Raw genomic sequence first — 57671 nt, forward strand, 5'->3', positions numbered from 1 at the left:
GATGTTGATTTTGGATATGATGAAAAGAAGCTGGTTTTACATAATGTATCACTTTTTGCCAAGGCAGGTCAGAAGATTGCCTTTGTGGGTTCCACAGGAGCTGGCAAGACCACTGTTACCAACCTGATTAACAGGTTTTATGATGTGCCTAACGGCAAAATCCGCTATGACGGGATAAATATAAATAAAATAAAAAAGGATGATTTACGCAGATCTCTGGCAATGGTATTGCAGGATACCCATCTGTTTACCGGCACTGTACGTGACAATATCCGTTATGGAAAGCTTGATGCCGCTGAGGATGAGATAATGGCGGCAGCAAAGCTTTCAAATGCTCACAGCTTTATAAAGCATCTTCCGCAAGGATACGACACTATGCTTGTATCAGACGGTGCCAATTTAAGTCAGGGACAGCGCCAGTTGATTGCAATTGCACGTGCCGCTGTTGCAAATCCTCCGGTTCTTATACTGGATGAGGCCACAAGCTCAATTGATACCAGAACGGAAGCGCTGATTGAGAAGGGCATGGATAAGCTTATGCACGGGCGTACTGTATTTGTTATTGCACATCGGCTTTCAACAGTTCGCAATGCCGATGTCATTGCAGTTCTGGAAAACGGAGAGATAATAGAGCTGGGAAACCATGAGGAGCTGATAGCAGGACGCGGAAAATACTACCAGCTTTATACGGGGCAGTTCGAGCTGTCTTGAATTTATGGCAGCACCTCCCTAAATATTCATAAGAACAGCAGCTTAACAGGCGTATACATCCGGCGGATATTGACCGGATGTATACGCCTGTTAAGCTTTAGAACCTATATGTAAGGCTCTGTTTCAATTATTTGAATTCTTCTGCCAATGCCTTGAATGCGGGCAGTGAGGCCTTGATTGTTTCGAGGCTGCAGCAGTATGCCAGACGGAAATAACCCGGACGCCCGAAGCCGGAACCCGGAACAATAAGAAGATTATGCTTTAAAGCTCTGTTCTTAAATTCAACGTCATCTGCAAGCAGTGCTTTAGGAAAGAGGTAGAAGGCTCCGTCAGGCTTGACGCACTCATAACCGAAATTGATAAGACTATTGTAGAGTAAGTCTCTTCTTTCCTTGTAAATATTTATATCTACAGAAGAATTAATTGCTTTTGCAACTACTTTTTGAAAGAGTGCGGGTGCATTTACAAAGCCTAAAATTCTGTTGCAGTAAATCAGACCGCCCATAAGAGAAGCAATATCATCAGCTTCAGGATTTGCGGCAATATAGCCCATACGTTCCCCGGGCAAGGATAGGGATTTGCTGAAGCAGTCAATCATAATTGCATTTCTGTATATAGTTAATATGTTGGGAACCTCTACGTCATAAGCCAGCTTTCTATAAGGCTCATCAGAAATTATATAAATTGTATGCCCGTATTCCTTGCTTTTTTTCTCAAGTACATTTGCTATTTCGGTTAAAATCTTCTTACTGTAAACAACACCCGTAGGATTGTTCGGAGTGTTAATAAGAACTGCTTTTGTATTTGAAGTAATGCTTTTTGTTAAAAGCTCCGTGTCCGGCAAGAAGGTTTTATAATCTGTGTCAATTACTTTAAGCCTTCCGCCGTGGTTATCAATATATGAGTTATATTCTACAAAATATGGGGCAAAAACTATAACCTCCTCACCCGGATTAAGGAGAGTTTTTAATACAACATTCAAGGCCCCTCCTGCGCCTACAGTCATAACTACATTATCGGAGCCGAGTTTAAGACCTGTTTCACTATTGATTTTTTCTGCAAGGGCTTCTCTTACCTCGGGGTAACCGGCGTTGTTCATATATGAGTGCATTTTTAGCTCCTCGGAATTTGCAAGCTCACGAAGTGCCGCCTTTACCTCGGCCGGCGGCTCAGGATCGGGATTTCCCAGTGAAAAGTCATAGACCTTGTCATCACCGTAAATTTTTTTAAGCTTTGCACCTTCCTCGAACATAGCTCTTATCATAGATGAGTTTTTTATGCTGTTGCTGATTTTATCAGATATCATGACGCCTTACCTCCTAAAAAATATGTAATAAAGTTTAATATGTTTTTAGATATATAGTATATATAAATCAAATAAGAATTATTATTAGCTATCTTGATTTTATCGGCTTGATAAAATTGTTGACGATGTCAGTCATCGTCTATTCACCCGGCAGTAATTAACTTTTGCTTCATCAGGTGATACATTTATTGTTTTAAAGCTTTCATATATAACCATACCGGGCTTTGCTCCGCTTGGCTTTTTGACATTTTTTACCTGAGTGTAGTCAACCGGAACATTACAGGACATTCTTGCACTGCTGAAATATGCGGCTAAAGTTGCCGCCTCCAAAAGGGTTGAAGCCGGTATTTCCTGCCGTTCGGTTCTGACTATTACATGTGAGCCTGGGATGTTTTTTGTATGAAGCCATAAATCATATGACGAGGCGGTTTTCAGAGTAAGTAAATCATTCTGCTTATTGTTTTTGCCCACTAAAATGCGGAAACCGTCAGCTGATGTAAATTCCAAGGGTGAGGAAGGCTTATCCTGCTTTTTTTTGAGGTTTCTGGAGGAAAGTCTCATATAGCCCTGATCAGTGAGCTCCTGCCTTATTTCGTCGATTTCCTGTTTTGTGCCGCAATTATCAAGCATGGCTTTAACACTCTCAAAGTATTGCAGCTCGGAAAGTGTATCCTGCAGCTGCCGGGTTACATTCAGATGTGTGCTCTTAGCCTTTGAATACTGCTTGAAATATCTTTGAGCGTTGTCCTGTGCAGATCTGTTTTCATCTAAGGGGATATCCAGATATTCCTCATTTTCGCTATAGTAGTTCAGAACTCTGGCAGTCTCCGCTCCTTGAGGTATGCAGTATATATTCGCTGTAATAAGCTCTCCGTAAAGCTTTAATTTGTCTCTGCCGGCAACTTCCCTGAGCTTATCGTCAAAAATTGAAAGCTTTTTTTCCAAACGCTCTATACCATTCTTTACAACCTTGGCAACATCGCCCTTTTTCTGGCCAAGTCTCTCTGTAGTGTCCCTTTGTGCGTAGAACTCGTCAAGTGCGGAGGAAAGAGTGTCAAACTGCTGTACAAAATCTGACAGTGAAGGTGTAAAGCAATAAAAATCAGCCGGATGCAAAAAATTTTTATCCTCGTAAATAATGCAAGGCTTATAAGAATTATTCCTTATTTTATCTATATAGTTACTTAATGCGGATATAATATTTACTTTGTCTGTATTAAGCAAATCAGCTAAAGGTGTTTTTGGAGAAACTCCGGCATAAGCGCAAATATCTCTGCAGGTATAAGGACTGAAGCCCTTGATTGAGCTTAAAAGCAGATTTTCAATGTTTTTTGCGGAAGTTACATCACTGTCAAGCAGAGCAGCCGGAGAAATGCTCTCAGGAAGCTGCTTGTCCTGAGGGGGAGGAAGAAAATACTGCCTCGCAGGCATAATTTCCCTGACACTGCTGATATCACTGTCTATATGCTTAACAGCATCAATTATCTTGTCCTCACTGTTGAGAAGAATAATATTACTGTATTTGCCCATTATTTCAACAACTAATCTTTTTACTGACAGATCACCAAGCTCATTAACTGATTCGACATTTATGGAGATAACTCTTTCGTAGTCGTGGAAACTGATATTGAGCAGCTTTCCCCCTGAGATGTGCTTCCTCATGAGCATACAAAATACAGGAGGTGTCTGAGGGTTTTCCTTCTGTGCCGACGTTACATGAAGGCGGGGATAGCTGGCGTTTGCACTTGCAACAAGTCTGTAGTTCTGACCGTTTGAGCGTACAAGAAGCACTATTTCGTCGCTTTCCGGCTGAAAAACCTTATCAACTCTTCCTCCTGACAGCAATCGGTTTAATTCATTTACGATACATTTTGTAACAATTCCGTCAAATGGCATTCTGTTTGAACTCCTAGTTTATATTATCTTTTATTGCCTTGTGTGAAAGGCGTTCCTGATATTTTACACAAGGCTTATTACGTACCTTGTATGTTAATTATACCATTATGGGCACTAACATCCTAGTGATTTTTCCAAACTCAAACCGCGTTCAAAATTAGCTAAAAAGAGTAATTCTATTAAAAAGACGATATAAATATCGTCGCTAAGGCTTGAACCATAAATTGACTTTGGTCAATTTCTATGGCCCGGAAGTCTCAAATGGCAGACAAAAGCTCTGCTTGTCAGTACTCAGCACCATGCTTGTTTCAATTTTGTTAACTCCCGGGAAGGATAAAAGAGTATCAATTAAAAAATCCCGGCAGTCAGCAAGGTCATGGGAAATGATTTTTATCAGGTAATCCCAGCTTCCGCTTATATTGTAGCATTCCAATATCTGGGGGGTGTCTTTTATTTTTGACAGAAAAGCATTGGATATATCCCTGTTATGAGGGGATAAGGTTATAAAAGTAAATGCTGTAACCTCATACCCTAACATTTTTTCATCAACAATCGCAGCAAATTTTTTAATTGCTCCTATTTCTTTAAGACGCTTTGTGCGGCTTAAACATGCAGAGGGGGAAAGACCTACTTTTTCAGCCAGATCCTTGTTGGATATTGAAGAATCAGACTGCAACAGGTCTATCAGCTGTTTATCAAGCTCATCAAAAGTCACGGACATTCAAGCTAACCTCCTATGCCGGATATCGGCACAAAATAATTTATCAAACTATACCGGCGGAAAACCTCTGCTTCGCAGAGAACCGGTGTTTTTCCCGCCTTGTCCACATTCCTTATGGGTAACCTCCATGCCGGTTATGGGCACAATAAATAATGAAGGCAACGCGGAGGCATTAATTGCAAAGTCAATTACTATCAGCTAAAAACGAGGATATCTCCAAGGAGTGCATCGTTTGACATAGGCCGATAATAATTGACTTTAGCTGGCTTTTGGTTATCAGTCCTCAAGCGCCTGACGTATATCATCAATTATATCGTCGGTATTTTCAATACCGACAGAAAATCTTATAAGACCCGGCTCGATTCCTGCCTGAATCAGCTGCTTGTCTGTCATTTGCCTGTGTGTTGAGCTGGCGGGATGGAGAACGGCAGTTCTGCAGTCGGCAACGTGTACTACTATTGCAGCAAGCTTCAGCTTGTCCATAAACTTAACGGCAGCTTCTCTGCCTCCGCTGATCTGGAAGGAAATGACACCGCTGCAGCCATTGGGAAGATATTTCTTGGCTAAAGCATGATAATTATCATTTTCCAGCATCGGGTAGCTGACAGAGATTATTTTGCCGCTTTCCGACAGGAAACGGGCCACCTTTTCCGCATTGCGGCAATGGCGTTCCATTCTCAGATGTAAGGTTTCCAAGCCTAAATTTAAAAGAAATGCACTGCTTGCAGTCATAGCAGCTCCGTAGTCTCTCATAAGCTGAACTCTGGCTTTTGTAATATAGGCTGCCTTCCCGCAGTCTCTTGTATAAACAATGCCGTGGTATGATTGGTCAGGCTCGCACAAGCCGGGAAAGTTTCCGTTTTCCCAATTGAAGTTGCCTGAATCCACGATTACTCCGCCTACACAAACGGCGTGTCCGTCCATGTATTTGGTGGTGGAATGGATTACAATGTCCGCACCGTGTTCAATAGGTCTCAGTAAAATAGGGGTGGCAAAGGTATTGTCAATAATCAGGGGGACATTATTTTTATGAGCTATACCGGCAAATTTTTCTATATCAAGGATGCTTATTTTTGGATTTGCAATAGATTCACCAAACAATGCTTTTGTGTTTGGCTTAAAAGCCTTTTGGATTTCTTCTTCGGAGCAGTCCTGATCAATAAACGTAATGCTTATTCCCATTTCTCTGAACCTTTTATCCATAAGGTTAAAGGTGCCCCCGTATATTGCAGATGAAGATACTATGTGGTCTCCTGCTTTGCATATATTCAGAAGTGAAATCATCGAAGCTGCCTGTCCGGAGGAGGTACAAAGAGCTCCAACTCCGCCCTCCAATGCCGCTATTTTATTTTCAACACATTCAACAGTAGGATTGCTGATTCTGGAATACATATGCCCCGGAGCAGTTAAGTCGAACAATTGAGCAACATGCTCGGTTGAGTCGTATTTATAGGTTGTGCTTTGATAAATTGGGAGGACACGCGGCTCTCCGTTTCCCGGCTTATATCCTTCCTGCAAGCACTTGGTTTCAATTTTCCATGACATTTCTAAATCATCCTTTCAATTCATATATTAAGTCGATTACTATTGGCTGTAAAACAGTAATTAATTTTAGTTAAATTCAATTTCATGATATACTAAAAATACAAAATTGTATACTATATTTTTGGTAATTTGAGAAATATTATTTTATATATTTTTAAATTTTACAGATTGGTATTCAGAGCTTGCCTGACTAAAGTCAGTTCCTGACTAAAGTCAGTTCCTGACTAAAGTCAATTCCTGACTAAAGTCAGTTCCTGACTAAAGTCAATTCCTGACTAAAGTCAATTCCTGACTAAAGTCAATTCCTGACTAAAGTCAGTTACGGTTCAAGCCTTCGCGACAATATATCGTCTTTTAAGGAAAATTAAGCTTTTAGGCTGATTTTAAACGCAGTTTGGGTTTGATAAAAATTTATGGCAGAATTGCCGTATGTACATGAAGCACAGATATGCTATGTTTAAAGGCTGAACTAAAAGTTCCGGGACTGGCTGATACAATCCCGGAACTCCTTTGCTTTTCATAGATAAATATATCAATTAACTTTGAAGCTCTTTTATAATTTGAACCATTATGAATTTATATCCTGAATTTTTTTTGATTTATTAAAGCCGCCCTTCTTAGAGTACATGATGGCTCCAACTATCAAGACCGCACAAATTGCCAAAGCAATAATCATTCCGGGATCAGTGCTCTTGTACTGTATCAGGACAGGAGCCGCCAGCAGGGAAACAAGGTTTATAACCTTTATCATGGGATTGAGAGCAGGGCCTGCGGTATCCTTCAGGGGGTCGCCTACAGTGTCGCCGACAACGGCGGCCTTGTGGCAATCAGAACCCTTTCCGCCATGATTGCCGTCCTCAATGGTTTTCTTTGCGTTGTCCCAAGCTCCTCCTGAGGTTGCCATAAATACGGCTAACAGCTGGCCGGAAACAATAACTCCTCCGAGCAAGCCTCCCAATGCCTCAACTCCAAGTAATATACCCACTAATAAAGGAGCCAGAACGGAAATTACAGCCAAGGGCAGCAGCTCTCTCTGGGCAGCAACCGTACATATATCAACTGCGTTCTGGTAATCCGGCTTAACCTTGCCTTCAAGCAGCCCCGGAACCTTGAATTGTCTGCGCACTTCATTCACAATCAAAGAAGCGGCTCTTGTTACCGAATTGATAATCAGAGAAGAGAACAGCCACGGAATACATGCGCCGATCAGCATACCGACAAAAACAACCGGGCTTGAAATTCTGATACCTGTATCAAAAATTGTTTCGCTGGCACCCATTCCCACCTGAATCTTTGTAACATCAGTCAGGAAGGAGCCGAATAATGAAACGGCAGCTATTACGGCAGAACCGATAGCAACACCCTTGGTAATGGCCTTGGTCGTGTTTCCGGTTGCATCGAGGCTGTCAAGAACCTTTCTGGAGGCCTTGTCAAGACCAGACAGCTCGGCAATTCCGTTTGCATTATCGGCAATAGGCCCGAAGGAGTCCATTGCTACGTTATTGCCGGTAAGAGTCAACATACCGATGCCTGTCATCGCCACACCGTATAATACATAGTGAACATCCTGCCCCCAATAAATAAGTATTGAGCTCATAATAGTGACAGCTATTACTAAAGTCTGCCATACGGCACTTTCATAGCCTTCTGCAATTCCGCGCAGAATCAGGGTTGCCGAGCCGGATTTCGAGGATGCCGCAATATCCTTAACAGGTCTGTATTTTGTATCTGTAAAATGCTTTGTAACCTCGTCCAGAGCCACAGCAAGCAAAATACCAACTGCAACCGACAGGAAGGCTCTCCATTCATTCATATAGAAGGCTGCCAAAAGTGCAAATGAGCCCAGACTTATGGCAGCTGAGGTATAGAAGCCTTTGTTTATGGAATTCAGCGCGTCACTTTTTTTAGAATCCTTGACAAGATATGTACCTATGATTGAAGAAAACACGCCGATGCCTCTAACCAGAAGAGGGAATATAATCCATTTCAGCTGGCCTGTTGCTGCATACAGGGAAAGTCCCAATATTAAGCCTGATACAATTGTAACCTCATAGGATTCGAATATATCGGCTGCCATTCCAGCACAGTCGCCTACATTGTCACCCACTAAGTCAGCAATAACGGCAGCATTTCTCGGATCATCCTCGGGAATCCCTGCCTCAACCTTTCCAACCAAATCGGCACCTACATCGGCAGCCTTTGTATATATGCCTCCGCCCACTCTCATAAACAAAGCCAATAAGGTTCCTCCGAAGCCAAAACCCAATAAAGCATCAGGAGCTGCCACTCCCAATACTATAAATATAACGGTTCCTCCAAGCAGCCCCAGTCCGTCTGTAAGCATACCTGTAATAGTTCCTGTGCGGTAGGCGATTTTTAATGCCTCACCGAAACTTCTTCTTGATGCGGAAGCTACACGAACATTACCTTCAACAGCCATTCTCATTCCGAATTGACCTACAAGAAGTGAAAAACCGGCACCCATAATAAATGCAATTGCTCTGGCAAGACCAATAATAAGCTTTACATTGCTTTCGCTAAAGTTTGAAAATCTTTCCATGGCTTCATCGCTTGGCGGAACAATGTAAACTGAGAAGAATAATAAAATAGTGAGTACAGCAATAAGGGGAAGAATTGATTTTAACTGACGGTGTAAATAAGCATCTGCACCGCCCTTAATTGAACCCCACACTTCCTGCATTTTCTGCGTTCCCTTGTCAAACTTCAATACCTGACTGCGGAGCAGCAAGGCATAAGCCAATCCTAAAAAAGCGATTGCAAGAACACACCATATTCCAACAATTTCAAACGTTGTGGCATTACTAAGACTAAACATTCTTTAACACGTCCTTTCCTTGTATTTGCTTGGCAGAATAAAGTCAATTACTATTGACTAAATAAACGATATAGATATCGTCGCGAAGGCTCGAACCGTAATTGACTCAGTAAAAATATAAGTATTCTTTAATTATTCTATAAAATTAAAAATAATCCTTTTTAATATGCATTTTATTCTATAAAATAGCAATTATTGTATATATGTAATCGGCAAAAAAGGTAAGCATGGGCAGGAAAAAGACGGAAGCCTTGTCCGGCTATTTTTTCTTCAGACAGTCGGGAGGTAAATTTGAATATTGTTCTAGATTGACCAATACTAGGGTTAATATTTCTTGCTATTTAGGGAAAGGTAAAGAAAGTCAATTACTATCGGCTGAAAGCCTCCTGAAGTACAAACCCTAAAAACTAAACCGTTGAAACCTTCAAATAAATGCTTGAAAGCATATGTTCGCATGGAAGGCAAAGGTTTCAACCGTAATTGACTTTATGAAAAAAACAGGTACATATTAAAAATTATAATAGCTGTAAGAATTTTATAAGGAATATTAAACCTTACATGCTTTCTGATATATTTACTTTTAGGCAATATAATGATAAAATTGTGTAGTACATTTAATCCACGAATGAAGAGAATGGTGGTATATAATGGAAAATAAAAATGTTATGCTTAATAAAGAAGTGGAATTGCTTAAAAATGAACTCTATTATTTATTAGAAAATGAGCCATGGGCAAAACATGATATTCTCATATTAAGTAAACGTTTGGATAGTCTTATTTTGGAGTTTTACAATTTTGACTAATGTGTATTATTTATCTCTGTGCATTCACTTAATAAATTTTCAACAGCTGTTTTCTGTGTGCCGTCATTTATTTTATGAAAATTATTAAGCATGTAGTTTATCTTAGTTTGAGTATGGCTTTTAAAGGTGCTTATATCTATTTCCTTCTCGTTGTATTTTTGTAATAAAATTGAAAGCAATAAAAATGAACATTCAAATAATTCATCTCTATCATAAAAATTTAATATCATTTTATCTCTCCAATTCAATTTATATTGATATATAAAAAATACAATGAAATTAAAGTTATGTCAATTATTTCCTTGAAATATAATCTTTTAACATTCATTATTTTTGATATAATTTTATAGACAGCTTATTAAATCCTATAATTTAATGAAGGTGAAAAATTATGCTAGATATAAATATAGAGGATGATACATTATATATTAAAAGTATAAATAAAAACAGCATCGGGAATATTTATTCCATATACAGGAATACATATGACTTCAGCTTTGCTACAGGTATTTTTGACTTGATAAATTATGACCAATTTTCACATCAGCTTTCTAAGTTTATTACAAGGCAGGAGGCCTTTTTCCTTGATATCTGTTTTAAAGCATCCGGTGAAGCAATAGGCTTTGTTAAAGGCTCAATTATCCAAGACGAAAAAATAGGCTGGATTAATTCCCTGGCTATAAATAAACTGTACCAAAGAAACGGATATGGACAAAAAGTAATGGAGCTGCTGGAAAAATATTTAGAGCAGCATTTTAATATTACAAGAAATTATCTGTCAGTACATAAAAATAACAGTGCGGGAATTAAATTCTGGAGTACCTGCGGATATGAAGAATGCTTTAATTTATCAGATATATGTCCGGATAAGTCAAATCAGCTGATACGGTTCATGTACAAGGATTGCAGCTTAATATAAGGCCTGTTTAAATTATTTGCTTTGATGCGTAAAGCAACCATAAATACCAAATAAAATGGCTGCATTTCAAAAATATTACCAAAAAATTGCGTGATTATTACGAAAAGTTTGACAATCTGTTACAAAATGAATATAATGGTTATGTAATATAAAAATAGCTGAATCCCCGTTGAAGGGGTACGGAGGAACCAAGAAATTGGGGTGAATCTATGAAAATAGTAGGGCTGTCCTATTGCCCGAGCCCGGCAGCTAACTTCGGAAGCGTCTATATAGGAGGAACTGATGTTGGGTAAGATTAACAAAATACTGGTAGCATGTATTTTTGCTTTTTCTCTTGTTCTTGTTTGTTCGGTTGCAATGGCTGCAAGTCAGTCGGGACAAATTGTCGGAACAAACGTAAACATGAGGACTGCACCGGATACATCTTCAAATGTAATTAAAAAGATATCCAATTCAAAGGTATCAATTCTTGACAAATCCAGCGGCTGGTATAAGATTTCCTTCGAGGGAGACACAGGTTGGGTTAACGGTGACTACATAAAGGCACTGTCAACAGCGGGAACTATCAATGCTAATGGTGTTAATTTCAGAGCGGGTGCCAGTACCGAAAGTAAGATAATTGATACTTTGAATAATGGAAAGAATGTTGTTATTCTTGATACTCAGGCAGGTTGGCACAAGGTAAAAGTTGATTCTGAAGAAGGATATGTTTCGGCTCAGTTTGTTACAGCTTCAAGTGCTTCCGCAAAATCATCACGTTCAACAACAGCAGTAACTGTTACTGAGTCTGACAGCTTCAGCGAAGTAATAGAATATGCAAAGAAGTATGTTGGTGTTCGTTATGTTTCCGGCGGCAAAAGCCCAAAAGGGTTTGATTGCTCAGGTTTTGTAGGTTTTGTTTACAAGCATTTCGGGGTTAGTCTTAACAGTTCGTCTTCCGGCATGTATTCAAACGGCACAAAAGTTTCCAAGAGTGCATTAAAAGCAGGTGATATTCTGTTCTTTGATGCATCTTCAAGAGGAAAAGCAGGGTCGATAGATCATGTTGGTATTTATATGGGTGGTGACAAGTTTATTCATGCATCATCAACGAATAATCAGGTTATTATTCAAAAGTTATCGGAATATCAAGGAACTTATATCGGTGCTAAACGAGTAATGTAATTTTTCATAGAACGCAGAAGCTAATTATATAGGTTTTGCGTTCTTTATTTTTCTTAGGCAGGTTAAGGTTTTGTTTTATTCTATATTTTCAAAATATGAGCAAGCTACGCAGCTTTCCAAGTCTAAAGTAAAATTCACCTGAAAAAATATATATAATCTTATTGTTTAGCCGATAGTAATTGGCTTATGTCAACTTATTCAAAAAATAGCGAAATGAAATTATTTTGCCGGTCTATGCTTCTATTTTATCTTAACTTATTATATAAAATTTAAAAAGCTTAAGCGCATTTGAGAGGATGAAATTATTTGAAGGACTTAAGTGTTTGTGTAAAAAGACCCCTATGCCTTTTTTGCATGTCTTTTATTGCCGGAATAATTCTGTGCTGTAATGCAGGGCTGACGTTACTGCTGATTTTTTTAATTCCTTGCTTGTTTATATGCATTATATTTTTTAGCAGGCTTAAAAATATAATATGTATTACACTTGCAGCACTTATTTTTTTTACCCTTGGGGGTGTTATCTTTAATAATGCCCAAAGGAAATATTACGGCGCTTTTAATGAGGTTTATGATAAGCCGGTAACTGTTGAAGGGTATATAGCCGGTGAAATTGAAAAAAAGGACAATTTGATTAAATTCTATCTGAAAACAAATAAAATAACCTATTTAAAGAATGAAATAAAGGCTGCTGGCAAGCTGCTTGTGAGTGTTTCAGAGGAAAACAGGGCTTTTGACACGAATAAAATAAAATACAGAACCGAGCTATCCTTTTCTGGAAGCATAGAAAATCCCAAAACCATGACAAATCCGGGTGGCTTTGACTACAAGAGATATCTGGCAGCAGCAGGAGTTTCGGGAACCGTATACTTAAAGGGAGGCGCTGACCTTTGCTTAATTGGGGTTAAAGACGGCGGATGGCTTCACAAGCTTGGCTTCGGTATAAAGAATTTTGTTTTAAGACTGGTTGAGCAGTGTCTGGATGAAAAACAGGCGGGGCTGCTTGCGGGAATGCTTATAGGCTATAAGGACGGACTTGATGAAAATGCCTATAATGCTTTCGGTAAAGCCGGATTAACTCATATAATGGTTGCATCCGGTATGAATGTTGCATTTATTATTTTACCGCTTTTATATATTTTTAAAAAAATACATATCGGCAATATCGCTTCAAGTATTATGGCTATAGCCGTTCTTCTTCTCTTTGTGTTTGTCGCGGGATTTTCAGCCTCGGTGGTTCGTGCTGTAATAATGGGAATATTAATATTGCTGGGAAAAGCGGTTATGCGGGAAACGGATATATATACGAGTATTTCTGCCGCTGCCGTTGTTTTGCTGCTTATAAATCCATATACACTTTTTGATATAGGCTTTCAGCTTTCATTTTCTGCAACCCTTGCACTGGTAATGTTTTACCCCGGAATAAAGGCGTTTATCGACCGGAGGCCTCTGCCGGAAATTATTTCAGATACTCTTGCAGCCACTATTGCCGCGCAAATAGGTGTTGTACCCATAACCCTATATTATTTTAATAATTTTTCAACTATTTCAGTCCTGTCAAATCTTCTGGTGGTACCAGTGGTGCAATTGATTACAATTATTGGCTTTGCCATGGTATTTGCAGGACTGGCAAGCATAAATCTTGCCGTTCTTATTGGCTGTGTCAATAATACCTTTTTGTCCTTTGTGCTTTTTGTAACGGAGTATACTTCAAAAATTCCTTATGCTTCTTTAAAACTGCCGACACCGCCTGTCTGGATGATTATACTGTATTACTCGGCGGTACTGTATTTTTTAAAAGGAAGGCTTTATATAAAAAATTTTAAATATTACAGATATTTAAAATATATCTGCATAACATTAGCTGTTATAATTATTATGGTCTGCAATTTGCTTCCTAAGCCTTTGAGAATAACGTTTCTGGATGTTGGTCAGGGAGACGGTGCCTTTATTAAAACAGCCCATGGCAGAAAGCTGTTCATAGACGGAGGAGGAAGAGCGGCAGGATCAAAATCAGGATATGATGTCGGGGAAGCTGTGGTGGTACCATATATTTTGGATCAGGGAACTAAAAAAATAGATATTGTTATTGCAACCCATGGACATTCCGATCACACCGAGGGCTTGGAGGCAATATTGAAGGAGATTGAGGTTGGAAGGGTTATATTGCCTGATACCGACGGTAAGGGCTTTGAGAGAATAATAGAAATATGCGGGCAAAAGAAAATTAGTGTTGCTGAGTGCAAAAAAGGGGATATAATAAGACTTGACAAGGATACTGTTCTTGATGTGCTTAATCCTTTAAGCTTTGAAAAGGATTCTTTGTCACAACAATCTTTGAATGACAGCTCATTAGTGTTAAAATTAAGATACAAGAATTCTAAGGTTTTGTTTCAGGGGGATGCGGAAATTCCGGTTGAGCAGAGGCTGCTGGAGCAGGGATCGGATTTGAGCGCAGACATATTAAAGGTTGGACATCACGGCTCATTCAGTTCGACAGGTGAGGCTTTTGTAAAAGGGTCTATATTTAAGTATGCTGTTATTTCTGTGGGCAGAAATAATTTCGGGCATCCTTCTCCGCTGGTTATAGACAGGCTTGAAGAAAGAGGAACATTGCCTTTAAGAACGGATGAGAGGGGAGCGGTTATTGCTGTCAGCTACGGTGAGGGCTTCAGTATAAAAACAATGCGATAAGCTTTTACAACCTTGATTGAACCTGCTCAAGACTTTTTAAAAGAGTGAGCTATGAGCCTTATAAAATATAAAAGAGGAAAATATATGAGTATTGATATTTTAAAAAAACAAATCAAAGAGAATAAGCTGCAAAATATTTATCTTTTCCATGGTGCCGAGGAATACCTGATTAAGTACTATATAAATGCTGTTCAAAGCTTAATAGTAAGTGAAGAAAACAGTGAGCTGAACTATATATTCTTTGACGGTAAAACGGAGGAAGCGGCAATTATTGCCAACTGCGAAACCATGCCCATCTTTAGCGACAAAAAACTGGTTGTTATAAAAAATTCCGGACTTTTTAAAGCGAGGAAGGGTGATAATGACGGCGGCAGCTCAGGAAAAAAGGCTGCAAAGGATACGTTTTCCGCTTATCTTGAAAATATGCCCCCGTATACCTGTCTGATTATGGTGGAGACAGCTATTGACAAAAGGCTCAAGCTGGTCGGCACTATAAAAAAGTATGGACTTATTGTTGAATTTGATTTTCAGAAGCCTGCGGATTTGGTTAAATGGGTTACAAAGGTGTTTGGAAGCTATAAAAAAAGCATTGACAGGATGGCTGCTTCTTATCTGGTTGAAAACAGCGACTATTCCATGACTGAGCTTCTTAACGAAATTGAAAAGGTGGTTAATTTTGTTGGACAAAGGTCTGAAATAGTTATTAAGGATATAGAAGAGGTATGCAGCAAATCAATAAAAAGCAGGATATTTGATCTCACTGATGCAATTTCAGAGGGGAACATTTCCAAAGCACTGAATTTTCTGAATGATATGGCCGCACTCAAGGAGCCTATGCAGAAGGTTTTATTTATGATTATACGACAGATAAGAATGCTGTACAGGATTAAGCTTATGAGGCAGAAAGGCATGAGGGAGGATCTGGTTTCAAAGCAATTGGGACTCACTCCGTATGTTGCTTCAAAGGTGATGAATATCAGCAAAAGCTTGGATATAAGTGTTCTGGAAGGTGCCATGTATTACAGTCTGGAGCTGGATGAGGCTATAAAAACGGGAAGGATTTCGGACAGAGTAGCAATTGAGCTTTTGATTGCGTCAATGGGATAAGTTTATTTGAATTTCATGTTTATGTGGATTATTATATTATTATTGCCCAGAGGCTTTAAAAAGCCGAAGGAAGGGTATTAATATTTTGGAGGCCAAAAATTGGAAAAATGGATTTTAAAGAATCCTAAAAATGACTTTAATAAGATGTCGCGGTCATTGGGGGTTAGTGAGCTTATTTGCAGAATTTTGACAAATAGAGGAATACGGGATTATGATACTGCTAAACGCTTCATAAAGCCTGATATGGAGGAATTGTTTGACGGCAGGGCTATGAAGGATCTGGAAAAGGGAGTACTGATAATAAAGGATAAAATAGACAGCGGTAAAAGGATACGTATAATAGGTGACTATGATGTTGACGGAGTTATAAGTACATATATATTATTCAAGGCTTTGACGGCTTGCGGAGCAAAAGCTGATTATGTAATACCTCACAGAATATTTGACGGCTACGGTATTAATAACGGTATCATTGAAACGGCAAAGAAAGATGGCATTGATACTATTATTACCTGTGACAACGGAATATCGGCAATTGAACAGATAAGCTTTGCAAAGAAAGAAGGACTGACGGTCATAGTCACAGACCATCATGATGTACCTTTTACAGAGGATGACAGCTCAAACAGAATACAAGCTGCACCTGATGCGGATGCGGTTATTGATATGAAGCAGGCTGACTGCAAATATCCCTTCAAGCTGCTGTGCGGCGCAGGAGTGGCTTTTAAATTTATTCAGGTGCTGTACAGAGAAATGAACATACCTGAGAAGGAAGAAACAGCCTTTTATGAATTTCTTGCTATTGCCACAGTCTGTGATGTGGTTGATTTAACGGGAGAAAACAGAATATTGGTTAAAAACGGACTCAGGGCAATTAGCAATACCGGTAATATTGGATTAAACGCACTTATGGAGCAGACAGGGATAAAAGGAAAAGAAATAGGCGTTTATCATCTGGGATTTATTATCGGTCCGTGTATAAACGCATCGGGAAGGCTGGACTGTGCCATCAAGGGATTAGAGCTGCTGCTTTGTACGGACAGCGGGGAAGCGGCCCGGAGGGCTAGGGAGCTTTACTGCCTGAATACCGAAAGAAAGAATATGACATTGGCAGGAGTTGAGGAAGCAGTTGCCGCCATTGAGAACAGCAGCTTGAAAAATGACAGGGTATTGGTTGTTTACAGGCCGGATATTCATGAAAGCATAGCAGGTATTATTGCCGGTAAGATCAGGGAAAGATACAATGCTCCGGCATTTATTCTTACAGACGGTGAGAGCTGTGTAAAAGGCTCGGGAAGGTCTATTGATGCCTATAACATGTTTGAGGAGCTTCAGAAATGCAAGGAGCTGTTGACAAGGTTCGGAGGGCATCCGCTGGCGGCGGGGTTCAGTCTTGAGCCTTGCAATGTGGAGGCTTTAAGAATGCAGCTTAATAATTACTCTGCCCTGACGGAAGATGATTTGATTCAGAAGGTGTATATTGATGCGCAAATACCTGTCAGTGCCGTTAATCTTGCGACGGCAGAGGCTCTGAAGATATTGGAGCCCTACGGAAAAGGAAATTCAAAGCCGGTTTTTGCGGACAAAAATATATCGGTCAAAAGGGCCGCTGTATTAGGTGCCAACAAAAATGTGCTGAAGCTCCGGCTATTGTCTGAAGGTAAATATATTGACTGTATTTATTTTGGAGATATACAGGAATTTGATGATTATTTAAAAGAAAGGTTTGGCGAAGAGGAAGTAAGCAGTATGTATTCCGGGCAGAAAAATAACATTAGGCTGGATTTGACTTTTAACATTGATGTCAATGAATATAACGGATACAGGAATGCTCAGCTTATATTGCTGAATTATAGGTAAATTCCACAAGTGCTGCTATTGATGGTTGCCGGCGGAAGAACACCAAATGGATAAAATAGCACTTATAATATAGTTTTACAAATAAGTACAGGCTATATCAGATAAAAATCAATTTACTTGTAAGAATGTCAGTATTTCATTATAATAGTTATATTATATTTGATTTGTGATTTGATTCGGGTTCTTTAGCTGATATTGATTGACTTTATATTTTTTATAAATCATAATTAATTATTATGTCTTTTATCGAAGGGGAGTATTATGATGGATTTAAAATCTAAACTTAGGCATGTTATGGGTTTTCCGAAAGAGGGAATTGATTTTATTGATATTACTACAGTATTGCAGGATCCGGAGGCATTCAGGTGCTGTATGGATGCTTTTGAAGAGCTGGCTGATAGTATGGAGAACTTTGATATTATTGTAGGCTCTGAGTCAAGGGGTTTTATTTTCGGTGCGCCTCTTGCCTGCAAAATGGGAAAGGGCTTTGTCCCGGTCAGAAAAAGGGGAAAGCTGCCTTACAAGACAATCAGTGCGGAATATGATTTGGAATACGGAAAAGATGTTCTGGAGATACATGCTGATGCAGTTAAGCCCGGTCAGAAGGTTTTGATAGTGGATGACCTTCTGGCGACAGGCGGAACCGCAGAGGCAAATATAAAGCTGGTTGAGCAGCTTGGAGGAAAGGTTGTCGGCCTTGTTTATTTTATTGAGCTTTCAATGCTCAAGGGCAGAGAGAAGCTAAAGGAATATAAGGTGAATTCTATTGTAACCTTTTAGATAGGTGGGCCATATTGACTAATGGAGGGCATTATATTTTGACGGATCGCTTTTCGGTACTTGTTGAAAGAGTAAAAAAATACGACCCCAATGGCAATTTCGAGCTGCTGGAAAAGGCATATGCAGTTTCCAGCAAGGCACATGAGGGACAGCAGAGAAATTCAGGGGAACCATATATAATCCATCCGGTTGAGGTAGCAATTATTTTGGCTGATATGGAGCTGGATGTTACTGCGCTTGTTGCGGCACTTCTCCATGATACTATCGAGGATACAACATGTACATATGATGAGCTGAAGGCTCAGTTCGGTTCGGTGGTTGCAGAGCTTGTTGACGGAGTTACAAAGCTGGGTAAGATTCCTTTTACGTCAAAAGAAGAGCAGCAGGTAGAGAACCTGAGGAAAATGTTCCTTGCCATGGCTAAGGATATCCGTGTAATTATGATTAAGCTTGCAGACAGGCTGCATAATATGCGGACACTGAAATACATGACTGAGGGCAAGCAGATTGAGAAGGCAAGGGAAACCTTGGAAATATATGCTCCGCTGGCTCATAGGCTTGGTATTTCAAAGATAAAATGGGAGCTTGAGGATTTGTGCCTTCGGTATTTGGACCCTAAGGGATATTATGATTTAGTGCAGAAGGTTGCATATAAAAGAAAAGAAAGAGAAGCCTATATATCCGAAATAGTACAGACCCTAAAAGAGAAAACCGATGAGCTCGGCTTGGAAAATGTTCAGGTAGACGGAAGGCCCAAGCACTTCTACAGCATATACAGGAAAATGGTAGATCAGGGCAAAACAATAGAGCAGATATATGATTTGTTTGCATTTCGTATAATTGTTAATACGGTTCAGGATTGTTATGCTTTGCTGGGGCTTGTTCATGAACTATACAAGCCTATACCCGGCAGATTCAAGGATTTTATTGCAATGCCCAAGCCCAATATGTATCAGTCCTTGCATACAACCTTAATAGGACCGGAGGGAAAGCCCTTTGAGGTTCAGATAAGAACATGGGAAATGCATAGAGTGGCCGAGGTTGGTATTGCCGCCCATTGGAAATATAAAGAGGTCGGTAAAGAAGGCACAAATACAGGAAAGGATACGGCAAAGGAAGCCGAGGACAAATTTGCATGGCTAAGGCAGCTTCTGGAATGGCAGAAGGATACCAAGGATGAAAACGAATTTATGGAAACACTTAAAATAGATTTGTTTACAGATGAGGTATTTATATTTACTCCAAAGGGTGACGTGCTGAATCTTCCGGTGGATTCCACACCTGTTGATTTTGCATATTATATTCATAGTGCTATCGGCAACAAAATGATTGGAGCCAAGGTCAACGGCAAGATGGTTCCTATTGACTATACACTGCAAAACGGTGATATTATTGAGATTTTGACTTCCTCAACTATTCATGGCCCCAGCAGGGACTGGCTGAAAATAGTTAAGAGCAGCCAAGCCAGAAATAAGATAAATCAGTGGTTCAAGAAAGAAAAGAGAGAAGAAAACATTGTAAGAGGCAGGGAAATGATTGAAAAGGAGCTTAAAAAGCAAGGCTTTACCTACAATCAGTTATTCAGGCCCGAATGGGTTGAGCTTGTGCTGCGCAGATATAATTTTTCAACAACGGAAGATTTATTTGCAGGCATAGGCTATGGTGCGATGACCACGAGCAAGGTACTGACAAAGCTGAAGGATGAGTTCAAGAAAACCCTTAAGCCGGAAGAATTGGAGCAGATTCTTGAAAATATTGCACAGACCAGAAATGAAAAGAAGAAGAAACGCATTCCCGAAAGCGGAATTGTTGTCAAGGGAATAGACAATTGTCTGGTAAGACTCTCGAGATGCTGCAATCCTGTTCCCGGTGATGAGATAATAGGTTATATTACCCGGGGAAGAGGTGTTTCCGTTCACAGAAGTGATTGTATAAATGTTACAGCCGAACTTGAAAAAGAAGGAAGGCTGATAGATGTAAAGTGGTATTCAACAGTTGATGTTGCCTATAAGGCGGATATTACGGTAATGGCTCATGACAGGACCTCATTGCTGCTTGATGTGACAAACAGCATAGCTGAGCTTAAAATACCGATTAAGGCCTTGAATGCAAGAACAACAAAAGAACAGGTAACAGTAATAAATCTTACTTTGGAGATAACTAATACCGAGCAATTGGAAAAAATAATCAAGAAACTTAGGAAGATTGACAGTGTATTTGATGTGACAAGAAATAAGCAATAGCTTTAAAATAAGTTTATACAAATATAGCGGCGGAGGTTAGCCTGAAATAATTAAAATATAAGAGTAAATTAGCTGCGTACCTCCACGAAGGCTTTACCGGTTTTATTATTTAAGCTAGGCGTGGAGGTTAGCCTGAAATAATATAAAATATAAGAGTAAATTAGCTGCGTACCTCCACGAAGTCTTTACCGATTTTATATTTAAACTAGACGTGGAGGTTAGCCTGAAATAATTAAAATATAAGAGTAAATTAGCTGCGTACCTCCACGAAGTCTTTACCAATTTTATATTTAAACTAGACGTGGAGGTTAGCCTGAAATAATATAAAATATAAGAGTAAATTAGCTGCGTACCTCCACGAAGGCTTTACCAATTTTATATTTAAACTAGACGTGGAGGTTAGTATGCGGGCCGTTGTGCAAAGGGTAAAAAAGTCCAAAGTAACAGTTGATGAAAATATTACGGGAGAGATTGGTAAGGGGCTTATGGTGCTTTTAGGAGTGGGGCTTGAGGATTCCTTTTCCGATGCCGACTATCTTGCTGAAAAAATTCTTAAGCTGCGAATCTTTGAGGATGATAACGAAAAAATGAATAAATCTCTGCTTGATGCAGGGGGTGAAATACTTGTGATATCACAGTTCACATTGTACGGGGATTGCAGGAAGGGAAAAAGACCAAGCTTTGACAAGGCTGCAAGACCCGATAAAGCTAAAGAGCTTTATGAATATTTTGTAAACAAGTGCGAGGAATACGGAATAACTGCCCAGACAGGAATATTTCAGGCTCATATGCTTGTGGATATAAGCAATGACGGGCCTGTTACGCTTTTATTGGACAGCAGGAGGGAATTTTAAAGTTAAAATTAAAAAGCAAGTCCTGAAAGATGGCTGCTTTGAAAAAAAGGAGGCTTGCTCTGTGCCGTTGTAATATTTGAGTTTTATCAAATATTGGCATAGATATGATTATGATTATAAAACCTATTACAGGCGGTATGTATGATTCAATTTCGTATCTGGTGGGAGCCGGTAAAAAGGCAGTGCTGATTGATGCGGGTGTCAGGAGTGAAAAGGTTTTTGCCGCTGCAAGGGAAGCTGACCTGACAATAGAAAAGGTGATACTTACCCATGGACATATTGACCACATTATAGAGCTGAATGATATTATAAAAGGTACAAATGCTATGGTATATATTCATACAGATGATGAAAATGCCTTGAAGGATGCGAGGTTTAATTTATCTGCTTTTGCGGGAAGAGCCTTTAGCTATCAAGGTAAATACGAGGTGCTGAGAGATGGCGGCAGGATACAGCTTGAAGATCTGGAGCTTCGGATTATTCATACTCCGGGGCATACTGCAGGCTCTATTTGTATTGAAGTGAATAATACCCTGTTTTCAGGGGATACCCTATTCAGGTTTGGTTATGGAAGAGTAGACTTTCCTAACGGCAGCTTTGAGGATATTTACAGATCTATTGTCAACAAGCTTTTTGCCTTGCCTGATGGCATGGTTGTATATCCGGGACATGGAAACAGCACGACAATTGAGCTGGAAAAAAGGGCAAATCCTATAAAGAGTGCTGCCCAGTGGTAACTGAATAACGAGGATAAAATGATATTTTACAAAAATGAAGTCCATAATGTAGATTATGAATTTAAAGATATAATTAAATTGTTTTTTATGCCTGATGAAATGGAGTGCATGGATAAGCCGTGGGATAATTGTTCCGGGGCGTTTCTTTTATGCGGTAAATCTGTACATGACGGCAAGGAATACATTAAGCTCGTGCTGAAGGATGCAAATGTTGAGGATACGGTTGAAATAGCCAGTGATAATGCTTTTGATACTGGGAATAAGCAGCAGCTTAAAGATTTTAAGCGGGTTTTCAAAAGAAAGCTATTCCTGCTTTTGACTAAATATACGGGAAAAGCTGTACCGTGGGGGATATTGACCGGAATCAGGCCGGCAAAGCTGGTAAATGAATTTATTGACAGGGGAATGAGTAAAAAGGATATCATTTCTGCCTTGAAAAATGATTATTTTGTTGAGAATAATAAGGCCCGCCTTATATATGAGGTGGCAGAAAACCAGAGACATATATACTTAAATTCAAAAGACAGCTGCGTTTCACTTTACATAGGTATTCCCTTCTGTCCCACCCGCTGCCTGTACTGCTCATTCAGCTCAAGTACCCTTGCACAGTACGGGAAAGCAGTAGCTTCATATGTGGATGCTTTGCTCAAGGAAATAAAGCATACCGGAAAAATGATAAAAGACAATAAATTTGAAATTGAAAGCATTTATATAGGCGGAGGAACGCCGACTTCACTGAATGCCTCCCAGCTGTCAAAGCTTTTGGGAGGAATAGAGGAGCATTTGGATTTGCGCGGTCTGAAGGAATATACAGTTGAAGCAGGCCGGCCGGATACAATTGATATTGATAAGCTAAGGGTGATAAGGAACAGTCTGGTAACAAGAATAAGCATAAATCCTCAGACAATGAATGCCGTTACACTTGAAAAAATAGGGAGAAAGCACTCTCCCGAGGATATAGAGAAAGCCTTTTACATGGCGCGGGATATGGGCTTTGATAATATTAACATGGACTTGATCTGCGGACTTCCCGGAGAAGATACAGCTATGTTCGGAAGGACTCTCGAAAGGCTTAAGCCAATGGAGCCTGACAGCCTGACGGTTCATACAATGGCGATTAAAAGGGCATCCAGACTTACAGAGGAAAAAGAGAAATATAATCTCGAGGCACAATACGGACAAGTTTCAAGGATGGCGGCTATGGCTGAGGAATATGCCCGGGATATGGGACTTGTTCCTTATTATCTATACAGGCAGAAAAACATATTGGGCAATCTGGAGAATGTAGGATACAGCCAAAGGGATAAGGAATGCCTGTATAATATTCAGATAATGGAGGAAAGGCAATCTGTTTTTGCATGCGGGGCCGGGGCGGCTACAAAGTTGGTTTTTCCTCAAAACAGAATAGAGAGGGCATTTAATGTTAAGACTGTGGAAGAGTATCTGGGAAGAGTAGACGAAATGCTTGAACGTAAAGCTAAACTAATCGAGCAATATAAAATAATAAATATTGACAATAGGTAAAGCAAATTTTAAAATATATAATATGTTAATATTGTAAAAACCTTAAAAGGGAAAAGGTCAATTACGGCTCAAACCCAAGCTATCGGTCGATGAAACCGGATTTTTAGCCGGTAGCAAGGCTATTTAAGGGAAAAGCTGTCTCGGACTGTAAGCAGCTTATAGTAAAATTGAGGAAAGACACCCTCTTAGGAGCCTGATCTCCGTGGTCGATGAGGAAGCTCATCCGTATTCTGCGTTAAAGAGTTTAAGCAGGTTCTATATTTATAGAGTAATTAGGGTGGCACCGCGGGAAGTTTCCTCTCGTCCCTTGCTGGGATTAGAGGGCTTTTTTATGTTAAAAATTATATATATGATAGGAGTTGTGCAAATGGCAAATCAGACAGTTACGCCTTCAATACTTCCGGGTTTTATGGAGCTGTTACCTGCAGACCAGCTTTTATTTAATGATATGCTGGATACAATCAAAAGAACATATGAAAAGTATGGGTTTATACCTGTTGATACACCGGTGATTGAAAAATCAGAGGTGCTTTTGGCAAAAGGCGGCGGAGAAACCGAAAAACAAATATACAGGTTTAATAAGGGTGATAATGATTTATCCTTAAGATTTGATTTGACTGTACCTTTGGCCAGATATGTTTCACAGCATTTTGGAGAATTGACTTTTCCTTTCAAGAGATATCACACAGGTAAGGTATTCAGGGGTGAAAAGCCTCAAAAGGGTAGATTCAGAGAGTTCTACCAATGTGATATAGACATCATAGGAAATGAAAGCCTAAGTGTCATAAATGACGCAGAGATATTGAGCGTTATTTATTCAACCTTTAAAGCTCTGGGCTTTGATGATTTTACCATTAGAATCAACAACAGAAAAATATTAAACGGCTTCTTTGAAAGCTTGAAGGTTTCCGACAAGGCAGAGGTATTGAGAACTATTGACAAGCTTGAAAAGATAGGCAGGGATGCCGTGGCGGCAGAGCTCAAAGCAATCGGGCTTTCAACAGAGGATGCTGAAGGTGTTCTGAAATTTGTTAATATTAAAGGAAGCTGCAGGGATATTGTCAGCAGTTTAAGAGAACTGGGAATAGATAATGCTGTATTTGCAGAAGGTGTGAATGAACTTGAGCTGGTGCTTAATTATATTGCTTCCTTCAAGGTTCCCTCTGCAAATTATACTGTGGATTTAACCATAGCCAGAGGATTAGACTACTATACCGGAACGATTTATGAAACTGTATTGAATCAGTACCCTTCAATCGGGAGCGTGTGCTCGGGCGGGAGATATGACAATCTGGCACAGAACTACACAAGCAGGAAGCTTCCGGGTGTGGGAATATCCATAGGGCTTACAAGACTTTTTTATCAGCTCAGGGCGGCAGGAGTAGTGGGCGGCAGTAAAAAAGCAACTCCTTCAAAAATTCTTGTGATTCCTATGCAGGAAACAATGGCTCAGTCTCTGGAGATGGCAACTAAGCTGAGAGAAGCAGATATTCCAGCAGAGATATATTTTAATGAGGGGAAAATGGGCAAAAAGTTCTCCTATGCTGACAAGCTGGGAATTCCCTTTGTAGTTGTTGTCGGTGAGGACGAGGTTAAATCGGGGAAATTCAAGCTTAAAAACATGGAAACGGGAGAGCAGGAGGAGCTTTTGCTGGCTCAGATAATTGAAAAGCTGAAAGCTTGACCGGCAGTAGATTTAAAAGATATTTAATAAATTAAGTATACCGCAGAAGGCGGCTTATGGAGGTATGAAAATGGGTGAATCAATATACGGGCTGAAAAGAAGTCACAAGTGTACTGAGTTAGGTAACGGAAATATCGGTGAAACCGTAACTGTAATGGGATGGGTTCAGAAGCAAAGAAATCTGGGCAGCTTGGTTTTCGTGGATTTAAGGGACATTTCTGGAATATTGCAGATTGTTTTTACGGATAAAGACGGCGAGATGTTTGAAAAGGCAAAAGCAATAAGAAGTGAATTTGTTCTTGCAGTTGTGGGTACAGTTGCCGCGAGGGCACCTGAGGCTGTAAATAAGAAAATGGCAACCGGAGGAATAGAAATAACCGCAAAGGAGCTGAGAATTCTCAGCACTGCCGAAACTCCTCCTATTTATATTGAAGAAAAGCTGGATGCCAACGAAATGACAAGATTGAAATACAGATATCTGGATTTAAGAAGACCTGACATGCAGAGGAATTTTATCCTTAGACACAGAGTTGCAAAGGTTGCACGTGATTATTACGATGAAAACGGCTTTCTGGAGGTTGAGACACCTATACTGATAAAGAGTACTCCGGAGGGGGCCAGAGATTACCTTGTTCCGAGCAGAGTCCATCAGGGCAAGTTTTTCGCACTGCCTCAGTCACCCCAGTTATATAAGCAGCTTCTTATGGTCTCGGGCTTTGACAGGTACTTCCAGATAGCGAAATGCTTCAGGGATGAAGACCTTAGAGCAGACAGACAGCCTGAATTTACGCAGATAGATATTGAAATGTCCTTTGTTAATGCGGATGATGTAATTACCTGCAATGAAGGCTTTATAAAAAGAGTATTCAAGGAAGCTTTAAATGTTGAGCTTGAAACTCCGTTTATTAGAATGCCTTACGCAGAGGCAATGGAGAGGTTTGGCTCGGATAAGCCTGATATCCGCTTCGGAATGGAACTTGTAAATATGTCTGATCTGGTTGCGGATTGCGGGTTTAAGGTGTTTACCGATGCAGTTGCCTCAGGAGGAAGTGTCAGGGCTATTAATGCCAAAGGCTGCTCCAAATTCAGCAGAAAGGAAATAGATGCCTTGGCAGAGGTTGTCAAAACCTATAAGGCTAAAGGAATGGCATGGATATCAGTGGGAGCGGATAATGAAATTAAATCCTCCTTTGCAAAGTTTATGACAGAGGATGAAATGAAGGCACTGCTTGAAAGAGCAGGGGCAGAAGCAGGAGACCTGGTATGCTTTGTTGCGGACAGAAGCAATGTTGTCTTTAATGCACTGGGCCAGCTCAGGCTTGAGGTTGCCCGCAGGCTTAACATATTAAATCCGGACGAGTTCAAATTCCTTTGGGTAACAGAATTTCCGTTTTTTGAATATAGTGAAGAGGAACAAAGATATATGGCTATGCATCATCCTTTTACATGCCCTATGGACGAAGACCTTGAATTGCTTGATACCGATCCCGGCAAGGTACGTGCGAAGGCATATGATATAGTATTGAACGGCGTGGAGCTGGGTGGAGGCAGTATAAGGATTCATATGCAGGAATTGCAGGCAAAGATGTTAAAATTGCTTGGATTTACCGAGGAGGATGCAAACAGAAAATTCGGCTTCCTGCTGAATGCGTTCAGGTACGGAACCCCACCCCATGGCGGAATGGCCTTTGGTCTGGACAGAATGCTTATGCTTATGGCGAAAACAGATAGCATCAGGGATGTAATAGCCTTTCCAAAGGTACAGAATTCATCGTCTCCTATGGATAATGCACCTGACATTGTTGATGAGATTCAATTGGAAGAACTTCACATTAAAATAGCAGAGGAATAATGTGATATAATCATAAATATAGATATATAAATTTTTCTTTAAAATATAGCTGGGGATTAGGTAAAGATGAAAAAGTGTTATCATGTGGGGTTAGATGTAGGTTCAACTACTGTAAAGATAGTGGTAATTGACAATAATAATATTATTCTTTATTCAAAATATCAGAGGCATTATTCGGATATAAGAAAAACGATTTTTGAAGTGATGGATGAGACCTGCAGCCGTTTTTATCAGGACGAATGCACTGTCATGATAACGGGCTCAGGCGGGCTGTCGGTTTCCCAGTGGCTGCGTCTGGATTTTATTCAGGAGGTTATTGCAGGCTCGGAGGCTGTTCAGAAGCTTATTCCTAAAACTGATGTTGCCATAGAGCTGGGCGGAGAGGACGCAAAGATAACCTATTTCAAAGGCGGTCTTGAGCAAAGAATGAATGGTACCTGCGCAGGCGGTACGGGTTCATTTATTGATCAGATGGCATCTCTTCTGCAGACTGATGCAGCCGGGCTCAATGAGCTTGCAAAAGGCAGCAGGGTAATATATCCTATTGCTGCCAGATGCGGTGTGTTTGCCAAAACTGACATTCAGCCGTTATTGAATGAAGGAGCGGCAAAAGAGGATGTTGCCGCTTCGGTTTTTCAGTCTGTCGTAAATCAAACTATAAGCGGTTTGGCCTGCGGTAAGCCTATAAAGGGCAATATTGCATTTTTGGGAGGACCACTGCATTTTCTGTCCGAGCTTAGAAAAAGATTTGAGATTACTTTGAAGCTTAAGCCGGAGGAAGTGATATTTCCTGAGAATTCCCAGATTTTTGTAGCAGTGGGAGCGGCACTTTCGTCTAAGGAAGGCAGAAGGATATCCTTTAAGGAATTGAAGGAAAAGCTGCCGGAGATTAATACTGTTTCTGTACACGAGGTTGAAAGGCTGAGGCCTTTGTTCAATAATCAGGAGGAGCTTGATGAGTTCAGGACAAGACATGCAAAAGCCTCTGTAAGGACAAAGTCTCTGTCTGACTACAAGGGCGACTGCTTTTTTGGAATAGATGCAGGTTCAACAACCACAAAGGCAGTTTTAATAGACACGGAAGGGGAATTGCTCTATTCCTATTATGGAAGCAACCAAGGCAGTCCTTTAAATTCTTCAATAAAAATCCTTAAGGATATTTATTCAAAGCTGCCTCTTGATGCCAGAATAGTCAATTCTACTGTCACAGGCTACGGGGAAGGCTTGATAAAGGCTGCTCTCGGAATAGATATAGGTGAAATAGAAACAATAGCCCACTACAAGGCAGCCGATTTTTTCCTGCCGGGCGTAGATTTTATACTTGATATCGGCGGACAGGATATGAAATGCTTAAAAGTCAAGGACGGCATTATTGACAGTATAATGCTGAACGAAGCCTGTTCCTCAGGCTGCGGGTCTTTTATCGAAACCTTTGCGAAATCCTTGAATTCAACTGTCGAGGAATTTGCAGCTCAGGCGTTGCTGGCTGAAAAGCCGGTTGACTTAGGCTCAAGATGTACTGTTTTCATGAATTCAAGAGTAAAGCAGGCTCAGAAGGAAGGGGCTCAGGTAGGGGATATTTCTGCCGGGCTGTCTTATTCTGTGGTTAAAAATGCACTGCTCAAGGTTATTAAAATTCGTGACCCTAAGGATATGGGTGATAAAATTATTGTACAGGGCGGTACCTTTTTAAATGATGCGGTTTTGAGAAGCTTTGAGCTTATTTCCGAGAGAGATGCAATCAGGCCTGATATAGCCGGGCTGATGGGAGCTTTTGGAGCAGCGCTTATTGCAAAAGAGAGGTACGGAGGAAATAAGACTTCCCTTCTGACAAAAGAAAATATAGGTGACTTTGAATACAGCACCGAGCTGCAAAGATGTAAATTCTGCAATAACAGCTGCTTGCTCACTATAAATCATTTTAACGACGGCAGCAGGTTTGTTTCGGGCAACAGGTGTGAAAGAGGCGCGGGAATAGAAGTAAATGATGCTGATGTTCCCAATTTGTATGATTATAAGTACAAGAGAATTGTCGGCTATAAGCAAAAAAATGATATTGAATATACGAGGGGAACAGTAGGGATTCCGCGTGTTTTAAACATGTATGAGAATTACCCCTTCTGGTTTACTTTCTTTGATGCGCTGAAATTCAGAGTTGAGCTTTCTCCCCGCTCTTCAAAAAAAATATACGAGCTGGGAATAGAAACTATGCCGTCCGAATCGGTCTGCTATCCTGCAAAGCTTGTTCACGGTCATATAATGAGTCTTATAAACAAAAAGGTAAACCTTATATTTTATCCGTGCATACCTTATGAAATGATAGAGGATGCAGGAGCGGACAATCATTATAATTGTCCGATAGTGACCTCGTATCCTGAGGTTATAAAAAACAACATGGATGTATTAAAGTCAAACAATATAAAATTCTTAAATCCATTCCTTCCTTATGATAACAGGGGAAAATTGAAAACAAGGCTATACGAGGTCTTTGGAAAGGAATTCAATGTATCGCGCTCTGAAATAGACGAGGCAGTTGATAAGGCGTGGACTGAAGATGAAAACGTAAAAAACGATATTCGGAAAAAGGGAGAGGAAGCATTAAAGTATCTCAGAGAACAGGGAAAAAAAGGGATTGTATTGGCTGGAAGGCCTTACCATATTGACCCCGAAATTAATCATGGAATTCCTCAGATAATAACTACTCATGGTTTTGCGGTGCTGACAGAGGATTCTGTGGCACATCTGGGAATTACGGAGCGGCCTCTCAGAGTTGTTGACCAGTGGAAATACCATACACGGCTGTATGCTGCCGCAAATGTAGTCAATGAATATCCGGAGCTTGAAATGATACAGTTAAATTCCTTCGGCTGCGGCTTAGATGCCGTTACTACGGATCAGGTTCAGGAAATACTGAAAGCAAATGACAATATATATACAGTTCTGAAAATTGATGAAGTAAATAACTTAGGCGCCGCAAGAATCAGAATCAGATCTCTGGTTGCGGCAATTGAGGAAAGAGACAGGAAGGAGGCAAAGCATCAGAAGAAGCACAGCCGGTTTGAAAAAACAGTATTTACACAAGAGATGAAACAAAGGCATACTATACTTGCACCGCAGATGTCTCCGATACATTTTCAGTTTCTTGAGCCTGCCTTCAAAACAGCGGGGTATAATGTTGAGGTTTTGCCGAAGGCTGATTCGGCTGCCGTTGAGGATGGGCTCAAGTATGTTAATAATGATGCCTGTTATCCTTCTATTATTGTTGTAGGTCAGATAATACATGCATTAAAATCCGGAAAATACGACTTGAATAATACTACCGTCTTAATTACTCAGACAGGAGGGGGCTGCCGTGCAACAAATTACATCGGATTTCTGAGGAAGGCATTAGTGGATGCCGGTATGCAGCAGGTTCCCGTTTTATCCCTTAATGCATCCGGAATGGAAAGCCAGCCTGGCTTTAAAATATCTATGAAGCTTGTAGATCTGGCATTTAAGGCTCTTGTATACGGAGACTTGCTTATGAGAGTGCTGTACAGGGTAAGGCCGTATGAAAAGGTCCCCGGTTCGGCTAATGTACTCTATGGCAAGTGGGTTCAGGTATGCAAGGCTTCTATTTCTGAAAACAGAAGGGGCAGCTTCAAAAAGAATATTAAGAATATAATAAAGGAATTTGATGAGCTTGAACTGAACGATGCCGTTAAGCCCAGAGTAGGCTTGGTTGGTGAGATACTGGTAAAATTTCATCCTGATGCCAATAATGGCGTTGTGGATGTGATAGAGGCTGAAGGAGCAGAGGCCGTAATGCCTGATTTAATTGACTTCTTCCTGTATTGTGCATATGATGCAAACTTTAAATATAAAAATTTATCGGGAACCTTAAAAAATCTTATAATAAATAATTTTGTTATTGCTGCTATAGAGTGGTACAGACGTTATTTAAAAAAATATCTGCGCAGAAGTAAGAGATTTGAAGCTCCAAGCTCTATATACCATCTGGCCGGCTGTGCATCCGAAATACTGTCTCTTGGAAATCAGACGGGAGAGGGCTGGTTTCTGACAGCGGAAATGATTGAGCTTATAAAGAGCGGTGCGGGGAATATTGTTTGTATGCAGCCTTTTGCCTGCCTGCCGAATCATGTTACCGGCAAGGGGATGATAAAGGAGCTTCGCAGAAGGTATCCGGAATCAAATATAGTTGCGGTTGATTATGATCCGGGTGCAAGCGAGGTTAATCAGCTGAACAGGATTAAGCTGATGCTGTCTGTTGCCTTTAAGAACATGAAGGGTGATAGTGATAGGGCAAAGGAAGAAACGGCTGAGCTGAAAAATAAGGAAAAGCAGGCAGAATAAGGATTTGACCGGAAAAAACAGCAATTTAATTAATGGCAGCTGCTTTTATCAAGCGCTGCCATTAATTAAATTTACTAAAGTCAATTACTATCGGCCTATGCAATCGGTTTTTTAACAGACAGTTTAATCAGGACCGGTTCCAGGCAGCTCAATCACTGCCTTGAACAAATCTCCGTCTATTTCAATATGGAAGCTTCCGCCCTGAAGCTCGGTCAGGCTTTTAGCGATTGACAGCCCCAAGCCGGAGCCTTCGCTGTTACGGGAGGCATCTCCTCTTTTAAATCTTTCCATCAGCTCATCTTCATTGATATTCAGCTCATAAGCGGATATGTTTTTTATGGTTATTCCCGCTTTTTCAGACGAGGAAAAGGCATCGATATATACTCTTGAATTTGGCAGAGCGTATTTAAAAACATTTGAAATCAGATTTTCTATTACTCTCCAAAGCAGCTTTCCATCCGCAATTGCAAAAAGCTTGGATGCGGGCAGGTTTATTCTGAAGCTGAGGCCGGAGGACTCAATCTTGTCGGATAGCTCTCCGAGACCTTGATTTATCAAGGATACTAAGTCTAATTTTTCTGGATTTACTGCTATACTGCCGCTGCTGGCTTTTGCAGCTTCAAACAGGTCTTCGGTCAAGGATTTAAGCCGCTGGGACTTATTATCTATTATATCCAGATATTTTTCGGCATTTTCAGATTGAAGCCCCTCTTTTTTCAACAGATCCACGTAGGTTATAATCGAAGTCAAGGGTGTCTTCAAATCATGCGATACATTCGTAATCAGCTCTGCCTTCATTCGCTCTGATTTTACCTGACTGCTTACGGCGGCCTTTAAACCGTCTGCAATTCCGTTTATGGTAGAGGACAGCTGCTTGAATTCAGGAATTCCTTCCTCAGGTATATTATATGACAGCTCTCCGGAACGGATTTTTTCTGCTCCGCTGTGAATATCCTTAAAGACTTTGAAATTTTTAAGCAAAAGGTAAACAGCCGCAAGATTAATTCCTATAATTCCGGTAAAGCCGATAAAAGCACCTGCATAGCCTGTGAGGAACAAAAGAATGCTTATTACCGTCAGCAGGGCATATGCGCCGAAAGCAAATATAAGCCTCATGGCAGGCGGGCTCGTATCATATACGGAGCTGATTTTTGCGGAAATGGAGGAATAGCTTCTTCTTGATTTTGAAATGCACCATACAGTAATTTTATAAAGCAAGGTATGCTTTATAACCTCATGCCTTTTAATTCTTTTTGAGAGCATTGTTACAAATAAAATACCTATAAGTGTCCCAACGGAGACTAATGCGGCAAAGCCTGCAAATAAAAGAATTTTATTAAAGTAAGTATTTCCGGCTATAAAGTTCATGTAAAAATAAGCAGTCTGAACAACGAAGAGTATTATGGCTGCCGCTGAAATAGCTAAAGCTGCGTCAAGATGAATATGATCCGCGAAAATTAAATGAACCCCATCCCTTTCAACACGTCTTCCAGAGGCATATATAAGATAAATCAAGCTAATAAGGAAAGCAAGAAAGCCTGCTGCCGCTGATGTCATTCCGATACGTCCTTCTTTGAAGCTTGTATTATATGCGGACAATTCCGAATCAAACCTTGTCTGGCTCATGCCAATGTAAACCACAGCATTTTGAGGAAAGGTGGAAGTATCATAATAGTAATTAATGGGATATACCTTTGCAATACTATCAGGAGTAAGCTTAATGTATGATACCAGCTGTTTATAGAAGGCTTCGGCAGATTCTGAGGAGTAGTCACGAATATTGCTGTAAGTAACCTTGCCATTTTCAACAACTGTATAATATATCCCGTTCAGCCTTTTAAGGCTTGCCGCTTCTTCATAATACTCAGATATCCTTTCGTCTATATAGTTTGTCTTTATATTTTTTATAGCCTCGTCGTATTTTTTTATTGCATCCTGAATTTCTTTTTCTCTTTCCTGAACAAGAGTGGCAAGTAATTTGTTATCCTCACTCGACTGTGTGTTTGCTTCGGCGGTATCCGGATAATTCTCCTGCGCTTGGGAGGCGTCATATGAATGAGTTATATACGGATTGCCTGCGCCGGTAACATATGATGAGTCCGCAGCATCTGTATTGCTGCTGTGCTGCTGTATCAGGCTGTTATACTTATTGTTGATTTCTGCTATTTCATTTTCTCTGTCATAAATAATCTGATTCTTTTTATTTAGGATATAATTTTCATCAGGAATATTATTAGCTTTTATATATTCTTCGCTTCTATAATTAAAGGCTACCTTTGATACCTGCCAGTAAGCAGCCCCTAATGTTTTTTTTAGTTCATTGCTTTCCTTAAAATCGGCATTTTGCAGCACAACCTCAAAATGAGGAGCTTTTGTAATACCATATGCAACAGCAACCATTCCTGCCACGCACAATACTATGGCAAGAAATTTAAACCATACGGAATATCTATATTTTTTCAATTTTGTATCCAATACCCCACACCACCCTTAAATATTTTGGCTCCTTCGGATTTATTTCTATTTTTTCTCTAATTCTTCTGATATGTACAGCTACGGTATTTTCCGCGGAAAAGCTTTGCTCATTCCAGATATGCTCATAAATCTGGTCAATTGAAAATACCTTTCCGGCATTTTCACCCAAGAGCTTAAGAATTTTGTATTCGGCAGGTGTCAGCTTGACAGGCTCACCGTCAACCTTAACTTCTTTAGAGTTATCATCAATAATGAGACTGCCGGTTTTAAAAATTCCTGTCTGTGGAACAAAGCTGCCCAAGGCTAAATATCTTCTTAGCAGCGATTTTACACGGGCTAACAGCTCTAATGGATTGAAGGGCTTTGTAACATAATCGTCAGCTCCCAGATTCAGTCCTATTATTTTATCTGTGTCCTCGGATTTTGCGCTGAGCATAAGAATGGGAATGTTATATTTTTCCCGGATTTTTGTTGTGACCCTTATTCCATCCATTACAGGCATCATTATATCTATAATAAGCAGTTGGATTTCCTTTTCTTCGAAAACCGACAAGGCTTCGGCTCCGTTATACGCTTTATAAACCGTATAACCTTCATTTCTGAGGTATATCTCAATAGCATCCACAATATCTTTTTCATCATCACAAACAAGAATATTCATTAAACGACCTCCTATGCCGGATCTGACACAAAATTACCAGTGAATCCGCACGATAAATCTATCAGCCTGAATTTGCTGAGTTCCCTAAATGTTCAACAAACATTATATCACATCCTTTTTTATTTAATTTTTATGCCACCTGTAATCCCGGAAATTATTAGCACATGGGTAGATAATATCAATTGAATCTTACGAAATAACAAATATAATTCTTAAGATTTTCTTAATTTTGAAACAGCCATAAAAAGTCAACGGTTCAAGCCTTGGACGGCACTGGTACAAATGCTGAATCAGGGTTATAATTAGGTATATTTATATTTGCTGTGATATTGGAGAGAAAATTAATAATGAGAAAAATATTGCTTATACCTGATTCCTTTAAGGGTACAATGTCTTCCGGTGAAATATGTAGGGTTATGAAAGAGGCTGTTCATGAATATTTTCCGTTTGCCGAGATAGTAAGCATTCCTGTGGCCGATGGCGGAGAGGGAAGTGTGGATGCTTTTCTGTCTGCCGCAGGAGGCGAAAAGGTTATACTTAATGTTAAGGGGCCTTATTTTAAAGAGGCTTCAAGCTTTTACGGCATTCTGCCGGACAAGACGGCAATTATCGAAATGGCTGCCGCGGCAGGGCTTCCGATGGTGGGAGACAGCAAGCATGTGGAAAAGGCCACTACCTTTGGCGTTGGACAGCTTATTGCTCATGCGGCGCAAGCAGGATGCAAAAGAATAATAGTAGGACTTGGAGGAAGCTGTACCAATGACGGAGGTACTGGAGCCGCCTGCGCACTTGGAGTCAGCTTCAGAGACAGCTTAGGCAAAGCTTTTGTACCGGTTGGAGAAACAATGGGACAGATTGCCGCCATTGATGTAAGCAGGCTTAATCCTGCTTTGGACGGAATAGAGATAATTACTATGTGTGATATAGACAATCCCTTCTGCGGCCCGCAGGGAGCAGCGGCTGTTTTTGCCCCCCAGAAGGGCGCAAGCGAAGCTGTTGTAAAAATGCTTGATGAAAATCTTATGCATTTGGCTGAGATTATTAAAAGAGATACAGGGAAAGATATTAGGGACATTGCGGGCGCAGGTGCGGCAGGAGGCATGGGCGGAGGCATGGCGGCATTTTTGAACAGCAGGCTTCAAATGGGTATTGAAACTGTGCTGGATACTGTAAAGTTTGATTCAATGCTTGAGGGAGCGGATTTGGTAATTTCCGGCGAAGGCAGAATAGACTCTCAGTCACTTCGGGGCAAGGTTGTAATAGGTGTTGCACGCAGAGCAAAGAAAGCCGGAATACCTCTTATTGCAATAGTCGGTGATATTGGAGAGGATATTGAAGGAGCATATGCAGAAGGAGTATGTGCTGTTTTCAGCATAAATCGTGTGGCTGTACCCTTCTATAAAGCAAAACAGCGATGCAGAAGGGATTTAGCGCTTACGATGGATAATCTGATGAGATTCTTATCCGTTACAGGATTAAAAAAGAAATTATAAAAATATAAGATATGCTGTAACAAAAACAAAGGCATCCTGCAGCCTCGTTTTCTTTTAAATTTTTGAAAACATTAGTGGCAGGTACGAACATGGCAAAAACATTTAAAATTATGTATAATCATACTTTAAAAAATTGTAAATTGAATCATTATTTTTGACGTGGATAACCGAGTTTCCTTTTAGAATAAGCCGGTGTCCGCAGCTTTCACATCTGAAGGTAAGGTTATTCAGCTTTTCAACTTCTTCTTTTGGAAGATTTAACAGTACGCTGTTGCAAATGCAGCATTTGATGGTGTAAAATTTCAATTCCTTTTGTCCCCCGTTTCTGAAATGAGAATATTTAATAAATATTAATACAGCTCTGTTTTTATCTTTTCGAAAAAAACAGTTACTGAACTATTTTACATTATTTCCCAAAAATAATGTTGATTTTTAATTTGTACAAGCCGGTTATATTTTTCAGGGTATCAGAATATATTTATTTAGAATACTTAGTCGGATATAGGGAAGCTTGGATTAAAAAGCTTTAAAAAAACATGATTATACTAACCTTGCAATAATTTTATTTTTATTAATGCCGGAATCGGCGCGGAGGTCATAATGAAAATTCAAAGCGGCGACTATTTATATAGCAGTCAGAATATTGGCAGCAGCAGAAGAAGCTTAACCAAGATGCCTATTATTTTATGTGCGGTAGGCGGAATTTTATTGGGCAGCCTTGCGTTCAAAGCAGCAAATATAGGGATAAGCAGTGTTGATAAAAACAGTGTCAGCAGCGGCTCAAAGGCTATTCTGGCTGCAGAGGCACTAAAGCTGAAGGCCTCTGATTATGAAGCCTTAGACAGGGTCAATGATATTCTGTTTAAATCATTTGGCATGGACAGGTATAATCCCATAACGATATTAAATGCAAACTATCCATATTTTAAAATGTTTTATAGTAATGAATATCAGAATTATCTTGTTCAGCTGCAGGCCGAGAAGGAAAAGAAGGAGGCAGAGGAAAAGAAAAACAAGGAGGCCGGGGCAAAGACGGCGGCTGCTGCCGCACAGGCCAAGGAGGAAAACAAGGCCGCTGAAGAAGGGCAGGACGGTGCCTTTAAAGAGGCTTCAAGCTGTTTAACCTATGAAGATGATGTGTCGCATGAAGAAAAGGAAAATAGTTCAGTTGTTACAAGCGGAAAGGTTAACATTATAAATCAGACAAAATACAGCATTGATATAAATAAATTATTAAAAGAACCTCTCAAGCTTCCTGATAAAAAGGGTCCTCAAATACTGGTCTATCATACGCATACAACAGAAAGCTTCTTGAAGAGCCTTGACCAGCTTGCAATGAAAAATATAGCCTCACGGACAACAGATTCAAAATACAATGTTACACGGGTGGGAAATTCCCTTGTAAGTGACCTTGAAAAGTTTAAAATTGATGTACTGCATGATGTAACTATCCATGACAAGGATTATAACAGTTCATATGTCAACTCTCTTAAGACACTGACAAAGTATGTAAATAAGTATCCTTCACTTAAAATGACAATAGACCTGCACAGAGATGCGGTAAGCGGAGAAAAGCTCAGGGTTGTCAAGAAGGTTGACGGCAAGGATGCGGCACAAATAATGTTTGTAATAGGAACCGATTCAAAGCTCTCAAATCCAAATTGGAAGGATAATCTGAAGCTGGCTGTAAAAATTCAGGCAAGGTTGAATGAAATATGCCCCGGGCTTGCAAAGCCTATTTACCTGAGCAAAAGCAGATACAACCAGCATTTGACAAATGGCTCGGTCATTGTTGAAATAGGCGGTGACGGCAATGTAATAGATGAATGCGTCAGAAGTACAAAATATCTGGCTCAGGCCATAAATGATGTTATGTATAAATGAGTAACCCATGAAAGCTTTATTTGATAAATAAATGTTCCCGGCTGAAAATTGATAAGCAGGCTTTTTTGTATAAGCTCCCTGACTAAAAAGGCCTCGCTTTGTCAAAAATATAAACAGCTATACTTTTAATAATATACAATACCTGCTTGCAGGGCTTTTGCCAAAATCAATTACCGTTCAAGCCTTCGCGATGATATTCATATCGTCTATTTAGTTGAAGTAAGCTTTTAAGCTGATTTGAAGGCAGTTTGAATTGATTATGGATTATAGACTAAGGACATAAAACAGCAGTGCTTTGCAACAGTTATTTAGCTTACGGAGGCAGCTTTGAACAGAAAAATCAGATTCAGACAGCAGAGAATTTATAAACTGAAAATAGCAATTGTCATATTTCTTTTTCTGGCGATGCTTTTTTCGGGATTGCTTGTGGTAGACTTGAATAAAAGCTATGTAATGTACGGTGAGCCTCGCATTGAGCTGTTTAAGCTAGAAATGCTTGCTTCTGATAAATGCAATGTGAATATACTGAACAGTAAATTTACACTTGATTTAAAATATTTAATTAAAGATATAAATAGTGTAAAGGCTTATTTTTATGGTGAAAAGTGAAAGAGCTGTGCCGATCGCAGTATATAGGCTACGGCTCTTTATTATTTATAAAATATCTGTATTGCACGTTTGGAATGGTATGGTATAATTAATTGCGCGGCGGTACTGTTTTTTGAATATTTATTTGAGCGCGTGGAGGTTAACGGATGCCAAGTGAAAGACAAAAATATATAAGGAATTTTTGCATAGTTGCTCATATTGACCATGGAAAGTCTACTCTTGCAGACAGACTGATAGAAAAGACAGGGGTTCTCACCTCAAGAGAGATGCAGGAGCAGGTGCTGGACAACATGGAGCTTGAAAGAGAAAGAGGTATAACCATAAAGGCACAGGCTGTCAGGATGATATATAAATCTCCTGATGGGCATGAATATATATACAATTTAATTGATACTCCGGGGCATGTGGACTTCAATTACGAGGTCTCAAGGAGCCTTGCTGCCTGTGACGGCGCAGTTCTTGTCGTGGATGCCGCGCAGGGTATAGAGGCCCAGACCTTGGCAAATGTATATCTGGCACTTGATCATAATCTTGAAGTAATGCCTGTTATAAATAAAATTGATTTGCCAAGTGCGCAGCCCGATGAGGTAAAGAAGGAAATTGAGGATGTTATTGGCTTGGATGCCTCGGAGGCCCCGATGATTTCTGCTAAAAACGGAATAAATATTGACGAGGTTCTGGAAAAGATTGTCTCAATGATTCCATGCCCTGAAGGGGATGAGGAGGCACCCTTGCGTGCGCTGATCTTTGATTCCTTTTATGACAGCTACAAGGGTGTTATAGTATATATGCGTGTTATGGAGGGGACTGTAAAAGCAGGAGATACTATAAGAATGATGAATACCAGAAAGGAATTTCTGATAACAGAATTAGGCTATATGAAGCCGGGAGGACTTACTCCGGCAAATGAGCTGAGGGCCGGTGAGGTAGGGTATATTGCGGCAAGTATCAAAAATGTAAGAGATACGCAGGTTGGTGATACAATTACTCTGGTTAATAATCCGGCAAAAGAACCTCTGGCCGGATATAAAAAGGTTAATTCAATGGTTTTCTGCGGAATTTACCCCGCAGACGGTTCAAAGTACGGCGATTTGAGGGATGCTCTTGAAAAGCTGCAATTAAATGATGCTGCGTTGACCTTTGAGCCTGAAACCTCGGTTGCGCTGGGCTTTGGCTTCAGATGCGGCTTCCTTGGCCTTCTGCATATGGAAATTATACAGGAAAGACTGGAAAGAGAATACAATTTTGATTTGGTGACGACTGCACCGAGTGTTATTTACAGAGTTACCCCTATAAAAGGCGAAGTGCTTATGATAGACAATCCCACAAATCTTCCTCCTGTGACAGAGGTAGATATGATGGAGGAGCCTGTTGTAAAAGCCACAATAATGGTGCCTACCGATTATGTGGGAAATATTATGGAGCTTTGTCAGGACAGAAGAGGCATATACAAGGATATGTCATATCTTGATGCAACTAGAACAATCTTGACATATGAGATGCCGTTGAATGAAATAATATTTGATTTTTTTGATGCACTTAAATCAAGGACAAAAGGGTATGCCTCCTTTGATTATGAGCTTTTGGGCTACAGGGAATCTGATCTGGTAAAGCTTGATATAATGCTTAACGGTGAGGTTGTAGATGCGCTGTCTTTTATTGTTCACAAAGAAAAGGCTGTTTCACGGGGAAGAAGAATGACTGAAAAGCTTAAAGAGGCAATTCCGAGACAGATGTTCGAAATACCTATTCAGGCATGCATCGGCGGCAAGATTATTGCAAGGGAAACAGTTAAGGCATTCAGAAAGGATGTTCTTGCAAAGTGTTACGGAGGAGATATTACAAGAAAGAGAAAGCTGCTTGAAAAGCAAAAGGAAGGAAAGAAGCGAATGCGTCAGGTAGGCTCTGTTGAAGTTCCTCAGGAAGCTTTTATGAGTGTCTTGAAGCTGGATTAATTATATAAAAGTTAACATAATTTAAAACTAAGGCTGCTGCAGAATTTATTTCGATTTCAGTATTATAATAAATAATAATTAAAATTTATTGTGTCGAGGAATATTCTGCGGCAGTCTTTTCTGACTGGAGTCAATTAGGGCTTAAGCAGATAGTAATTTGCTTTATCGCCAAATTCTACAATACATATTCCAAGAATCATTTATTTGAGACAGCATTAGGGAGGCATCAGGATGTTTAAAAGCAAAAAAAGTGATTCGTCTTTAAAAGTAAATACCAAACCGATTATAATAGCATCTATTTGCTTTATTATTTTTATGCTCTTGTTGACTATTGGCTGCTTAGTCTATTTAAAAGAGCTTACAGATAACAATACAAAAGAGATTATGGGAGAAGAATACCAGAAATATGACAATTACTATGTAATGATAAGCGGCAACAGGAAATCGTATTTTTGGAAAAGAGTATATGAAGGAGCTAAGGAGGCACTTGATGAAAACAGCTATATTGAAGTGCTTGGAAATAATTTAAGTGAAGAATATTCAACGGCGGCTCTTATGCAGATTGCAATTAATTCCAGAGTTGACGGAATTATTTTAGAGGCAGCCGAAAGTACCGAAATAACCAGGCTTATAAATGAAGCAAACGATGCGGGCATACCTGTTGTTACGGCAGTAAACGATAATAATAGCAGTATGAGAAAAAGTTTTGTGGGAGTAAACAGCTATAATCTCGGTATGGCATACGGCCAACAGGTTTGTGAAATTGTAAAGGCATCGGGAGGTATTGAAAACGGTACCTCAAAAACTACAGTACTGGTTTTAATGAATGCCAATACGGATAATAATATTCAAAATATTGTTTTTTCAGGAATAAAGGATGCTGTAAAGGACTGCCCAACCCCTGAAAACATAGACTTGAAAACTATAGCTATCAGCAATAACGCAGCATTTGCAGCCGAAGAATTTATAAGAGATATTTTTATAAAGCAGGTGGATATGCCTGATATTATTATTTGCATGGATGAACTTAACACAACCTGCGTATACCAGGAAGCCGTTGACTATAACAAGGTAGGCAGAATAAATATAATTGGATACGATGATTCAGATACAATACTGAGAGGCATTGAAAGAAATGTAATTTATTCCACTATTTCAGTAGACACCAAGCAGATTGGGGCTGACTGTATAAAGGCATTGGAGGAGTATAAAAAAACAGGACATGTAAGTGCTTATTTTGATGTGGATATATCAGTCATAACAGCTGATAATGTTAATAAATATTTGGGAGACACTGATGAATCGGTTATTGAATAGGCTCAAAAACGAAATGCAGAATATTACTATTCAGGTTAAATTAATTACGGTGTTTATTGCAACTTCAATGATTATATTGACTGTTAATATGTTTATGTATTTCAACATAAATGTAATGGTTAAGCAGCTTGAACAGGTATATTTCGGAAATATAAGATTGAATGAACTGGCGGATACGCTTAAAAGCCTGCAGGCCAGTCTTACTGATTATCTGGATACAAAAACATCGGACTCCATTGAAAATTATTATAGATATGAACAGGATTATACAAATCTCATAAATAACATAAGTGCTGATATAACAAATAATCCCATGAACAATATGGAGCGAAGCATTAAAAATATGTCAGCGAGCTATTTAAAGACAACAAATCAAGCCATTGAAGCCAAGCGGGGGCGAAATGTAGAAAAATACAAGGTGTTCTATCAAAATGCTGCTGATTTATACAGATATATTAATGTATATATTTATAGTCTCAATAATGAGCAGTTTAAAAATAATTCTTCAAACTATAAAATACTGGCTGAGTCTCTTCAATATATAGAAACAGTCAGCATAATTATTATGATAGTGGTTGCGGTAGGAAGTGTTATTCTTATAGTTCTTGTGACAAGAACCATTACAAATCCTCTGAAGCTTTTGGCAAGCTCGGCAAATCAAGTGGCCGGAGGAAATTTCGATGTAGCTTTGGTGGAGGTGGCTGCAAAGGATGAGGTGGGCGTGGTCAGCACAGCCTTTAATAAAATGGTGGTAAACATACAGATATATATAGAAAAGCTGAAGGATGGCATGAATAAGGAAAGAAGGATGGAGGAAAGGGAGCTTCTTATGCAGACCCATCTCAAGGATGCACAGCTCAAATATCTGCAGGCACAGATTAATCCGCATTTCCTTTTCAATACGTTAAATGCGGGCGCCCAGCTGGCTATGATGGAAGGTGCCGACAGGACCTATGAATATGTACAGCATGTGGCTGATTTCTTCAGGTACAATGTCAGAAAGAACAATGACACAGTAACAATCGGTGAGGAAATAGAAATGGTTGATAATTATATTTATATTCTGAATGTAAGGTTTTCAGGACAAATTCATTTCAGAAAGTATACACAGGATAAATATATGAAAATTCGTGTGCCCAGCATGATTTTGCAGCCTATTGTTGAGAATAGTATAAATTACGGAATCAGGAATATTGATTGGCAGGGCCTTATTGAATTATCGGTATTCAGCAAGGAGGACAAGGTTTGCATAAGCATAAAGGATAATGGTATCGGCATGTCTCGGAAGTTGATTGACAAGATAATTAACAGCCGGCTGAAAGCAGATGAATTGTCCGCAGACTCAAACGGCGTGGGTCTTGGAAATGTAATAGGACGTCTTAGGCTGCTTTATGAATATGAGGATGTGTTTAATATAATCAGTGAAGGAGAAAATAAAGGAACAGAGGTTTTGATATTTATACCGTATAAAAATGACGAAAGCACAGAAGGAGAACGGTCCTAATGTATAAAATAATGCTTGCCGATGATGAAGGAATAGTTATTGACTCGCTGCGGTTTATCCTTGAAAAGGAATTTGCAAATCAGTGTATTATTGAGTCGGCTCAAACCGGCCGCGGCTTTATAGAGCTTGCGGAAAGCTTCAGGCCGGATATCGCAGTTATGGATATTCAAATGCCCGGAATTAACGGAATTGAAGCTATAAAAGAGATAAAAGAGATACACTCAAGTACCATATTTATAATACTGTCGGCTTATGACAAATTTGATTATGCTCAGGACGCGATAAATTTGGGGGTGCTGGAGTATCTGAACAAGCCTGTGGCAAGAACGAAAATCACGCAGGTTATAAAAAAAGCAATGGATATTATCGAAAGGGAAAGAGAAAAAAGAAGAAGGGATTTGATTATTCGTGAAAAATTGGAAACCGTTGTTCCAATAATTGAAAACGGTCTGATTAACAGTATATTGTTCAATGAATATTTCAAGGAGGATGTTGAAAATTACAAAAAGCTTCTGGGAATAAGGGAAAATTGCGGTTATGCTATTGTTCTTGTGAGCGGTGAGGAGCAGGAAGGCAATCACATGACTAATGCAGTCGGTGCCGGCGTGCATATACAGAACAATTACAGTATTGTGCGCGAAATTGTAAAGGGCAGCTTTCAATGTATAGTAGGTTCAGCCATGGCAAATAAAATTCCTGTTTTTGTACCGGCAAATCATCAGGGAATGGAGTACAATGACAGAATCGAATTGATTAATAAGTCAAGGGAACTGATCAGAGCCTTAAAAAAGCGGTTGAATGTAAATTTCCGTGTGGGTATAGGTTCCATCCATAATTTTGATGAGGCCATGGAGTCTTACAATGAGGCGCTTAACACGTTGATTCATACAACGACATTGGTAGCCCATGTGGATGATATGTCAAATTCCTGTGATTATGAAGCTGATTATCCTATTGAATACGAAAAAGCTGTTTTCGAATATACCGGGGAAGGAGACGTGACCGGGGCCGTTGCGGCAGCTAACCATTTCTTTGACTGGATGGCGGCTAATTATGCGGAGCATATTATGGATATTAAGCTGAAGGCTTTGGAATTTGTATTATGGAGTGAACATATAGTATATGAAAGCGGAGGAATGACTTATGAATTTTTATCCAGACAGGATTACCTTCCTGTGCTGCTTCAAATTAACGAGCTTGATGGCATCCGTAGTTGGTTTACGGAAAAAATCAGATTATCCTGCCTTAACATATCAGGCAAGAAGAAGGAACGCTCCACCAATGTAATCGGGAAAGCAAAAGCATACATTAACTGCTGCTACAATAGGCAAATATCCCTTGATGATGTGTCAAGGGAGGTTAATATTAGTCCTTATTACTTCAGCAAGATTTTTAAAGAGGAAACGGGAGTAAACTTCATTGACTATCTTACAGATATAAGAATTGACAAGGCAAAGGACTTGTTGGAAAATACAGACTTCAGTATGAAGGAGATATGCGGGAAAGTCGGTTATTCAGACCCGAATTATTTTAGCCGGTCTTTTAAAAAAAACGTCGGAGTTACGCCAACGGATTATAAAGAGAGAAAGAAGGGCTAACCGTAATGAAAATGACAAGAAATTTAAAGAGAATGGTTTTGATTTTTATGTCACTTATCACAGTAATAATTCTTTTGGCTGCATGTAACAGCACAGACAGTGAAAGTGCGGATACAGGGATAAAGGAGGATAAAATCCAGATCGGCATGTGTTTTGATTCCTTTGTCATTGAGAGGTGGCAGCTTGACAGGGATGTTTTTGTAGCTGCCGCAAAAGGGTTAGGGGCAGAAGTTAATGTACAGAATGCAAATGGTGATGTTAATAAGCAGAAAGAGCAAATTGAATATTTCATTAATAAAAATATCGATGCTCTGGTTATTATTCCTATTGACTCGGAAGCAATTTCAAAAGTGGTGCTGGAAGCCAGAAATGCCGGTATAAAAATAATTTCTTACGACAGGCTTATAAAAAATGCCAATGCAAATCTTTATATATCCTTTGATAATGAAAAGGTTGGCGAAATGATGGCAGAAGCCATGGTTTCGGCAGGGCTTCCAAACAAAAGCGTTCTGATGCTCTGCGGGTCTCCGATGGATAATAATGTGTCTCTTGTTAAGAAGGGCTTCTCCGCTGTTATGAATGATAATAATATATATATAATTGATATTGCATATGCAAAAAACTGGAGGGCGGAGCTGGCAGCCTCGTATATCTATGACAACGTGGACAAGGTAAAAATAGCAGATGCAATAATGTTTGGAAATGATGATCTGGCAACTCAGGGAGTAAGGGCATTATCAGAAAAACGTCTTATTGACAAGGTGAAGGTTGTAGGGCAGGATGCTGACTTGGCAGCCTGTCAGCGTATAGCGGAGGGTACGCAGCTGATGACTGTGTATAAGCCGGTGGATAAGCTTGCAAAGCAGGCAGCCGAGTATGCGGTAAAGCTTATACAGGGGAATAAGCTGGAAGATATGCAGACAATATATGACGGCACCTATGACGTTCCTTATATTGCCCTTGAACCAATTGCCGTGAACAGGGATAATATGGATGAAGTTATCATAGACAGCGGCTTTCATTTGAAGGAGGATGTATATTTAAATGTTCCTCAGAATAAGCGCTGATTTTAAGCCCGGCTTTAGCATATGATAGGATTTTTTTGCGGGAGGCTAGCACAAAAACAGACTGATACCGGATAATCCTTAATTTTGCTGATATATAAATGATGAAAATTTGCAGAAGGTCGCAAACAAAGTCCTATAAGCATTGTGTTATATTTGTTTCATAAAAGATATATCAGATGATTTTTAAGGAGGATTTACAATGAAAAGAAGGTTATTAAGCTCAATTGTTTGTTTGTCTTTATTAGCTGTATTGTTTGCCGGCTGTGGTAAAACTGCGGATAACGGAGCTGCTGCTTCCTCGGGCTCACCGACCTCGGCAAAAACAGGAACAATCGGTGTAGCTATGCCTACAAAGGATTTACAGCGCTGGAATCAAGACGGCGCAAATATGGAAAAGGAACTGAAAGCCGCAGGCTACAAGGTTGATTTGCAGTATGCAAGTAATGATATACAGACTCAGGTTTCTCAGATTGAAAATATGATTGCAAATCAATGTGACCTTTTAGTAATAGCTTCAATCGACGGTGATTCTCTCGGAACAGTTCTGGCTCAGGCAAAGGAGAAAAACATTTCTGTAATAGCGTATGACCGTTTGATTATGAATTCAGATGCTGTTTCATACTATGCTACCTTTGATAACTATATGGTTGGTACAAAACAGGGACAATACATCGAAAAGGCATTGGATCTGGCAAATGCCGCAGGCCCCTTCAATATGGAAATATTTACAGGAGACCCGGGAGATAACAATGCAAAATATTTCTATAACGGTGCAATGGATGTTCTGAAGCCTTATATTGATTCAGGCAAGTTGGTTGTCAAGTCAAAGCAGGTTGATTTTGCTACAGTAGCCACAGCTAACTGGGCAACTGAAACAGCTCAGTCAAGAATGGAAAATATCATTTCCTCCTTCTACGCAGACGGAACAAAGCTTGATGTAGTCCTTTGCTCAAACGATTCTACGGCTCTTGGAGTTACAAATGCGTTAACCGCATCATATAAAGGCTCGTGGCCGGTTATAACAGGTCAGGACTGTGATATTGCAAATGTTAAGAACATGATTGCCGGAAAGCAGTCAATGTCAATATTCAAGGATACCCGTACCTTAGCTTCTCAGGTTGTTAAAATGGTTGATGCTGTTATGAAGGGCGGAAAAGCAGAAGTTAATGATACCAAGAGCTATGACAACGGAACAGGAATTATTCCTTCATACCTCTGTGAGCCGGTATTTGCAGATAAGGACAATTACAAGGAGTTATTGGTTGATTCGGGATATTATACCGAAGCTCAATTGAAATAGCACAAGGGCAATCTGATACAAAGGGTATAAGGCAGCTGAGGATAATATAAAAGTCAATTACTATCGGCCAAAGTCAAAATAAAACTGTGTTTTATAGCTTATATGCTTAATTCAACTAAATAGATGATAGTCATATCGCCGCGATACTTATATCATCGTGAAGGCTTGAACTGTAATTGACTTTAGGATAATTTTTTCATAATAAAATAACAGGCAGGAATAATTCCTGCCTGTTATTTTAACCAAATATTATCTGGTTGGTCTTGATATAAAAGCGTAATTAAAATTTGGGAGGTATGAGCTTGGCTAAGGTGATACTTGAAATGAAAAATATAACCAAGACTTTCCCTGGAGTTAAAGCACTTGACAACGTTAACTTAAAGGTTGAAGAGGGAGAAATACATGCTCTAGTAGGTGAGAACGGTGCGGGGAAATCCACACTTATGAATATATTAAGCGGTGTTTATTCTTATGGCTCATATGAAGGGGATATAGTGTATGATGGGGATATATGCAAATTTTCAAGGATTGTTGACAGTGAATCAAAGGGTATAGTTATAATTCATCAGGAGCTGGCACTAATACCTTATATGACAATCGGAGAAAATATGTTTCTTGGGAATGAAAGGGGAAAAGCCTTTGCAATTAACTGGAATGATACTTATGGCGAGGCGGATAAGTATCTTCGCATAGTGGGTCTGCAAGAATCCTCCAGAACATTGATTAAGGATATAGGTGTCGGTAAGCAGTCTCTGGTAGAAATAGCAAAGGCTCTAGCAAAGAATGCAAGCTTACTTATTCTGGATGAGCCGACCGCATCGTTAAATGATAAGGATTCCAGAGCTCTTCTGGATCTGCTGCTTCAATTTAAAAAGCAGGGAATGACTTCAATCATTATATCTCATAAATTGGAGGAAATATCATATGTAGCAGACAAAATCACTGTTATTCGTGACGGAGCAACTATCGAGACATTGGACAAAGCCGCGGATAAAATTACGGAGGACAGGATAATTCGAGGAATGGTGGGGAGAAGCATCTCTGACCGGTATCCTGTCAGAGAGAAAGAAAATATCGGGGAGATTGCTCTTAAAATAGAAAACTGGAATGTATACCATCCTCTTTACACTGAACGTAAGGTGGTTGACAACGTAAGCATGACCGTAAGAAAAGGAGAGGTGGTAGGAATTGCAGGCCTTATGGGTGCAGGCCGCACAGAGCTGGCTATGAGCGTATTCGGAAAGAGCTATGGAACAAATATCTCCGGCAGGATTGCTATTAATGGCAAGGAAGTTAATTTACACGGCGTAAGCGATGCAATTAAGCACAAGTTGGCATACGTTACCGAGGACAGAAAGGGAAGCGGTCTGATTATGTCCAATTCCATAAAGCATAACACTACTCTTGCTAATTTAGCGGGGGTCAGCAGCAGGGGAGTTATTGACGAGGATAAGGAGTACCGGGTGGCTGTTGCCCAGAAGGAGAAGCTAAATGTAAGATGTTCAGGCGTTGAACAAAAAGCCGGCAATTTAAGCGGCGGTAACCAGCAAAAGGTATTATTAGCCAAATGGATGTTTGCTGATCCTGATATCCTTATTTTGGATGAACCAACCAGAGGCATAGATGTGGGTGCAAAATATGAAATTTATTGTATTATCAATAAATTAGTTGCTGAGGGTAAGTCGGTTATTATGATATCTTCAGAGCTTAATGAAGTAATAGGTATGTGCAGCCGTATTTACATTATGGATGAAGGGAAATTTGTCGGCGAAGTCTCGGGGGCTGAAGCTACTCAGGTGAATATAATGGCGCATATTTTGAAAAAAAGAGGTAAAGGAGCATAGAGCATGAATAAAACAAAGGTTATTTCATTTATAAAATCAAATACGATGATACTTATGCTGATTCTGGTTACGTTGTTTTTTGTCTGGCAAACCGGCGGAAAGATATTATTTCCGCAAAATATAAGTAACCTGATTGCTCAGAATGCATATGTGTTTATCTTGGCAACAGGCATGCTGCTGTGTATTCTTACAGGCGGTAACATAGATCTTGCGGTAGGTTCAATTGTTTGCTTTGTAGGTGCGGTCGGAGCAAAATTGATGGAGACCTATGATGTTAACTGGATTATTGCGGTTGCTTTTATGCTGGTCATGGGTATTGCAATAGGTGCATGGCAGGGCTTCTGGATTGCTTATGTCAGGGTGCCTCCCTTTATTACAACCTTGGCAGGCATGTTTATTTTCAGGGGACTTTCTAATGTGGTTTTGCAGGGGCTGACAGTTTCATTAACCGATAAAGCCTTTATAAGAACCTTCGGAGGCGGAGCGAACTGCTATATTCCGGATTTCTTGGGCGGTGATGGGTTTAATGTAACGGCTATGCTGGCAGGTATTCTTACATGTATAATATTTTTGGCTGTAAAAATCAAAGGCAGGATTGAAAAAGCCAAAAAAGGATATGAGATGGAATCCATTGTGGCGATGATTACAAGGTCGGCTGTTATTTCAGCGGTTGTACTGGTATTTTCTTATGAGCTGGCACTTTACAGAGGTATTCCAACTGCCCTTGTTATTGTTGCAATTGTTGTTCTGGCATATGCATATATAACGGCAAAGACTACACTTGGCCGGCATTTTTATGCAGTGGGCGGTAATGAAAAGGCTGCAAAGCTTTCAGGCATTGATACAAATAGGATTTATTTCTTTGCATATACAAACATGGGATTCTTATCTGCCTTGGCAGGCATGATGACAATTGCCCGTATGACTTCAGCACAGCCTACTTACGGGCAGAACTATGAAATGGATGCTATCAGCTCCTGCTTTATCGGCGGTGCATCTGCATACGGCGGAACAGGTAAGGTGTCAGGAGTTATAATAGGTGCGGTATTTATGGGTGTAATCAATCTCGGAATGAGTATTATGGGGGTTGATGCCAATTACCAGAAGGTTGTCAAGGGAGGGGTTCTTCTGGCAGCTGTTATATTTGATGTTGTATCTAAAAAGAAAAATGGTTGATATCTATAATAAACAAACTCCTTTTTGGCGTTATATAGTCAATCAGGAGTTTTTGCTTTGTAATTTTCCAAATTCAAAATGCGTTCAAAATTAGCTTAAAAGCTTGATTCGACTATCAAGATGATATAAATATCGTCTCAAAGGCTTGAACAGTAGCTGACTTTAGTCAATTCGTAAATTTCTTATCGTAAAAATCATTATACTAAAGCTGATATAGCCGTCATATAATTATAAAAATTAAAACAGCGGGAAAATATTCATATAAAAGTATGTTACAAATTATTACATTTTTCTATTTCCATATATTCCAGATACTCTATTCGAATAGTTTATATTGTTAAGGTAAAAATATTTAATAAATCAATATTTTTAATGAAGCAGCAAAACAGGTTTCTGTTTAAATTCTGCTTTGTATGTTTTCACTGAGTCAATTATTACCGGACGGGTATTTTATCGTGCGGGGTTCTGAAAAGTAATTGACTTTTAGTTAATTGCATTGAAATTTACAGATTTAATTCGACATAATATGGAGCAAGGTCAATTACCAGCGGCCGATATAAATAAAGTCGAAGGCTTGAACCGTAATTGATTTTAGTCACACAACAAAATTTGAAAGGATGGATCTGATGAAAGCTGTGATTATGGCAGGCGGAGAGGGCTCAAGATTAAGACCCTTGACCTGTAACCGTCCAAAGCCTATGGTACCAATTGTTAACAAGCCTGTAATGGAACATATTATTGAACTATTAAAGAAACATGGTATTAAGGATATTGCAGTTACACTTGCGTACATGCCTCAAATTATTAAAGACTATTTTGGAGATGGAAGTGAATTTGGAGTTAATTTAAAATATTATACGGAAGAAAATCCCTTGGGAACTGCCGGAAGTGTAAAAAATGCGGAAGCTTTCCTGAATGAAACCTTTATTGTTATCAGCGGTGATGCATTGACTGATATAAAGCTGGATAGAGCTTTGGAATTCCACAAAAAAAGTGAGGCTTTGGTAACTCTTGTTTTGAAAAAGGTAGAAAACCCTATTGAGTATGGCGTTGTTGTTACTCATCAAAACGGAAGAATAAGCCGTTTTCTTGAGAAGCCAAGCTGGGGAGAGGTTTTCAGTGATACGGTGAATACCGGTATTTATGTCATCGAGCCGCAAGTTTTAAGCTGCATAAAGGAGAATCAGATTTTTGACTTCAGCAAGGATTTGTTTCCGGTTCTTTTAGAACAGAATAAACCAATGTTTGGCTATGTTACAGAGGATTACTGGTGTGATATAGGTGATATGGATGCATATATAACCGTACACAATGATATATTGGACAGAAAAGTGAATGTCAGGCTAGATGAAAAGGAAGTAAGGCAGGGGGTTTGGATTGGCGAAGGGGCCGAAGTTGAAAAGGATGCCATAATTAAACCTCCGGTATTGATTGGCAGAAATGCGGTAATCAAAAGCGGCAGCACGGTAGGAAGCTATTCCGTAATAGGAGAATCAAGCCATATACATGAAAACAGCTCAATTAAAAAAAGTATCTTGTGGAAGGGCTGCACATTAAAAAACCAAACACAGCTCAGAGGTTGCATTCTGTGCAATAAGGTACAGCTGAGAGAGAATGCGGCGGCATTTCAGGGCTCTGTCGTAGGGGATAATTGTATTGTAGGCAGGTGCTCTGCCATAAAGCCTGATATAAAGGTTTGGCCAAACAAGCACATTGAGGCGGGAACAGATGTGAATTCAAACTTAGTATGGGGTTCAAAGTATTCTAAGAATTTATTCGGAAACAGAGGGGTTTCGGGAGAAATAAATATGGATATAACCCCTGAATTTGCGTCAAAGCTTGGGGCAACCTACGGTGCCATATGCAGCAAGGATTCGAAAATAGCTGTTTGCTGTGATGACATTGATGCATTAATAATGGTGAAAACATCATTAATGTCAGGCTTAATGTCCTCAGGAACAGAAGTTTATGATATTGGGACAGGACTATTGCCTGTCACAAGGTCTGCTATAAGGTTTTATAATCTGAACGGAGGCATCCATATTTCTGCATTCGGAAAAGAAAATGATATGCTTGTAATAGATGTTTTAAACAGCTTGGGAAGTAATATAAACAGAAATGAAGAGAGAAAAATTGAGAACTTTTTTGTAAGAGAGGATTTTGTACGCTGCTCCTTCAATGAAATTAAGCCAATTGTAGCAATTCCAGACCACAGTGTTTACTATGTGCAGACAATCCTTAACGGAGTTCTTGCAAAAGAGCATGGCTTTAAAATTGCTGTGATAGCCAAGTCCAATTATCTGAAAAGTATTATTGAAAAGATTTTTGCCGGACTTAAATGTGAGATTGAGTTTATAAATCCTAATACGGACAGGATTCACAAAAGAAGTGAAAGTATTTTTTCAGATATTAAGGCCCTTACCGGCAAGGTTAGTCAGGGAGGGTTTGATGTTGGAGTGTATTTTGAAAATTCCTATGAAAAAATAATGCTTGTTGATACTAAGGGCAGGGTTATAACCGACGATTTGTATATTGCTCTGATATCCTTGATTCATCTTAAAAAGACAAAAGGAAATACGGTGGTTGTGCCGTTGAATGCCAGCGGGGTAATTGAAAAAATGGCAATGCAGAACAACGGAAAGGTTATCAGAACTAAGACCTCAACAAAAGAGCTTATGGGGAAAATGCTCTGTGACGAGAACAGAGAAAAATTAAATGATTTCTTTGCCATGAATTTTGATGTGATTGAAGGCTTGGTGAAAATAATTGATTATATGGCTGATAATAATTTAAAGCTTAGTGAAATAGTTGATATGATACCGGATTTTCATATTTTAAAGAAAGAGGTCAAATGTCCCTGGTCGGCAAAGGGAAAGGTAATAAGAGCAATAATTGAGGAGAACGAAGGCGCTGATATTGAAACAACCGAGGGAGTGAAGGTCCTCAGTGACAAGGGCTGGGTTCTGGTGCTGCCGGACGCCGAGGAGCCGGTATGCAAGGTAATCAGTGACGGATATTCAGAGGAATTTGCCAATGAATTGACGGATATATATGTAAATAAGGTAAAGGCAATCAGCAACGATAATGTCAGCAACAGATAAATTATAAAGCTGCAAGTAAAATCAGACGGTGTATGGGATATGCAAAACTGCGGTTGAAAGCAGAAAACAAAGGCACTCTAAAAAAGACCGTTGCGGAGGCCGGAACAATAATTGAATTTAGTTATATAAAAAAGTGGCTGGGATCTCATAATTTCAGCTCTTCAATCGCTTTATCCAAGAAGATTTTTCCGTCCAAATGCTCAATTTCATGACAAAAGCATTTGGACATTTCTCCTTCTCCGGACAGCAAAATTTCCTCGCCATATTCATTCCAAGCCTGTATGGTTACTTGCCGGGGACGGATAGTTTTTACAAAGCGGTTCGGAAAGCTCAGGCAGCCTTCGATACATTCCTGCTCACCGCTGTATCCTATAATTTGTGGATTTACGAGTTTTAAGTATTGATTGCAATAATCTATAACCACCAATCTCCTCAAAATGCCAATTTGATTTGCCGCCAGCGCAGCACCATTTTCTGTATGCTGCAAGGTGTCCATCATATCATTTAGGATACTGCGTATCCTGTCATCGGCTGCTTCTACCTTGCGGCATTTCTTAGACAGAACTGGATCACCGTCGTAACGGATTTGTCGGATTGCCATAGCTTTACCTCCTGCTGCTTTCTGCTCTGGATTTACGGGTGCTTTCCTCGAATAAAAAAACTTCCTCAATTGAGCATGAAAATACTCTTGCAATTTCATATGCCAGCCAGATGGAAGGCTCAAATTTTTCTGCTTCTATTGCAAGAATAGCCTGTCTGGAGGCTCCGACAAGTTCACCCAATTGCTCCTGGGTAAGTCCCTTTGCTTCACGCAATTCTTTGATACGATTTTTCATATTGTTCTCCTTGCGTAATGTTAACCTTACATAAGGATATCATGGCCCTTGGTATAAAGTCAATATTACATAACAAATTATGATATAAAAAAGACAGTGTAAATAGTATTTTAACTTAAAACCGGTACTATATTATATACGGGGATATTTAAAGCATGAAAGCTATTAAAAACTTGTTTTTAGTATAGTATTTATTATCTGAATTTGGTAAAATGATAATAAATTAAAGGAGGTTTCTAATGACAAACGAGGAATTTCAAAATTTGGTTCTTGAAGAGCTTAGAAGCATAAAAATTGATATAAGAGGCTTAAAAGAAGGCCAAAGAAAGCTTGAGCAGGGTCAAAGCTCACTTGAAGAAGGCCAAAGAAAGCTTGAGCAGGGTCAAAGCTCACTTGAAGAAGGCCAAAGAAAGCTTGAGCAGGGTCAAAAAAGGCTTGAAAACAAGTTGGATGCGGTATATAACCAAACTGCTGATTTGACTGAATTCAGGACAGAAGCTAATATGAAGCTTGACAGTATAATTGAAAACAATAAATCAATCCACGAAATGCTTGGGGAGCATGAGATATCAATAAGAACTCTAAGAAGAAAGCCGGTATAAATTTAAATAGCGGTATTAGGTTTTTACATGATTTGGTAATAAAAAATTGGCAATAATATATTACCTGAGCACCAAATAATTTTCTTCCGGCAGACTTGTTATAATGACATCTGTTACTGACTTATTTACCTTCAAAGTTAAGGCCTTGAAACATGCCGTGATTAGCCATATAGCAGTGCAGGCCATTAAGAACATGGCGTTTGTGCCCGCTCCATTTAGGCTCAACTAAATGCTTACGGTTTCCGTCTCCGGTTATTCTGTGAATAACCATATCGGGAGGTATTCGTGTAATTGCTTCTGCAACCCATTCTATATATGTCAGCTCATTCAGCAAGGGAAATGGTTTTTCCGAATAGTCTTTATATAAGGGACTGTCGTCCAAGATATGCAGCATGGACATTTTTAATCCGTTTAGGGTCTGCTTTGCCACATAATCTATGGTTTCCATAAAATCGGAATAATTTTCGCCCATAAGCCCTACAATCAAATGGACAATAATAGGGACATTAACGCTATTCAACATTGAAACTGCATTTTCATAAACATATAAATCATATCCCCGTCCGAAAAGCTCTGCCGTTTTTTGATGGATTGTTTGAAGACCAAGCTCAACCCATAAAGGCTTGATCCGGGATAAACGTTCAAGCTCTTTTATCATGTCAGGTGAGAGACAATCAGGTCTTGTACCGACAGACAATCCGAGAATTCTTTCATCAGTAAGGATTTCTTCATAGACAGGAACTAATTTTTCCACAGGGCCATAAGTGTTGGTAAATGATTGCAAATATGCAATGTAACCATCTGAGCTGCTTTTTGCGGCCACCATTTCAACAGCTGAATCAATTTTTTTATGAATAGCTGTTTCTCCCGCTATGGCAAAATCGCCGGAGCCTTTTGCCGAGCAAAAGGTACAGCCTCCGGTGCCTTTTGTGCCGTCTCTGGTAGGGCAGGTACACCCGATATCCAAAGAAATTTTATATACCTTGCGGCCAAAAATTTTCTGATAATAATTATTAACTGAATTATATGGCTTGCTATCTGGCCAAAGCTTCATATTTTACCTCTTATACAAATAAAGTGTCAAGAATACATTTTAGCATATCCTTAATAGGGTGTCATTATAAAATGATGCTTTAAAATAAATGGTACTATCTTCTACATGTCAGACGTATTAAACTTCTGTTACATTTTTTTAATTTGAATAACCCGCCAGAAATATATATAATAAATAGGTATAAATACTCAGTATAATTTTAAAAATACGGGGTATTAATGCGAGGATTTACTACCCTTTCAGAGGGCATCTACGGAGGTTTTCTACGACAGTAAACTTTCTTTGTATTGGTATAGTTTTTCTACGATATGTGCGGAAGATTATTTTGCAGAAATTGGAGCTGATTATATGAAGAAGATGAAAGAAATGCTTTCGATTGTACTGGGAATTGCATCATTAATTGGAGTCTCCTTGCCTGCTTATGCACCGAATAATGTAGTTGAAGAGATTATAAGTACATATATTCCGGTTAATGAGGCAGACGGAAATTCTACCTATGTAGCATTAGGGGACTCCATTACTACGGGATATGGCTTGGAAAGCTTTGACGGCAATGACATAGAGAACAAATCAAGTGAAAAGAGCTTTGTTAATAAGCTTGGAAATAAGTTGGGCAAGGAAGCTGTAAATTTAGGAATAGACGGAATAGATTCCACAAGATTTTTGCAGGTGATTTCCAATCCTGTGACAGAAGAACAGCAAGCTGTCATATCTCAAATAGAAAATGCAGGGATTATAACAATATCAATTGGCGGAAATGATGTGTTCTTGGCATTAGCAGAGGTATTAAACGGTAAATTGGGAGAGGGCAGGAGTATTTTTAATGCAACTAAGCAGGAAATACTTAAGGTAACGGTTGAGTTTCTTTTTAATAAAAGTGCTAAAGACAGCCTGAAGGAAAAGGTGTCGGCAGCTACCGAAACCTTTGTGGGAAATCCGGCAAATAATAAAGAGGGTAACTTTGCGGATATAATAAAGGCTGTAAAAAAGCTGAATCCTGATGCTCAAATTATAGTGCAGACAATATATAAACCTTATGATTTACAAATAACAAGCTTTTGCAACACAGCGATTGAGGATATGAATGCAAAAATAATTAAAGATTCTGAAAATGGGAAAAATTATTTGGTGGCTGATGTATATTCGGCTTTTGAAAAGGCCGGATCGGAAACTGCACTTATAAATGCCGATTCGGGGAAAACCTTTGATCCGCACCCCACAGCCAAGGGGCATGAGGTTATTTATACGGTTATTGCGGCGGCTTTGCAAAACAATACCTTGCCATACCGCATAAAAGCTTCTATTGTCAACGGAAAGCTTACTGACAAGGTTTTAGACGGAGAACTGATTTTAACCGTAACTCCGGAAGAAGGCTATAAAGTACCTAAAAATATTTCAGTGGCAATTGGAAGCGATGCTAAAAAAACGCTGGCTGTGGACTCAAACGGCAAAGCAGCAATGCCTGTGGCTGATATTGGGACGGATATTGCCGTCAGTGGTATTTGCAGCAATTGAAGGCTTTTATAGCTTGTTTTGATAACATTGAGGGCCAATGGAGAACAGCAGATAATTAACATAATATATTAATTGTATTACAAAGGGCATGATA

Annotated in this window: 40 protein-coding genes and 1 riboswitch (1 of these 41 only partly in view); of the genes, 29 read left to right on the forward strand and 11 right to left on the reverse strand. The window is 39.5% G+C overall.

The features are described 5' to 3' along the window. Window positions 1-711: the final stretch of an ABC transporter ATP-binding protein gene (locus tag LY28_RS10300; RefSeq protein ID WP_110462105.1), read on the forward strand. Its footprint begins 1179 nt before the window's first position; only the last 711 of its 1890 coding nucleotides appear in the window; the start codon falls outside the window, past its left edge; it ends in the stop codon at window positions 709-711. A gap of 127 nt (window positions 712-838) precedes the next feature. Here LY28_RS10300 and LY28_RS10305 read toward each other — a convergent pair whose 3' ends face one another. From LY28_RS10305 to LY28_RS10325, 5 genes are all read right to left on the reverse strand, one after another. Continuing rightward, complete coding sequence (locus LY28_RS10305) at window positions 839-2017, reverse strand: pyridoxal phosphate-dependent aminotransferase (protein WP_110462106.1); 1179 nt, start codon at window positions 2015-2017, stop codon at window positions 839-841. 132 nt (window positions 2018-2149) lie between these two features. Continuing rightward, on the reverse strand, window positions 2150-3913 hold the full coding sequence (locus LY28_RS10310; RefSeq protein ID WP_110462107.1) for an Rqc2 family fibronectin-binding protein: 1764 nt from the start codon (window positions 3911-3913) through the stop codon (window positions 2150-2152). A 241-nt stretch (window positions 3914-4154) separates the two neighbouring features. Next, window positions 4155-4634: an Lrp/AsnC family transcriptional regulator gene (locus tag LY28_RS10315; protein WP_110462108.1), complete on the reverse strand. Its 480-nt coding sequence runs from the start codon at window positions 4632-4634 to the stop codon at window positions 4155-4157. Window positions 4635-4910: 276 nt separating this feature from the next. Then, the gene (locus tag LY28_RS10320) at window positions 4911-6179 is read right to left on the reverse strand and encodes an O-acetylhomoserine aminocarboxypropyltransferase/cysteine synthase family protein (protein ID WP_110462109.1); all 1269 of its coding nucleotides are present in this window, start codon (window positions 6177-6179) and stop codon (window positions 4911-4913) included. A gap of 568 nt (window positions 6180-6747) precedes the next feature. Beyond that, on the reverse strand, window positions 6748-9015 hold the full coding sequence (locus LY28_RS10325) for a sodium-translocating pyrophosphatase (RefSeq protein ID WP_110462110.1): 2268 nt from the start codon (window positions 9013-9015) through the stop codon (window positions 6748-6750). 647 nt (window positions 9016-9662) lie between these two features. Between LY28_RS10325 and LY28_RS10330 the strand changes: the two genes are divergently transcribed. After that, complete coding sequence (locus tag LY28_RS10330) at window positions 9663-9818, forward strand: aspartyl-phosphate phosphatase Spo0E family protein (protein WP_110462111.1); 156 nt, start codon at window positions 9663-9665, stop codon at window positions 9816-9818. Here LY28_RS10330 and LY28_RS10335 read toward each other — a convergent pair. Further along, window positions 9815-10048, reverse strand: a complete 234-nt coding sequence (locus LY28_RS10335; protein ID WP_110462112.1) for a hypothetical protein — start codon at window positions 10046-10048, stop codon at window positions 9815-9817. The two genes, LY28_RS10330 and LY28_RS10335, sit on opposite strands and share 4 nt — an antisense overlap. Window positions 10049-10209: 161 nt before the next feature. On the opposite strand from LY28_RS10335, the gene LY28_RS10340 reads away from it, so the two are divergent. The 13 genes from LY28_RS10340 to LY28_RS10400 all read left to right on the forward strand — a co-directional run bounded on the left by LY28_RS10340 (window position 10210) and on the right by LY28_RS10400 (window position 31586). Then, window positions 10210-10737, forward strand: a complete 528-nt coding sequence (locus tag LY28_RS10340; protein WP_110462113.1) for a GNAT family N-acetyltransferase — start codon at window positions 10210-10212, stop codon at window positions 10735-10737. A 146-nt stretch (window positions 10738-10883) separates the two neighbouring features. Next, window positions 10884-11018, forward strand: a riboswitch (cyclic di-AMP (ydaO/yuaA leader). 1 nt (window position 11019) lies between these two features. Beyond that, a complete protein-coding gene (locus LY28_RS10345; protein ID WP_110462114.1) occupies window positions 11020-11901 on the forward strand; it encodes a C40 family peptidase in 882 nt (293 codons plus the stop codon). A gap of 306 nt (window positions 11902-12207) precedes the next feature. Continuing rightward, a complete protein-coding gene (locus LY28_RS10350; RefSeq protein WP_242981216.1) occupies window positions 12208-14592 on the forward strand; it encodes a DNA internalization-related competence protein ComEC/Rec2 in 2385 nt (794 codons plus the stop codon). Between the two features lie 84 nt (window positions 14593-14676). Further along, entirely contained in the window at window positions 14677-15699 is a 1023-nt protein-coding gene (gene holA, locus LY28_RS10355; RefSeq protein WP_110462177.1) for a DNA polymerase III subunit delta, read from the forward strand. A 99-nt stretch (window positions 15700-15798) separates the two neighbouring features. Next, the gene (gene recJ, locus LY28_RS10360) at window positions 15799-17559 is read left to right on the forward strand and encodes a single-stranded-DNA-specific exonuclease RecJ (RefSeq protein WP_110462115.1); all 1761 of its coding nucleotides are present in this window, start codon (window positions 15799-15801) and stop codon (window positions 17557-17559) included. 264 nt (window positions 17560-17823) lie between these two features. Then, entirely contained in the window at window positions 17824-18339 is a 516-nt protein-coding gene (locus LY28_RS10365) for an adenine phosphoribosyltransferase (RefSeq protein WP_110462178.1), read from the forward strand. A gap of 38 nt (window positions 18340-18377) precedes the next feature. After that, window positions 18378-20582 carry a RelA/SpoT family protein gene (locus LY28_RS10370; RefSeq protein ID WP_110462116.1) on the forward strand — a complete coding sequence of 735 codons (2205 nt, stop codon included), beginning with the start codon at window positions 18378-18380 and terminating at the stop codon, window positions 20580-20582. A 404-nt stretch (window positions 20583-20986) separates the two neighbouring features. Beyond that, entirely contained in the window at window positions 20987-21436 is a 450-nt protein-coding gene (gene dtd / locus LY28_RS10375) for a D-aminoacyl-tRNA deacylase (RefSeq protein WP_110462117.1), read from the forward strand. A 110-nt stretch (window positions 21437-21546) separates the two neighbouring features. Beyond that, entirely contained in the window at window positions 21547-22173 is a 627-nt protein-coding gene (locus LY28_RS10380; RefSeq protein WP_110462118.1) for an MBL fold metallo-hydrolase, read from the forward strand. A gap of 18 nt (window positions 22174-22191) precedes the next feature. After that, window positions 22192-23697, forward strand: coding sequence for a coproporphyrinogen dehydrogenase HemZ (hemZ, locus tag LY28_RS10385; protein WP_110462119.1), 1506 nt, complete (start codon window positions 22192-22194; stop codon window positions 23695-23697). 367 nt (window positions 23698-24064) lie between these two features. Beyond that, window positions 24065-25381: a histidine--tRNA ligase gene (gene hisS, locus LY28_RS10390; RefSeq protein ID WP_110462179.1), complete on the forward strand. Its 1317-nt coding sequence runs from the start codon at window positions 24065-24067 to the stop codon at window positions 25379-25381. 70 nt (window positions 25382-25451) lie between these two features. Next, window positions 25452-27233, forward strand: coding sequence for an aspartate--tRNA ligase (gene aspS, locus LY28_RS10395; RefSeq protein ID WP_110462120.1), 1782 nt, complete (start codon window positions 25452-25454; stop codon window positions 27231-27233). 66 nt (window positions 27234-27299) lie between these two features. Continuing rightward, window positions 27300-31586, forward strand: coding sequence for a 2-hydroxyacyl-CoA dehydratase (locus LY28_RS10400; RefSeq protein WP_110462121.1), 4287 nt, complete (start codon window positions 27300-27302; stop codon window positions 31584-31586). 123 nt (window positions 31587-31709) lie between these two features. On the opposite strand, the gene LY28_RS10405 is transcribed toward LY28_RS10400, so the two are convergent. After that, window positions 31710-34061, reverse strand: coding sequence for a HAMP domain-containing sensor histidine kinase (locus LY28_RS10405; RefSeq protein WP_110462122.1), 2352 nt, complete (start codon window positions 34059-34061; stop codon window positions 31710-31712). After that, entirely contained in the window at window positions 34036-34722 is a 687-nt protein-coding gene (locus tag LY28_RS10410; protein WP_110462123.1) for a response regulator transcription factor, read from the reverse strand. Before LY28_RS10410 ends, LY28_RS10405 begins: the two co-directional genes overlap by 26 nt. A gap of 347 nt (window positions 34723-35069) precedes the next feature. On the opposite strand from LY28_RS10410, the gene LY28_RS10415 reads away from it, so the two are divergent. The 12 genes from LY28_RS10415 (at window position 35070) to LY28_RS10475 (ending at window position 53570) form a co-directional block, all read left to right on the forward strand. Continuing rightward, complete coding sequence (locus LY28_RS10415) at window positions 35070-36215, forward strand: glycerate kinase family protein (protein ID WP_110462124.1); 1146 nt, start codon at window positions 35070-35072, stop codon at window positions 36213-36215. A 600-nt stretch (window positions 36216-36815) separates the two neighbouring features. Beyond that, window positions 36816-38099: a stage II sporulation protein P gene (gene spoIIP, locus LY28_RS10425; RefSeq protein ID WP_110462126.1), complete on the forward strand. Its 1284-nt coding sequence runs from the start codon at window positions 36816-36818 to the stop codon at window positions 38097-38099. Window positions 38100-38426: 327 nt separating this feature from the next. Further along, on the forward strand, window positions 38427-38708 hold the full coding sequence (locus LY28_RS10430; RefSeq protein WP_110462127.1) for a hypothetical protein: 282 nt from the start codon (window positions 38427-38429) through the stop codon (window positions 38706-38708). Window positions 38709-38854: 146 nt separating this feature from the next. Then, the gene (gene lepA, locus LY28_RS10435; protein ID WP_110462128.1) at window positions 38855-40663 is read left to right on the forward strand and encodes a translation elongation factor 4; all 1809 of its coding nucleotides are present in this window, start codon (window positions 38855-38857) and stop codon (window positions 40661-40663) included. A 231-nt stretch (window positions 40664-40894) separates the two neighbouring features. After that, window positions 40895-41980 (forward strand): sugar ABC transporter substrate-binding protein, encoded by a 1086-nt coding sequence (locus tag LY28_RS10440; protein WP_110462129.1) that lies wholly within the window; start codon window positions 40895-40897, stop codon window positions 41978-41980. Further along, window positions 41961-43484 carry a sensor histidine kinase gene (locus LY28_RS10445; RefSeq protein ID WP_110462130.1) on the forward strand — a complete coding sequence of 508 codons (1524 nt, stop codon included), beginning with the start codon at window positions 41961-41963 and terminating at the stop codon, window positions 43482-43484. Before LY28_RS10440 ends, LY28_RS10445 begins: the two co-directional genes overlap by 20 nt. Then, window positions 43484-45082 carry a response regulator transcription factor gene (locus LY28_RS10450; RefSeq protein ID WP_110462131.1) on the forward strand — a complete coding sequence of 533 codons (1599 nt, stop codon included), beginning with the start codon at window positions 43484-43486 and terminating at the stop codon, window positions 45080-45082. The genes LY28_RS10445 and LY28_RS10450 overlap by 1 nt, the downstream gene beginning before the upstream one ends. 5 nt (window positions 45083-45087) lie before the next feature. Further along, on the forward strand, window positions 45088-46149 hold the full coding sequence (locus LY28_RS10455) for a substrate-binding domain-containing protein (protein ID WP_110462132.1): 1062 nt from the start codon (window positions 45088-45090) through the stop codon (window positions 46147-46149). Between the two features lie 199 nt (window positions 46150-46348). Continuing rightward, window positions 46349-47449, forward strand: coding sequence for a multiple monosaccharide ABC transporter substrate-binding protein (gene chvE, locus LY28_RS10460; protein WP_110462133.1), 1101 nt, complete (start codon window positions 46349-46351; stop codon window positions 47447-47449). A 302-nt stretch (window positions 47450-47751) separates the two neighbouring features. Continuing rightward, the gene (gene mmsA / locus LY28_RS10465; RefSeq protein ID WP_110462134.1) at window positions 47752-49293 is read left to right on the forward strand and encodes a multiple monosaccharide ABC transporter ATP-binding protein; all 1542 of its coding nucleotides are present in this window, start codon (window positions 47752-47754) and stop codon (window positions 49291-49293) included. Between the two features lie 3 nt (window positions 49294-49296). After that, window positions 49297-50469 carry a multiple monosaccharide ABC transporter permease gene (gene mmsB, locus LY28_RS10470; protein ID WP_110462135.1) on the forward strand — a complete coding sequence of 391 codons (1173 nt, stop codon included), beginning with the start codon at window positions 49297-49299 and terminating at the stop codon, window positions 50467-50469. Window positions 50470-51095: 626 nt separating this feature from the next. Then, window positions 51096-53570 (forward strand): mannose-1-phosphate guanyltransferase, encoded by a 2475-nt coding sequence (locus LY28_RS10475; RefSeq protein ID WP_110462136.1) that lies wholly within the window; start codon window positions 51096-51098, stop codon window positions 53568-53570. A gap of 145 nt (window positions 53571-53715) precedes the next feature. Here LY28_RS10475 and def read toward each other — a convergent pair whose 3' ends face one another. Then, a complete protein-coding gene (gene def / locus LY28_RS10480) occupies window positions 53716-54171 on the reverse strand; it encodes a peptide deformylase (RefSeq protein WP_110462137.1) in 456 nt (151 codons plus the stop codon). Between the two features lie 4 nt (window positions 54172-54175). Next, entirely contained in the window at window positions 54176-54406 is a 231-nt protein-coding gene (locus LY28_RS10485; RefSeq protein WP_110462138.1) for a helix-turn-helix transcriptional regulator, read from the reverse strand. 239 nt (window positions 54407-54645) lie between these two features. Here LY28_RS10485 and LY28_RS10490 point away from each other — a divergent pair, with 239 nt between their 5' ends. Beyond that, on the forward strand, window positions 54646-55008 hold the full coding sequence (locus LY28_RS10490) for a hypothetical protein (RefSeq protein WP_110462139.1): 363 nt from the start codon (window positions 54646-54648) through the stop codon (window positions 55006-55008). 121 nt (window positions 55009-55129) lie between these two features. Here the strand turns inward: LY28_RS10490 and mnmL are convergent, their stop codons facing one another. Beyond that, on the reverse strand, window positions 55130-56062 hold the full coding sequence (mnmL, locus tag LY28_RS10495; protein WP_110462140.1) for a tRNA modification radical SAM protein MnmL/YtqA: 933 nt from the start codon (window positions 56060-56062) through the stop codon (window positions 55130-55132). Window positions 56063-56410: 348 nt separating this feature from the next. Between mnmL and LY28_RS10500 the strand changes: the two genes are divergently transcribed. Further along, on the forward strand, window positions 56411-57577 hold the full coding sequence (locus LY28_RS10500; RefSeq protein WP_133250188.1) for an SGNH/GDSL hydrolase family protein: 1167 nt from the start codon (window positions 56411-56413) through the stop codon (window positions 57575-57577). Window positions 57578-57671 lie beyond the last annotated feature (94 nt).

The organism is Ruminiclostridium sufflavum DSM 19573 (genome assembly GCF_003208175.1).
Classification (GTDB): Bacteria; Bacillota; Clostridia; order Acetivibrionales; family DSM-1351; genus Ruminiclostridium; species Ruminiclostridium sufflavum.

Excerpts from the sequence above, each read along its gene's own strand:
- LY28_RS10305 (WP_110462106.1), bottom strand. The coding sequence starts at position 2,017 with ATGATATCTGATAAAATCAGCAACAGCATAAAAAACTCATCTATGATA.
- LY28_RS10310 (WP_110462107.1), bottom strand. The coding sequence starts at position 3,913 with ATGCCATTTGACGGAATTGTTACAAAATGTATCGTAAATGAATTAAAC.
- LY28_RS10315 (WP_110462108.1), bottom strand. The coding sequence starts at position 4,634 with ATGTCCGTGACTTTTGATGAGCTTGATAAACAGCTGATAGACCTGTTG.
- LY28_RS10320 (WP_110462109.1), bottom strand. The coding sequence starts at position 6,179 with ATGTCATGGAAAATTGAAACCAAGTGCTTGCAGGAAGGATATAAGCCG.
- LY28_RS10325 (WP_110462110.1), bottom strand. The coding sequence starts at position 9,015 with ATGTTTAGTCTTAGTAATGCCACAACGTTTGAAATTGTTGGAATATGG.
- LY28_RS10330 (WP_110462111.1), top strand. The coding sequence starts at position 9,663 with ATGGAAAATAAAAATGTTATGCTTAATAAAGAAGTGGAATTGCTTAAA.
- LY28_RS10335 (WP_110462112.1), bottom strand. The coding sequence starts at position 10,048 with ATGATATTAAATTTTTATGATAGAGATGAATTATTTGAATGTTCATTT.
- LY28_RS10340 (WP_110462113.1), top strand. The coding sequence starts at position 10,210 with ATGCTAGATATAAATATAGAGGATGATACATTATATATTAAAAGTATA.
- LY28_RS10345 (WP_110462114.1), top strand. The coding sequence starts at position 11,020 with ATGTTGGGTAAGATTAACAAAATACTGGTAGCATGTATTTTTGCTTTT.
- holA (WP_110462177.1), top strand. The coding sequence starts at position 14,677 with ATGAGTATTGATATTTTAAAAAAACAAATCAAAGAGAATAAGCTGCAA.
- LY28_RS10365 (WP_110462178.1), top strand. The coding sequence starts at position 17,824 with ATGGATTTAAAATCTAAACTTAGGCATGTTATGGGTTTTCCGAAAGAG.
- dtd (WP_110462117.1), top strand. The coding sequence starts at position 20,987 with ATGCGGGCCGTTGTGCAAAGGGTAAAAAAGTCCAAAGTAACAGTTGAT.
- LY28_RS10380 (WP_110462118.1), top strand. The coding sequence starts at position 21,547 with ATGATTATAAAACCTATTACAGGCGGTATGTATGATTCAATTTCGTAT.
- hemZ (WP_110462119.1), top strand. The coding sequence starts at position 22,192 with ATGATATTTTACAAAAATGAAGTCCATAATGTAGATTATGAATTTAAA.
- hisS (WP_110462179.1), top strand. The coding sequence starts at position 24,065 with ATGGCAAATCAGACAGTTACGCCTTCAATACTTCCGGGTTTTATGGAG.
- aspS (WP_110462120.1), top strand. The coding sequence starts at position 25,452 with ATGGGTGAATCAATATACGGGCTGAAAAGAAGTCACAAGTGTACTGAG.
- LY28_RS10400 (WP_110462121.1), top strand. The coding sequence starts at position 27,300 with ATGAAAAAGTGTTATCATGTGGGGTTAGATGTAGGTTCAACTACTGTA.
- LY28_RS10410 (WP_110462123.1), bottom strand. The coding sequence starts at position 34,722 with ATGAATATTCTTGTTTGTGATGATGAAAAAGATATTGTGGATGCTATT.
- LY28_RS10415 (WP_110462124.1), top strand. The coding sequence starts at position 35,070 with ATGAGAAAAATATTGCTTATACCTGATTCCTTTAAGGGTACAATGTCT.
- spoIIP (WP_110462126.1), top strand. The coding sequence starts at position 36,816 with ATGAAAATTCAAAGCGGCGACTATTTATATAGCAGTCAGAATATTGGC.
- lepA (WP_110462128.1), top strand. The coding sequence starts at position 38,855 with ATGCCAAGTGAAAGACAAAAATATATAAGGAATTTTTGCATAGTTGCT.
- LY28_RS10440 (WP_110462129.1), top strand. The coding sequence starts at position 40,895 with ATGTTTAAAAGCAAAAAAAGTGATTCGTCTTTAAAAGTAAATACCAAA.
- LY28_RS10445 (WP_110462130.1), top strand. The coding sequence starts at position 41,961 with ATGAATCGGTTATTGAATAGGCTCAAAAACGAAATGCAGAATATTACT.
- LY28_RS10450 (WP_110462131.1), top strand. The coding sequence starts at position 43,484 with ATGTATAAAATAATGCTTGCCGATGATGAAGGAATAGTTATTGACTCG.
- LY28_RS10455 (WP_110462132.1), top strand. The coding sequence starts at position 45,088 with ATGAAAATGACAAGAAATTTAAAGAGAATGGTTTTGATTTTTATGTCA.
- chvE (WP_110462133.1), top strand. The coding sequence starts at position 46,349 with ATGAAAAGAAGGTTATTAAGCTCAATTGTTTGTTTGTCTTTATTAGCT.
- mmsB (WP_110462135.1), top strand. The coding sequence starts at position 49,297 with ATGAATAAAACAAAGGTTATTTCATTTATAAAATCAAATACGATGATA.
- LY28_RS10475 (WP_110462136.1), top strand. The coding sequence starts at position 51,096 with ATGAAAGCTGTGATTATGGCAGGCGGAGAGGGCTCAAGATTAAGACCC.
- def (WP_110462137.1), bottom strand. The coding sequence starts at position 54,171 with ATGGCAATCCGACAAATCCGTTACGACGGTGATCCAGTTCTGTCTAAG.
- LY28_RS10485 (WP_110462138.1), bottom strand. The coding sequence starts at position 54,406 with ATGAAAAATCGTATCAAAGAATTGCGTGAAGCAAAGGGACTTACCCAG.
- LY28_RS10490 (WP_110462139.1), top strand. The coding sequence starts at position 54,646 with ATGACAAACGAGGAATTTCAAAATTTGGTTCTTGAAGAGCTTAGAAGC.
- mnmL (WP_110462140.1), bottom strand. The coding sequence starts at position 56,062 with ATGAAGCTTTGGCCAGATAGCAAGCCATATAATTCAGTTAATAATTAT.
- LY28_RS10500 (WP_133250188.1), top strand. The coding sequence starts at position 56,411 with ATGAAGAAGATGAAAGAAATGCTTTCGATTGTACTGGGAATTGCATCA.